Annotated in this window: 40 protein-coding genes and 1 pseudogene; 19 read left to right on the top strand and 22 right to left on the bottom strand. The window is 73.7% G+C overall.

Annotated features, from left to right (window positions below; all coding sequences use genetic code 11):
* A partial coding sequence (locus ABT015_RS34480) for an AMP-binding protein (RefSeq protein ID WP_350886302.1) occupies positions 1-3,069 on the bottom strand: 3,069 nt, incomplete at its 3' end.
* Between the two features lie 156 nt (positions 3,070-3,225).
* Between ABT015_RS34480 and ABT015_RS34475 the strand changes: the two genes are divergently transcribed.
* Positions 3,226-3,948, top strand: a complete 723-nt coding sequence (locus ABT015_RS34475) for a leucine-rich repeat domain-containing protein (protein ID WP_350886300.1) — start codon at positions 3,226-3,228, stop codon at positions 3,946-3,948.
* A 199-nt stretch (positions 3,949-4,147) separates the two neighbouring features.
* A complete protein-coding gene (thrS, locus tag ABT015_RS34470; protein ID WP_350886298.1) occupies positions 4,148-5,443 on the top strand; it encodes a threonine--tRNA ligase in 1,296 nt (431 codons plus the stop codon).
* Here thrS and ABT015_RS34465 read toward each other — a convergent pair.
* Positions 5,437-5,847: a VOC family protein gene (locus ABT015_RS34465; RefSeq protein ID WP_350886297.1), complete on the bottom strand. Its 411-nt coding sequence runs from the start codon at positions 5,845-5,847 to the stop codon at positions 5,437-5,439. The two genes, thrS and ABT015_RS34465, sit on opposite strands and share 7 nt — an antisense overlap.
* A gap of 95 nt (positions 5,848-5,942) precedes the next feature.
* Here ABT015_RS34465 and ABT015_RS34460 point away from each other — a divergent pair, with 95 nt between their 5' ends.
* Complete coding sequence (locus tag ABT015_RS34460) at positions 5,943-6,455, top strand: MarR family winged helix-turn-helix transcriptional regulator (RefSeq protein WP_350886295.1); 513 nt, start codon at positions 5,943-5,945, stop codon at positions 6,453-6,455.
* Between the two features lie 7 nt (positions 6,456-6,462).
* Here the strand turns inward: ABT015_RS34460 and ABT015_RS34455 are convergent, their stop codons facing one another.
* Positions 6,463-7,083, bottom strand: a complete 621-nt coding sequence (locus ABT015_RS34455; RefSeq protein ID WP_350886293.1) for a C40 family peptidase — start codon at positions 7,081-7,083, stop codon at positions 6,463-6,465.
* Between the two features lie 218 nt (positions 7,084-7,301).
* On the opposite strand from ABT015_RS34455, the gene ABT015_RS34450 reads away from it, so the two are divergent.
* From ABT015_RS34450 to ABT015_RS34435, 4 genes are all read left to right on the top strand, one after another.
* Positions 7,302-7,706: a RidA family protein gene (locus ABT015_RS34450; RefSeq protein WP_350886291.1), complete on the top strand. Its 405-nt coding sequence runs from the start codon at positions 7,302-7,304 to the stop codon at positions 7,704-7,706.
* Positions 7,707-7,967: 261 nt separating this feature from the next.
* The gene (locus tag ABT015_RS34445) at positions 7,968-8,699 is read left to right on the top strand and encodes a ScbR family autoregulator-binding transcription factor (protein WP_350886289.1); all 732 of its coding nucleotides are present in this window, start codon (positions 7,968-7,970) and stop codon (positions 8,697-8,699) included.
* 415 nt (positions 8,700-9,114) lie between these two features.
* Entirely contained in the window at positions 9,115-9,999 is an 885-nt protein-coding gene (locus ABT015_RS34440) for an AfsR/SARP family transcriptional regulator (RefSeq protein ID WP_350886287.1), read from the top strand.
* An 84-nt stretch (positions 10,000-10,083) separates the two neighbouring features.
* Positions 10,084-10,761: a ScbR family autoregulator-binding transcription factor gene (locus tag ABT015_RS34435; RefSeq protein ID WP_350886285.1), complete on the top strand. Its 678-nt coding sequence runs from the start codon at positions 10,084-10,086 to the stop codon at positions 10,759-10,761.
* 70 nt (positions 10,762-10,831) lie between these two features.
* On the opposite strand, the gene ABT015_RS34430 is transcribed toward ABT015_RS34435, so the two are convergent.
* Entirely contained in the window at positions 10,832-11,614 is a 783-nt protein-coding gene (locus ABT015_RS34430; protein ID WP_350886283.1) for an MBL fold metallo-hydrolase, read from the bottom strand.
* Positions 11,615-11,695: 81 nt separating this feature from the next.
* On the opposite strand from ABT015_RS34430, the gene ABT015_RS34425 reads away from it, so the two are divergent.
* From ABT015_RS34425 to ABT015_RS34415, 3 genes are all read left to right on the top strand, one after another.
* The gene (locus ABT015_RS34425) at positions 11,696-12,313 is read left to right on the top strand and encodes a CGNR zinc finger domain-containing protein (RefSeq protein ID WP_502897471.1); all 618 of its coding nucleotides are present in this window, start codon (positions 11,696-11,698) and stop codon (positions 12,311-12,313) included.
* Between the two features lie 142 nt (positions 12,314-12,455).
* Positions 12,456-14,522 carry an NAD-dependent DNA ligase LigA gene (ligA, locus tag ABT015_RS34420; RefSeq protein ID WP_350886279.1) on the top strand — a complete coding sequence of 689 codons (2,067 nt, stop codon included), beginning with the start codon at positions 12,456-12,458 and terminating at the stop codon, positions 14,520-14,522.
* A 284-nt stretch (positions 14,523-14,806) separates the two neighbouring features.
* Complete coding sequence (locus tag ABT015_RS34415; RefSeq protein WP_350886277.1) at positions 14,807-15,598, top strand: putative protein N(5)-glutamine methyltransferase; 792 nt, start codon at positions 14,807-14,809, stop codon at positions 15,596-15,598.
* Positions 15,599-15,674: 76 nt separating this feature from the next.
* Here ABT015_RS34415 and ABT015_RS34410 read toward each other — a convergent pair whose 3' ends face one another.
* From ABT015_RS34410 to ABT015_RS34385, 6 genes are all read right to left on the bottom strand, one after another.
* A complete protein-coding gene (locus ABT015_RS34410; protein ID WP_350886275.1) occupies positions 15,675-17,066 on the bottom strand; it encodes an MFS transporter in 1,392 nt (463 codons plus the stop codon).
* A complete protein-coding gene (locus ABT015_RS34405; RefSeq protein ID WP_350886273.1) occupies positions 17,059-18,258 on the bottom strand; it encodes a cytochrome P450 family protein in 1,200 nt (399 codons plus the stop codon). The genes ABT015_RS34410 and ABT015_RS34405 overlap by 8 nt, the downstream gene beginning before the upstream one ends.
* Positions 18,259-18,288: 30 nt before the next feature.
* Entirely contained in the window at positions 18,289-19,008 is a 720-nt protein-coding gene (locus tag ABT015_RS34400) for a DUF5825 family protein (RefSeq protein ID WP_350886271.1), read from the bottom strand.
* Positions 18,989-20,935, bottom strand: coding sequence for a RiPP maturation radical SAM C-methyltransferase (locus ABT015_RS34395; RefSeq protein ID WP_350886270.1), 1,947 nt, complete (start codon positions 20,933-20,935; stop codon positions 18,989-18,991). The genes ABT015_RS34400 and ABT015_RS34395 overlap by 20 nt, the downstream gene beginning before the upstream one ends.
* 78 nt (positions 20,936-21,013) lie before the next feature.
* On the bottom strand, positions 21,014-21,175 hold the full coding sequence (locus tag ABT015_RS34390) for a hypothetical protein (protein ID WP_159398304.1): 162 nt from the start codon (positions 21,173-21,175) through the stop codon (positions 21,014-21,016).
* The gene (locus tag ABT015_RS34385; RefSeq protein WP_350886267.1) at positions 21,126-23,120 is read right to left on the bottom strand and encodes an alpha/beta hydrolase family protein; all 1,995 of its coding nucleotides are present in this window, start codon (positions 23,118-23,120) and stop codon (positions 21,126-21,128) included. The genes ABT015_RS34390 and ABT015_RS34385 overlap by 50 nt, the downstream gene beginning before the upstream one ends.
* A 650-nt stretch (positions 23,121-23,770) precedes the next feature.
* Here ABT015_RS34385 and ABT015_RS34380 point away from each other — a divergent pair.
* Entirely contained in the window at positions 23,771-25,435 is a 1,665-nt protein-coding gene (locus tag ABT015_RS34380) for a carbohydrate binding domain-containing protein (RefSeq protein WP_502897470.1), read from the top strand.
* A 112-nt stretch (positions 25,436-25,547) separates the two neighbouring features.
* On the opposite strand, the gene ABT015_RS34375 is transcribed toward ABT015_RS34380, so the two are convergent.
* The 11 genes and pseudogenes from ABT015_RS34375 to ABT015_RS34330 all read right to left on the bottom strand — a co-directional run bounded on the left by ABT015_RS34375 (position 25,548) and on the right by ABT015_RS34330 (position 39,389).
* The gene (locus tag ABT015_RS34375) at positions 25,548-26,186 is read right to left on the bottom strand and encodes a hypothetical protein (protein ID WP_350886265.1); all 639 of its coding nucleotides are present in this window, start codon (positions 26,184-26,186) and stop codon (positions 25,548-25,550) included.
* Between the two features lie 270 nt (positions 26,187-26,456).
* A complete protein-coding gene (locus ABT015_RS34370; protein WP_350886263.1) occupies positions 26,457-27,677 on the bottom strand; it encodes a hypothetical protein in 1,221 nt (406 codons plus the stop codon).
* Between the two features lie 124 nt (positions 27,678-27,801).
* The gene (locus ABT015_RS34365; protein WP_350886261.1) at positions 27,802-29,166 is read right to left on the bottom strand and encodes a sugar porter family MFS transporter; all 1,365 of its coding nucleotides are present in this window, start codon (positions 29,164-29,166) and stop codon (positions 27,802-27,804) included.
* 255 nt (positions 29,167-29,421) lie between these two features.
* On the bottom strand, positions 29,422-30,774 hold the full coding sequence (locus ABT015_RS34360) for a phosphomannomutase/phosphoglucomutase (RefSeq protein ID WP_350886306.1): 1,353 nt from the start codon (positions 30,772-30,774) through the stop codon (positions 29,422-29,424).
* A 10-nt stretch (positions 30,775-30,784) separates the two neighbouring features.
* The gene (locus ABT015_RS34355) at positions 30,785-31,975 is read right to left on the bottom strand and encodes a glycosyltransferase family 4 protein (RefSeq protein ID WP_350886259.1); all 1,191 of its coding nucleotides are present in this window, start codon (positions 31,973-31,975) and stop codon (positions 30,785-30,787) included.
* Positions 31,976-31,983: 8 nt separating this feature from the next.
* On the bottom strand, positions 31,984-32,715 hold the full coding sequence (locus ABT015_RS34350) for a nucleotidyltransferase family protein (protein ID WP_350886257.1): 732 nt from the start codon (positions 32,713-32,715) through the stop codon (positions 31,984-31,986).
* An 11-nt stretch (positions 32,716-32,726) separates the two neighbouring features.
* On the bottom strand, positions 32,727-33,710 hold the full coding sequence (locus ABT015_RS34345) for an NAD-dependent epimerase/dehydratase family protein (protein WP_350886255.1): 984 nt from the start codon (positions 33,708-33,710) through the stop codon (positions 32,727-32,729).
* Positions 33,711-33,987: 277 nt separating this feature from the next.
* On the bottom strand, positions 33,988-35,190 hold the full coding sequence (locus ABT015_RS34340) for a hypothetical protein (RefSeq protein ID WP_350886253.1): 1,203 nt from the start codon (positions 35,188-35,190) through the stop codon (positions 33,988-33,990).
* 206 nt (positions 35,191-35,396) lie between these two features.
* A pseudogene (locus ABT015_RS38070) lies at positions 35,397-35,538 on the bottom strand (IS256 family transposase); the annotation flags it as partial.
* A gap of 8 nt (positions 35,539-35,546) precedes the next feature.
* On the bottom strand, positions 35,547-36,944 hold the full coding sequence (locus tag ABT015_RS34335; protein ID WP_350886251.1) for a TolB-like translocation protein: 1,398 nt from the start codon (positions 36,942-36,944) through the stop codon (positions 35,547-35,549).
* 189 nt (positions 36,945-37,133) lie between these two features.
* Positions 37,134-39,389 (bottom strand): RICIN domain-containing protein, encoded by a 2,256-nt coding sequence (locus ABT015_RS34330; protein WP_502897468.1) that lies wholly within the window; start codon positions 39,387-39,389, stop codon positions 37,134-37,136.
* Positions 39,390-39,630: 241 nt separating this feature from the next.
* Between ABT015_RS34330 and ABT015_RS34325 the strand changes: the two genes are divergently transcribed.
* From ABT015_RS34325 to ABT015_RS34290, 8 genes are all read left to right on the top strand, one after another.
* Positions 39,631-40,518, top strand: coding sequence for an SIS domain-containing protein (locus tag ABT015_RS34325; protein ID WP_063345963.1), 888 nt, complete (start codon positions 39,631-39,633; stop codon positions 40,516-40,518).
* A 101-nt stretch (positions 40,519-40,619) separates the two neighbouring features.
* Positions 40,620-41,591, top strand: a complete 972-nt coding sequence (locus tag ABT015_RS34320; RefSeq protein ID WP_350886249.1) for an ROK family protein — start codon at positions 40,620-40,622, stop codon at positions 41,589-41,591.
* Positions 41,588-42,538, top strand: a complete 951-nt coding sequence (locus tag ABT015_RS34315; protein WP_350886247.1) for a 1-phosphofructokinase family hexose kinase — start codon at positions 41,588-41,590, stop codon at positions 42,536-42,538. The genes ABT015_RS34320 and ABT015_RS34315 overlap by 4 nt, the downstream gene beginning before the upstream one ends.
* 25 nt (positions 42,539-42,563) lie before the next feature.
* Complete coding sequence (locus tag ABT015_RS34310) at positions 42,564-43,424, top strand: class II fructose-bisphosphate aldolase (RefSeq protein ID WP_350886245.1); 861 nt, start codon at positions 42,564-42,566, stop codon at positions 43,422-43,424.
* 50 nt (positions 43,425-43,474) lie between these two features.
* Entirely contained in the window at positions 43,475-45,256 is a 1,782-nt protein-coding gene (locus tag ABT015_RS34305; RefSeq protein WP_350886243.1) for a glycoside hydrolase family 35 protein, read from the top strand.
* 432 nt (positions 45,257-45,688) lie between these two features.
* Positions 45,689-47,002, top strand: coding sequence for an extracellular solute-binding protein (locus ABT015_RS34300; RefSeq protein ID WP_350886241.1), 1,314 nt, complete (start codon positions 45,689-45,691; stop codon positions 47,000-47,002).
* A 103-nt stretch (positions 47,003-47,105) separates the two neighbouring features.
* Positions 47,106-48,062, top strand: coding sequence for a carbohydrate ABC transporter permease (locus ABT015_RS34295; RefSeq protein WP_350886239.1), 957 nt, complete (start codon positions 47,106-47,108; stop codon positions 48,060-48,062).
* Entirely contained in the window at positions 48,059-48,976 is a 918-nt protein-coding gene (locus tag ABT015_RS34290) for a carbohydrate ABC transporter permease (protein WP_350886237.1), read from the top strand. Before ABT015_RS34295 ends, ABT015_RS34290 begins: the two co-directional genes overlap by 4 nt.
* A 52-nt stretch (positions 48,977-49,028) precedes the next feature.
* On the opposite strand, the gene ABT015_RS34285 is transcribed toward ABT015_RS34290, so the two are convergent.
* Positions 49,029-49,787, bottom strand: coding sequence for a DeoR/GlpR family DNA-binding transcription regulator (locus ABT015_RS34285; RefSeq protein WP_350886235.1), 759 nt, complete (start codon positions 49,785-49,787; stop codon positions 49,029-49,031).
* Positions 49,788-50,075: the final 288 nt, after the last annotated feature.

The following is a 50,075-nucleotide window of genomic DNA, read 5'->3' as shown; positions in this document are numbered from 1 at the left end:
GCGCGTGTAGCCCCACGCTCGGTAGGACGCCTGGGCCGCAGTCGCCTCCGGTCGGGTGTTCAGCATCACCCGGGCGTTGTCGATTCCCTCGATGACCGGCTGCTCGGTGACGGCGAGCTCCGGCACGTGCCGGTCGCCGCCGGGCAGCGGGTACGGCACGGTGGCGTTGCGCGGCAGCTCCCACGCGGCGCACGCCACCCCGGGCAGCTGCGCCGGGGCGCTCCAGCTCTCGTACCGCAGCCAGGCGGCGAACGGGACCAGCGGGCTGAACTCGGCGAAGGGGTACAGCTGGTGGTCCAGCGCGGTGGTGGCGGCCGTGCGGACGCGGCCCAGCAGTTCGGCGAACCCGGGCTCTCCGGCGGCGTCCACCCGCAGCAGCAGCGACTGGACGAAGCAGCCGACCGCGCGTTCCGCCTCCGGCCTGGTGCGGCCGGGCACCGGGGTCATCAGGACGAAGTCCCGCTGTCCGCTGCGGGCGGCCAGCAGCCCGCTCCACACCGCCGCCATCGCGAGGAACGGGGTGGCCCCCAGCTCCGCCGCCCGGGCCCGCAGCGCGCCCGCCCGCTCGGCCGGCACCTCCAGCGTCCGGGCGGCGCTCAGCACCACCTCGGTGTCCTGCCGCCCCGGGAACGGGTCGATCGCCGCGGGGGCGCCCGCGAGCGCCGTCGCGAAGTGCGCCCGGGTGGTCGGCCAGTGCGCGTTCGACCACTCCACCAGCTCCCGGTACGCCGGGCCGGGCCGGTCGGGCGGCGCCGGGCGGCCGCCGCGCAGCGCCGAGTACAGCACGCCCAGGTCGCGCAGCAGCACGCCCAGCGACCAGCCGTCGGCGACGATGTGGTGGACCGCCAGCATGACGACGTGGTCCCCGGGGCCCCGGCTCACCACGGCGAGCCTGGTCATCGCCCCCGAGGCCAGGTCGGTCAGCCGGTCGCGTTCGGCGACGAGCCGGGCCGACACCTCCGCATCGCTCGCGCCGGGGGCGTCCAGCAGCACCACGTCCGCGCGCGGCTCGTCGTCGAGCACGGCCCGCAGCACCCCCGGTTCGGCGTCCGGCACCGGGACGAACCTGGTGCGCAGCGCGGGGTGGCGGCGGATCGCCTGGTGGAGGGCGTCGACCAGGGTGTCCGTCCGCAGCTCCTCCAGCACCCGGAACATCACCGCCACCGAGCCGACGTTGCGGCCCTGCGCCTCGGCCATCCAGCGCAGGAAGTTCTCCTGCTGCGCGGTGAGCGGGAGCTCGTGCGGCTGGGCGCGCAGCGAGCGCAGGAAAGCCGTCGCCTCGGCCTCGGCCGGTACCGCCGGCCCGGCGGTACCGGCCGAGGCCGCCGCCTGCTCCAGCCAGGCGGCCTGGGCCCGCAGCGAGGGCCGCTCGAACACCAGGGCCGTACCGGCCGCCACGCCGAACTCGGCGGAGATCGCGGCGGCCAGCTGGACGGCCCGGAAGGAGTCCCCGCCGAGCGCGAAGAACTCGTCCTCCACGGCCCGGACCGGCCGCCCCAGGACGCCCCGCCACAGCTCGGCCAGCGCGCGCTCCCGGGCGGTGGCCGGTGCGGTGCCGACGGCGGGCACGGGCTCCTCGAACCTGGCCCGGAGCCGGTGCTTGACGACCTTGCCGCTGGGGTTGCGCGGCAGCGAGTCCGTCACCAGCAGGCGTACGGGCAGTTCGGCCCGGGCGAGCCGCTCGCCGAGGAAGAGCCGCAGCCCGTCGAGGTCGATCCCGCCCGGGAGCGGGACCACGGCCGCCACCGGCACCTGACCCATCACCGGGTGCGCAAGCCCGAGCGCGGCGGCGTCGGCGACCTGCGGGTGCTCGTGCAGCACCGCCTCGATGCGCAGCGTGGAGACCTTCAGCGCACCGGACTTGACGATGTCGCTCTCGCGGTCGACCAGGTGGAGGTAGCCGTCCCCGTCCAGCCGGCCCAGGTCGCCCATCCGCACCCAGCCGTCGCGGAACACGGTGTCGGAGTCCGCGCCGACGTACCCCCGGGGCGGGCCCGGCTGGCGCAGCCAGAGTTCGCCGGTGTCGCCGGGCGCGACGGGCCGCCCGGCCTCGTCCAGGATCCGCAGGTCGGCCGGGTCGGTGGGGCGGCCGACCGACCCGGGGCGGCCGGCGTCCACGATCGCGGAGATCTGGGCGGGGGAGGCCTCGGCGGAGGTGTAGGTGTTGACGACGGTCGCCTTGGGCAGGGCGGCGCAGAGCCCGGCGGCGACGGCGGGCGGGAGCGCGGCGGCCGAGCAGCTGACCAGGAGGACACTGCTCAGGTCCCGGCGCTCGGCGATCCCGGAGTTCAGCAGTTCCACCGCCATCGACGGCACCAGGAAGACGGTGCCCGCGCCGTACTCCTCGACCACCCGGCCGAACTCCTCCGCGTCGAAGCGCGGCAGGCAGATCGTGGCCGGCTGCGCGGTCAGCGCGTTCACCAGGACGACCTGGGCGGCGTTGGTCCCGATCGGGAAGGCGTGCACCGCGTAGCGCGAGTGCGCGTACGGGCGGGGGCGGGGGTTGAGGACGAGCCCGGCGGTCAGGCTGGCGTGCGCGGCCCGGACGCCCTTCGGGGTGCCGGTGGTGCCGGAGGTGCCGATGATCTGGGCGAGGTCCCCGGGAGCGGCCCGATACGGCGGTTCGGCGGCGCTGTTCTCGCCGTGACCGCTGCCCTCGCTGTCACCACGGCCCTCGCCGTCACCGCTGTTCTCCAGGTCGTCGAGGGTGAAGGTGGGCAGCGCGGTGCGCGGCCCGTTCCCGGCTATCGCCCAGCGCGCCCCGGCGGCATCGACGAGCCGCGCGACGTCCGTTCCGGAGAGGTCCGCACGGATCACCAGCCCCGCCGCGCCCGCGTAGTGCGTGGCCAGGAACGCCACGGCGTACGCGTCCCACTCCCGGTTGTCGAGCAGCAGCGCCACCCGGTCCCCGGGCCGTACCCCGGCCCGGGCCAGCCCGTGCGCGGCCCGCACCGCCCGGTCGCGCCACCGGCCGTAGGTGAGGCTGCCCCCGCCCGGCACCAGCAGCGCCTCCCGGTCGGGGTGCAGCGCCGCCCGGTGGTCCAGCAGGGCGGGGAGGGTGAGGGGCACGGGGACGGGCTGAGCGTTGATGACGACTCCCGGAGGGGCTGCTGACCGCTGAGTGATCCAGAACGTATCGGAGCAGTGAAGGAAGGCGCCAGATCCGTTCACATGTCGTCACGACCACCCGTCGGCAGCGGGCGCGCGGACGGGACAATGACGGGCGTGACAGACGTGACGCTGAACCTCTGGCGCCGGCCCCTCGGCGCGCTGCCGGCCGAGGTGTGCGACCGGACCGACCTGACCGTGCTCATCATCGCCGAGACCGGCCTGACCGAACTGCCGCCCGAGGTCGGCAGGTTGCGACGGCTTCGCACCCTCGACCTCGGACACAACCGGCTCACCGCCCTGCCCGCCGAACTGGGCGAGCTGACCGGGCTCGCCGACTTCCTCTACCTGCACGACAACGCGCTGACCGCGTTGCCGGCCGCGCTCGGCCGCCTCACCGCGCTGCGCTACCTCAACGTCGGCGACAACCGGCTCACCGAACTCCCCGCCGCCATCGGCGAGATGACCTCCCTGGTCGAGCTGCGTGCCCAGCGCAACCGGCTCACGGCGCTGCCCGACCGCCTCGGCGAACTGACCGCGCTGCGTGAACTCTGGCTGTGCGGGAACAGCTTGACCGCCCTGCCGGACACCTTCGGCGGCCTCACCGCGCTGCGCGAACTCGAACTGCGCGACAACGCGCTCGCCGAGGTGCCACCGGTGCTCGCCGGGCTGCCACTGCTGCGCCGGCTCGACCTGCGGGGCAACCGGATCACCGAACTGCCGCACTGGCTGGCCGAACTGCCCGCACTGGAGAAGCTGGACCTGCGGTGGAACGAGGCGCGCCCCTCGCCGCGACTGCTCGCCGCGCTCGACGCGCGGGGCTGCGCCGTCCTGTTCTGAGCGGCCGCGGATAAAGATCACCACGGCGGTCGGTGCCCTGTTATCGTGGATCGCATGAAGCGCGCTGCACTCGCCACGACGACGCCGGAGAGAGTCCCGGTGCGCTGACTGCTGACCTAGTCCGAAGCCCCGGGGCGAGTGCCCCGGGGCTTCGCCGTTTCCGGACCACTCGCCCGCAGACCCGAGTGGAGACCACCCCATGCACGACGACGCCGCGCACGACCGCCCTGCACACGACCGCCCTGCGCACGACCACCGCAAGCTCGGCCGCGAACTCGACCTGTTCGACACCGACCCGCTGATGGGCTCCGGCCTGCCCTACTGGCTGCCCGACGGCGCCGCGATCCGGCACACCCTGGAGGAGTTCATCCGCGAGCGCGAGCGGCGGGCCGGCTACCGCCACGTGTACTCGCCGGTGCTCGGCAAGCGCGAGCTGTACGAGATCTCCGGCCACTGGGCGCACTACCGCGACGACATGTTCCCACCCATGGAACTGGGCTCGGAGGAGATGGTGCTCCGGCCGAGCCTCTGCCCGCACCACGCCCTGATCTACCGCTCCCGACCTCACAGCTACCGGGAACTCCCACTGCGGATGGCCGAGTTGGGCGGCATGTACCGCTCCGAACCGTCCGGCGTGCTGGGTGGGCTGACCAGGGTCCGGGCGATCCAGCTGAACGACGCGCACGTGTTCTGCACCCCGGAGCAGGCCGCCGAGGAGGCCGTCGCCGCACTGGAGCTGATCCGCGCGGCACACCGCGCGCTCGGTGTCGAACCGGTCCGCTACCGGCTCTCGCTGCCCGGCGCGGGCGGCAAGTACGTGGCGGATCCGGCCCTCTGGGAGCGGGCCACCGCGCTGCTCACCGACGTGCTGGAACGCTCAGGCGTGCCGTTCGAGGCGGCAGCGGGCGAGGCCGCCTTCTACGGGCCGAAGATCGACGTGCAGATCGCCGACGGCGCCGGGCGCGAGTTCACCCTCTCCACCGTGCAGATCGACTTCCACCAGCCCGAGCGCTTCGGCCTGCACTACATCGGCCCGGACGGCGCGAAACACCGGCCGGTGATGGTCCACCGCAGCGTGATCGGCAGCGTGGAGCGGGTGGTCGCCCACCTCATCGAGCTGTACGGCGGCGCCTTCCCGGCCTGGCTGGCCCCGGCGCAGGTGGTGCTGCTGCCGGTCTCCGAGGGCGAACTGCCGCAGGCCGAGCGGCTCCGGCGGCGCTGCCTCGACCTCGGGTTGCGCGCCGAGGTCGCCGGGCCCGAGCACGGCAGCCTGGGCGCCCGGATCCGGGCGGCGCGCCTGGTCCCGTACCAGGCCGTGATCGGGGCCAAGGAGGCCGTGGACGACCGGGTCGCGCTGCGGCTGCGGGACGGCCGCCGGCTCGAACCGCTGCCCGCGGAGGAGGCGTGGGCCAGGATCGGCGCGCTGGTGGCGGCGTGCAGCGCCGACCTCTGGGCGGACGACCCCGCGCGCCGACCGGGCGGGGCGGGTCAGTAGGACTGGAGCTCGATCAGGTGGCCGTCCGGGTCCCGCAGGTGGGCGCTGCGCAGGTTCGGGCCCCACTGGGGCCGGTCGGTCGGGCCGGCGACCGGGGTGGCGCCGTGGCGCAGGCAGAGGGCGAACGCGTCGTCCACGGAGGCCACCCGGAGGACCAGCATCGCGGCGTCCTGGGCGGGGGCGGCCGGGCGTTCGGGCAGGCCGGCGGTGCCCAGGGCGGCGGCCATCGCGGCGCGGTCGAAGAGCACCAGGACGGCCTGCCCGTCGACGTCCCAGTTGGCGTAGGGGCCTTCGGGGGCGCCCTTGACCAGGGCGGCGCCGGTGAGGGGCGGCAGGACCGCCCGGTAGAACCCGAAGCACTCGGCGAAACGGGTCACGAGCAGGCGGGGGTACAGGGCGTCCACGGTCGAAGCTCCCGGGATCGAGGATTCAGCGGGTCGGATCGGTCGAATATTAGTGGGTCGGCACCCACTATAGGGGCGGACCCTAGACTGGCGCCATGGCCCCCGAACCCCCGCTCCCCGAATCCCTGCTCGCCGAACTCCCGCTGTCCGCTTCCTCTCTGCCGCCGACGCTGCTCGACCTCAGTACCTACCTGCTCTCCCGGATCGGCCGGACGGCACGGGGTCGCCTCGCCGAGCAGCTCGCCGAACACGGCCTCCGGCTCTGGGACATGGCCGTGCTGGCCGCGCTCGCCGACTTCGGGCCGCACGCCCAGCGGGACCTGGTCCAGCGGCTGGGCATCGACCCGAGCGACCTCGCCAAGGTCGCCGACCAGCTGGCCGCCGCCGGATACGTCGAGCGCGTCCGGGACCCGGCGGACCGGCGGCGGGTCTCGGTCTCGGTCACCGGCGCCGGGCGGGCGCTGCTCGCGGAGCTGGACGCCCGGGCGCGCGCGGTGCAGGACGAGGTGCTGGCGCCGCTGGACGCGCGGGAACGGCAGCTGCTGCACGGCCTGCTGCTGCGCGTCCACCAGGGCCAGCAGGGGCCGGGGGAGCGGCGCGGCCTCTGAGGCCCGCTCAGCCGGCCGGCCCGGGGCGGCGGGCACCGGCGAACTCGCCCGCCCAGCGCGGGACGTCGAGGGCGTGCTCGACCCGGGCGACCAGCGTCCCGGTGCGCTCGGCGTGGATCATCGCGCCGTCGCCGACGTGGATCCCGACGTGGTGCAGCGGCGCGTCCGGGCGGGAGAAGAACAGCAGGTCGCCCGGGGCGAGGGCGTCACGCTCCACCGGGGCGCCGCGGTGGAACTGGGCGACGGTGTAGTGCCCGAGCTCGACCGTGCCGTGGCTGGCCCGGTACCAGCAGTAGAGGGACAGGCCGCTGCAGTCGAAGCCGACCGTGCTCTCGCCCATGCAGACGCCGTCCAGGTAGCCGTTCTCGTCGTCGCAGAAGCCGAGGCTCGCCCCCAGCCGGTCGCCGCCGCCCCAGGCGTACGGCACGCCGAGCTGGGCGGTGGCCACCTCGGCGACCCGGCGGCCCAGGGCGCCGGCCGCGGACGCCGGGGTGTCCGACCGGGTTGTCGCGGTCGCCGTCGCGGTCGGGGCGAGGGCCGGGACGAGCCCCGCCCCGAGTGCCAGGCCCAGCATCCGGCGCCGGCGGACCCCGGAGGCCTCGTCGCGGTACGGCGGTCGGGATTCCATGGGTGACCTCCTGCTGTCGGCGCGGCGTCGACGACCCGCGCGGGTGACGGCCACCAGGATTCCGGGCGGGTGGGTCGGCCCGCCATCACCCGCAACGGTGAATCGTGGACGCGACGGGCCTGTGGCGGACGGGGCTGCGCTGGTAAATGGTTTGACGGTCGTTCAGAAGAGGCCAACGATGGGCGCGAACGTTCGGCCACGACCCTTCGGAGTGCCCCTTGAGCAACACCGTCAAGCTGATCCGCAGCTCCCGCCTCACCCCGGCCGTCGACTACGCCTACGCGGCCCTGGTCGACGCCCCGGCCCGTTCGCTCTGGCTCGCCGGCGCCTGCCCGCTCGACGCCGAGGGGCGGACGGTCGCCGTCGGCGACTACGCGGGCCAGGCGCACCAGGTGATGCGGAACCTGATAACCGTGCTGGAGGACGCCGGCGCCGGGCTGACCGACGTCGCCCGGACGACGGTGTACGTGGCCTCCGCCGACCAGGCGGACCTGGTCGCGGTGTGGGACGTGTACCGCGCCTACATGGGGGAGCACGACGCCCCCAGCACGCTGCTGGGGGTGTCGGTGCTCGGCTACGACAGCCAGCTGGTGGAGGTGGAGGCGGTGGCCGTCCTGCCGTGACGCCTTCCGGTCCCCGGGTGCCCGAATGAGGAAACCGATCGTTCGGTTTTCTCTCGGGTGCGTGATGTGTGGCGCCGGTGCCGCTTTCGATCGTCCGGCGAAGGAACGGCGGTCCGTAGGCAAAATGCGGAGCATGCGGGTGGGAGGGGAGGAGCGTTTGAGGCGATTCCCCGACATCATCTTGTCGTCCGTAGGCCACCGGTAGCTAAGATACGGGGTGTTTGGTTTTGTTTTCCGGGAGCTCTGGGTGGGGTGGTTGCGGTGGTTCGGCAGGAGCGGGCGGTCCGGACGCGTCGGCTGATCCTGGAGGCGGCGGCGTCGGTCTTCGACGAGTTCGGCTACGAGGGTGCCACCATCGGCGAGGTGGTCGCGCGGGCCGGTGTGACGCGTGGTGCGGTGTATTTCCATTTCGCCTCCAAGCGGGATCTGGCCCAGGGCGTCGTCGAGGAGCAGTTCGTCCAGGACGGTGTGCCCGAACGGGTCTGCAAACTCCAGGAGTTCGTGGACACCGGGATGGTGGTGGCGTATCTGATGCCACGTGATCCACTGCTGAGTGCGGGGGCCCGGCTCTCGCTGGGCCAGGACGTCTTCGACGACCTCGGCGGCGGCGCGATCCCCGGCTGGATCAGCCGGCTGGAGGCGCTGCTGGTCGCGGCCGGGGAGCGGGGTGAACTGCTGCCGCACGTCGTCCCGGCCGACACCGCGTGGCTGGTCACGGCGGCGTGGACGGGCGTGCAGATCCAGTCGCAGAAGCTCTCCGGGCGCGCGGACTTGGAGCGGCGGGCCGCCGGGCTGTTCCAGCACCTGATGCCGAGCATCGCGGTGCCGGGTGTGCTCGGCTCGCTGCAGATGGGCCCGGACCGCGGTGCCCAGGTGGCCGCCGAGGTGGCGGCCGCCCGCGCGGCGGCGGAGGGCGCCGGGGCGCAGGGCGGGGCACAGGGCGGGGCGCGGTCGGCGGCCCGGCCGGTCGCGGACGAGGTTGGTGTGGGCTGACGGTCCGGCACCGGCTGGAAATCGCCTCGGCCGGTGCGGAGTTGACCAGGCCTCGGTGCCCCCCTGCTCGCGGGGGCGTCCGGGCGGTGGTCGGTCAGCGGCCTGACGGTGGCCTGACGGCGGGCGCGGAGTGCGGGCGGATTGGTGGCGGCGCGGGATCCACGGGGGTCCGACGCCGCCTTCGGTTTGCCTGCACTCCGTTGCGTGCGGTGGCTGGTTCGTGGCGCAGGGTGGCCGCCGCGCCCATCTGTCCGAGGGTGCCGGCCCATCCCAAAAAACAAACAGCACGTTCGGTTTTGTATTGACAAACCGCGCGTCCTGTTTTTGACTGGTGACAGTCGCCCTAGGGGTGTCGACCCGGGTGCCGGCCGCGGCGGATCGGCCTGCGGCGTTCCGTGTGATTGGGGTGGTCATCGTGGAAATTCGGGTGCTCGGGGCGTTGGACGTCCGGGTGTGCGGGGTGTCGGTGGTGCCATCGGCGCCGAAACCGCGTCAGGTGCTGGGGCTGCTGGCCCTACGGGCCGACCAGGTGGTGTCGGCCGGGGTGCTGGCCGAGGAGCTGTGGTCGGGCCGCCCGCCGCGCAGCGCGCGCACGACGGTGCAGACGTACGTGCTGCAGCTGCGCGACATGATCGACCGGGCACTCGGGCAGGTCGGCCCGGCGGCCGGGGTCTCCTGCGCCAAGGACGTACTGGTGACCTCGCCGGGCGGCTACATGCTGAACAGCGGCGGCGGGTTGACGGACGTCCGGGAGTTCGAGCGCCTGGCCGGCATGGGCTACCGGGCCATGGACGGCGACGACCACCCGCTGGCCGCCCGGATGCTCGGCGAGGCGCTCGGCCTGTGGCGCGGTCCGGCGTTCGCCGACGTCCCGGCCGGCGGCCAACTCGCCGTCGAGGCCAGGCGGTTGGAGGAGACCCGGCTCTGCGCGCTGGACCAGCGGATCGAGGCCGACCTGCGGCTGGGCCGCCACCGCGTCCTGCTCGCCGAACTCACCGTCCTGGTCGACCGCTACCGCACCCACGAGAGCCTGCACGGCCAGTACATGATCGCCCTGCACCGCTCCGGCCGGCGGGGCGAGGCGCTGGAGGCCTACCAGCGCCTGCGCAACACCCTGGTACGGGAGTTGGGCATGGAGCCCTCGGCCGGACTGCGGCGGCTCCAGCGCTCCATCCTGCTCGCCGGCCCGGACCGCCCGGAGCGCCCCGAGCGTTCGGAGCGTTCGGAGCGTTCGGAGCGCGAGGCGGCCGCGACCGCGTCGCCGGAGGCGTCCGCGGCCCGGTTCACCCGGGTCGGCTGAGGACGCGCGGAAGGCGTCGTCGCGGCCGGGGCGCTGCTCGTATGTGGTCGGAACGTGCTCGTCGTTGTGAGGGGTGTGGGTCGGGTGGTGCAGGAGAGGTCGGAGCGGACACGCGGACGGCTGGTCGAGGCGGGGGCGGTGCTGTTCGACCGCTGCGGCTATGCGGGGGCCACGCTCGGCGAGATCGCCGGTGCCGCTGGAGTGACGAAGGGCGCGCTCTACTTCCACTTCGCGTCCAAGGAGGAGCTGGCGCAGGCGGTGTTCCAGCGGGCCGAGCGCTCGCTGCGGGGCGCCTGCGGAGGCCTGCGGGCCACCTCCTCCCCTCTGCAGACGCTGATCGACGTGGGCTACTGGCTGGTCGACGCCCTGGGGTCGGACGCGGTGGTCCGGGCGGCGTTCCGCCTCGGCCGGGAGGGCGGCTGGCAGTCGAGGACCGCCGCGTTCGCTCCCGCCGCGTCCGCCCCCGGCGTGCCGGTCGCGGACGTGCGGGGCTTCCACGGCGTCTGGGCCGGTGTCGTCCGGGAGTTGCTGACCGGCGCCCGGCGCGCCGGCGAGCTGCGCGACCGGTCGGGAGATCCCGGCCCGGAGACCCTGGTGGTGGCGGCCGCCTGCGGACTGGAGGTCGTCTTCGGCGACGGCTGCCCGGGCGAGGAGCGCGCCCGCCGGGTCGGCGCCCTGTGGGGGTGGCTGCTGCCCTGCCTCGTCCCCCCGGGCTCCTCCGGCGCCTACCGGACCAGGCCGCTGACGTCGCTGCCGGGTTGAGCGGGCGGTTCAGGGGCGGGCAGGGCGGACGGGCGGGGCGCCTCTCGCGGCGCGCCCCGTCCCGGTCCGGTCACGCCGTGTGGAGGCGCTCCGCCAGGCCGGCGGCCGTGAAGGCGGCCACCAGGTCGTCGCGGTCCTCGGTGAAGTGGGCCCAGCTGTCGTGGTGGACGAGGACGACCCGGCGGGCGTCGAGGATCGCGGTGGCCTCGGCGGCCTGGGCGCTGTCCAGGACGATGGGCGCGCCGTCGAAGAGGGCGGCGAAGCGGGGAGCCCCGGCGAAGAGGATCGCGGTGTCCACGGGGGCGAAGCGTTCGGCGATCTCCCCGACGGCGGGGAGGGAGGCGTTGTCCCCGCTGACGTAGACGGTGGGCAGCCCGTCCCCGGTCAGGACGAAGCCGACGACCTGGCCGGTGGCGGCCTCCACCTCCTCGCGGGCCCCGGGTCCGTGGAGGGCGGGCACGCCGGTCACGGTGACGGTGCCGCCGCCGGGGCGGTCCAGCGTGACCGACTCCCAGTCGGCCAGTCCCCGGGCCGTGCCGCCGAGGCGCAGGCCGCCGCCGGGGGTGGTGAGGGTGAGCGGGACGTCGGCCAGCAGGGCCCGGCCGGAGTGGTCGAGGTTGTCGGGGTGCTCGTCGTGGGAGAGCAGGACGACGTCGACGCGGCCGGCGTCGGCGGGGCTCCCGGAGGCGGGCGCGGTCTTGGTGAGGAGCGGGCCGCCCGGCCGCTGGTAGTCGCCCGGGCCGTCGAAGGTCGGGTCGGTGAGGAAGCGCAGGCCTCCGTACTCGAAGAGGGCGGTCGGGCCGCCGAAGAGGCGGACGGGGAACTGCTCGACGGTCGTGTCGGAAGAAGCCATGGTGAAGCACACCTCACGGTTAAGAGCGGTTTATCCGTGAGAAAAGCTAGCCGGTTCTCACGGATGAGCGCAAGCGCTACCATGAGACTCATGACGGACGCCGCGGACACCGCCACCGACGAGACCGCCGTGCCACCCGCGCCGGGCGAGCAGCAGTACCCCTCGCTCGCCCTGGTCAACAGCGCCGTCACGCTGCCCGGCGGACACGTCCTCGACCGCCTCGGCACGCCGGCCGCCGCCGGTCAGTGGCTCCTGGAGCACGGCCTCGCCCCGGTCGACGCGGGCCTTCGGGAGATGTGCACGGCGCAGGTGCGCTCGATGCGCGAACAGGTCAGGACGCTGTTCGCCGCCCGCGTCGCGGAGCTGCCCGCACCCCCCTCCGCCCTGGCCGCCGTCAACGACGCCCTGACCCGGCTGCCCACGGCCCGGCTGCTGCGGTGGGACGACGGCAGCGGCCCCTATCGCGCGGCCCCCCACCCCACCACCGAGATCGTCGACCACGCCCTGGCCACCCTCGCCGCCGACGCCGCCGACCTGCTCACCGGGCCCGAAGCCGCCCGCCTCACCGCCTGCGGCTCCACCCCGTGCACCCGGTACCTCCTCCGGCACGGCCGGCGCCACTGGTGCTCCACCCGCTGCGGCGACCGCGCCCGCGCGGCCCGCGCCTACGCCCGGCGCACCCGGCCCCAGTCGGACTGACCGGGCCGGCGTCCTCGGCCGGCGCCCACGCCGACGGTCCTGGCCGACATCCCTGGCCGTTGCGGGCCGCACCCCCGGGCGCGGTCCGTGCGAGCCGCGTTCGAGCGGGCCGAATGTCAGTGCGGCTCGCCATGATGGCGGTATGAAGGACGCAGCCGCCCTGGCCTCCCCTGCCGCCCTGGCCTCCCCGCAGGCCTACGCCGACGCCGTCGCCGCCGCCGTGCGGGCCGCCGCCGCGTACTACGCCGACGGCTCCGCCCCGCTCGGCGACGACGAGTACGACGCCCTGGTGCGGGCGATCGAGGCCTACGAGCACGAGCACCCGGACGAGGCGCTGCCCGAGTCGCCCACCGGCAAGGTGGCCGGCGGCGCGGCGGTCGGCGACGTCCCGCACAGCGCGCCGATGCTCTCCCTCGACAACGTCTTCTCGGCCGAGGAGCTGGAGTCCTGGGCGGCCGGCCTGGAGCGCCGGCTCGGCCGGCCGGTCGCCGCCTGGTGCGTCGAGCCGAAGCTGGACGGCCTCGCCGTCGCCGCCCGCTACCGGGCCGGCCGACTCACCCAGGTGCTGACCAGGGGCGACGGCCTGGCGGGGGAGGACATCACCGCCGCCGCCGACGCCGTGCTCGGCCTGCCCGCCCGGCTCGCCGAACCGGTCGACGTCGAGCTGCGCGGCGAGGTGCTGCTCACCCACGAGCAGTTCGAGCAGGCCAACGCCGTCCGCACCGCGCACGGCGCCACCCCCTTCGCCCACCCGCGCAGCGGCGCGGCCGGTACCCTGCGCGCCAAGGACCGCGCCTACCGCGTCGAACTCACCTTCTTCGCCTACGACGCCCTCGGCCTGCCCGGCCTCGACCACGCCGACCTGCTCGCCCGGCTCGCCGTCCTCGGCGCCAACACCGCCGCCAGCACCGACGCCGCGCCGCACCGCTGCGCGACCCTCGCCGAGGCACAGCAGCGGATCGACGAGATCGCCGGCCTGCGCGCCGCGCTGCCCTTCGGGATCGACGGCGTGGTGGTGAAGGCGGACGCGGTGGCCGACCAGGAGGCGGCCGGCTCGGGCTCCCGCGCGCCGCGCTGGGCGGTGGCCCGCAAGCTGGCGGCGCAGCACAAGGTCACCAGGCTGCTCGGCGTCGAGTGGAACGTCGGCCGCACCGGGATCATCGCGCCCCGGGCCGTCCTCGAACCGGTGGTGATCGACGGCGTCACCGTCACCTACGCGACCCTGCACAACCCGGCCGACATCGGGCGCCGCGGGCTGATGATCGGCGACCAGGTGTTCGTCTACCGGGCCGGCGACGTGATCCCGCGGGTCGAGGCGCCGCTGGTCGACCAGCGCACCGGCGCCGAGCAGCCGATCGCCTTCCCCGAGGTCTGCCCGCGCTGCGGCGACGCCATCGACACCTCCGAGCAGCGCTGGCGCTGCGTGCGCGGCCGGGCCTGCCAGGTGGTCGCCTCGGTGATCTACGCGGCCGGGCGCGACCAGCTCGACATCGAGGGCCTCGGCGGCACCCGCGCCGTCCAACTGGTCGAGGCCGGGCTGGTCGGCGACCTCGCCGACCTGTTCACCCTCACCCGGGAGCAACTGCTCACCCTGGAGCGGATGGGCGACACCAGCGCCGACAACCTGCTCGCCGCCATCGAGACCGCCCGCAGCCGCCCGCTGAACCGGGTGTTCTGCGCCCTCGGCATCCGCGGCACCGGCCGGACGATGTCCCGCCGACTCGCCGCGCACTTCGGCAGCATGGCCGCGATCCGCGCCGCCGACGCCGCGGCGCTGGCCGGTGTGGACGGCATCGGTGTCGAGAAGGCCGCCGTGATCGTCGCCGAACTCGCCGACGTGGCACCGCTGTTGGACCGGCTGGTGGCGCAGGGCGTCGGCACGGCGGTGACCGGGCCGACGGCTCCCGCCGCCCAGGCCCCGGTCGGCGGCGTGGCGGCCGCGGACGACACCGCGGCGGGCCCGCTCGCAGGCCGGAGCGTGGTCGTCACCGGCAGCATGACCGGAGCCCTCGCCGAGCTCTCCCGCAACGCGATGAACGAGCTGATCGAACGCGCCGGCGGCAAGGCCTCCTCCTCGGTGTCCAAGCGCACCACCCTCCTCGTCGCGGGCGAGAAGGCCGGCTCCAAGCGCGCCAAGGCGGAGGAGCTCGGAGTGCCCGTCATGACCCCGGAGGAGTTCGCCGCGCTGGTCGCCGAGCAGCTCGGCTAGACCGGCCGGCCAAGCGGGCGGACAGCCGCACAGCCGGGCCGGACGTGGGCCCGGAGGACCAGTTGATCGCCCGCGCCGGGGGGTGCGGTAGGGTGGCCGACGCCGTGTATGACCGCGACTCAAGGAGGTGAGCCCCATTACCGGTATGTCCGAGCGGGTGCTCCCGGAGCGCGGCCGTGCGGGCGTGTCGCGCGCATAGCGCGGACGCGTCGGCGCGGTGCCGGCCCTTGCGGGAGCCCTGACGGAGTCGTTCGTCCTCCTCCCGATTCCCCCAAGGGGTCCTCTTGTCGGTTTTTGCCTCCGCAGCTCTCCGTTCCTCGGTCGTCGGCCGGCTGCGTGCCGCCGGTTGCGTGTTCGCCGAGGACGAGGCGCGGGTCCTGCTCTCCGCCGCCGCCACACCGGCCGACCTGGCCGTGATGGTCCGGGCCCGGGCCGAGGGCCGGCCGCTGGAACACGTCGTCGGCTGGGCCGAGTTCGCCGGGCTGCGGATCGCCGTCGACCCGGGCGTGTTCGTGCCGCGCCGTCGCAGCGAGTTCCTGGCCGCCACGGCCACCGGACTCACCGGCCCGGGCGCGGTGGTCGTCGACCTCTGCTGCGGCAGCGGCGCCCTCGGCGCGGCCGTGGCGGCCGCCGCCGCGCACCCGGTCGAGCTCTACGCGGCCGACGTCGACCCGGTCGCCGTCCGCTGCGCCCGGCGCAACCTCACCAGGCCCGGGGCCCCGGTCTTCGAGGGCGACCTGTTCGTCGCGCTGCCCGCCGCCCTGCGGGGCCGGATCGACGTCCTGCTCGCCAACGTCCCGTACGTCCCCAGCGCCGACATCGCGCTGCTGCCGACGGAGGCCCGGCTGCACGAGGCCCGGCCGGCGCTGGACGGCGGCGCCGACGGTCTGGACGTGCTGCGCCGGGTGGCCGCCGAGGCGCCGAACTGGCTGGCCCCGGGCGGGTCGCTGCTGTTCGAGACCAGCGAACGGCAGACCCCGGCGGCCCTGGCCGTCGTCCGTGCGGCCGGCCTCGACGCCGTCGACGCCTGGTGCGAGGACCTGGACGCGACGGTCGTCACCGCGACCCTGCGCTGACGGGGCCGCCGCCCGGGCCCGCCTCCCGCCTCCTGCCTCCCGCTGGCGGAGGCGGGCCCGGCGGTCGGCCGGGCGCTCACAGCTCGCGCATCTCACGCCTGGTCAGCGCGTACCCGAACGCGCCCGTCAGACAGAGCCCGGTCGTCGCGAACACCCCCCGGCTCCCGAAGGCGTCCACCGCCGCGCCGGCCGCGATCACCGAGATCGGGAAGACTCCCAGCGCGCAGAAGGTGACGGCCGCCATGACCCGGGCCAGCAAGGCGGGCGGGGTGCTCTTCTGCACGCCGGTGACGATCAGGACGTTGGTCACCGTGCTGGCGCCACCGGCCAGGCAGAGCAGCAGCACGGCGCCGACGAGGCCGGTGAACGGCACCAGGCCTATCGCCGCACCCATCACCAGGCCGGAGAGCATCGCCGTGCGGCCCCGCGAGCGCACCTCGGTGAGGCCGGCCGCGAACAGGCCACCGACCAGCGCACCGCCGGTGAACGCGGCCAGCAGCAGGCCGAGCCCGACGGCTCCGGCGCCGAAGCCGTGGGTGGCCAGGGTCGGCAGGGCGACGCGGGTGGCGCCGCCCACCGTCAGGTTCGCGATCACCGTCACCGTCAGCACCGCACGCAGCAACGGCGACTCCCGCAGCAGGCCACGGAAGTTCTTCGGCACGGAGGCACGTTCGGAGATCGGGCTGGGGGGTGCGACGAGGCTGCCGCGACCGATCAGCAGCAGTGTGGCCGCCGAGACGGCGAACGTCGCCGCGTCCAGGCCCAGCGCGGCGGCCGGGCTCAACCAGGCGACCAGCGGGCCGGCCAGCGCCGGACCGAGCAGACCGGCGCCGAAGGTGACCGTACTGTTCAGCGCGTTGCCCGCGTGCAGGTCCTCGGCGGGCAGCAGGGTCGGGGTGATCGCCCAGGCGGCCGGCAGGAACACCCCTGCTCCGACGCCGACCAGCAGCGCGAGTCCGCCGATCAGCCAGAAGTTCGCCGCCCCGCCGGCGGCGATCGCGCACAGCCCGGCGGTGGCGAGCAGCCGGCCGAGGTCGGCGGCCAGCATCACCCGGCGGGCGCCGAACCGGTCGGCGAGCATTCCGCCGAGCGGGGTGGCGGCCAGCCGTCCCGCGCCGTAGGCGGCGACCACCAGGCTCAGCTGGCGGGCGCCTCCGGCGAGGGAGTAGACCAGCAGTGGCAGGGCGACCACCTGGAACGCGTTGCCGAACTCCGAGGTGCCCTGCCCGATCACCAGCAGCCGGAAGCCCGGCGCGCGCAGGGGCGCGACGCTGATCCGGGGGCGGAACCGCGACAGCCCCGCCGCGCCGCTCGTCCCCGCGCCGCTCGTCCCCGCGCCGCTCGTCCCCGCGCCGCTCGTCCCCGCGCCGCTCGTCCCTGCGCTGTCCGCCCCTGCGCTGTCCGTCCCCGCGCCGCTCGTCCCCGCGCTGTCCGTCCCCGCTCCGCTTGCTCCCGTGCCGCTAGCCATCGAGCGAGACCGGCAGCGACTCCAGGCCGCGCAGCATGATCGTGTTGCGCCAGGGCAGGGCCTCCTCCGCGGCGGCCAGCTCGATCCGCGCGAAGCGCTCCAGCAGGCCGGTCAGCGCCACCTCGCTCTCCAGCTTGCCGAGGAAGGAGCCGAGGCACCGGTGCAGGCCCTGCCCGAAGGCCAGGTGGCCCGGATCGCCCCGGTCCAGGATCAGCCGATCGGGATCGGTGAAGCGGGCCGGGTCCCGGTTGGCCGCGCCGAGCGAGAGCAGCACCAGTTCGTCCGCCGGGATCTCCACGTCGTCGACCATCACGTCGGCGTTCGTGAACCGCAGGGTGGCCATGCTCACCGGAGACTCGTAGCGCAGGAACTCGTCGATCGCGACCGGCATCGCCGCCGGGTTGGCGCGCAGCCAGGCGAGCTGGTCGGGGTGGTGGAGCAGCGCCAGGGTCGCGGTGCCGAGCAGGTTGACGGTGGTCTCGTGGCCGCCGATCAGCAGCAGGAAGACCATCGAGAACACCTCCCGCTCGGTGAGTTCACCGGCGTCACAGGCCTGCACCAGGTCGGTCAGGATGTCCGCGCGCGGCGACGCCCGCCGGGCCGTCATCAACTCGCGCAGGTAGTCGTTCAGTTCGGCGGTGGCCTGGTCGAAGGTCATGTCGCCGCCCTGGGTGAGGATCGCCGTCGACCAGGTGCGGAAGGCCTGCATGTCCTCCGGGGGGAAGCCCAGCAGCTCGCAGATGATCATGATCGGCAGCGGGAAGGCGAAGTCCGTCACGAGGTCGGCGGTCTCCCGCCCGCGCAGCCCGTCCAGCAGGCCGCCGGCGATGCGCTCGACCAGCGGTCGCATCAGATCGACCCGCCGGCGGGTGAAGACGCCCTGGATCAGCCGGCGCAGCCGGGTGTGGTCCGGCGGGTCGCTGTTGAGCATGTGGACCACCTCCGAACCGAGCGTCAGGCCGGATCCCCGCCCGCTCGCGATGGCCTGGCTGCGGCGGACGTCCTGCCCGAAGCACGGGTCCATCAGCGCGGCCCGGACGTCCTGGTAGCGCGTCACCAGGTAGACCGGCAGGCCCTCGCCGAACTCCACGACGGAGACCGCGCCGGCCTCGCGGATCCGGGCGAGCGTGGGGTAGGGGTCGCGGATGAAGGCGGACATCCGCGCGGCGGCGTCGTCGACCGCGGTGGTCATGGATCACTCCTCGGGCTCGAACTCCGGCAACTACACGGTCAGCGACGGGAAGGGCCAGCGGCGCACCCGCATGGGCAGGAACCAGGCGCGGCCGGCCTGTTCGGCGATCAGGCCGGCCGCGGCGAAGTCCCGGTGGACGGCGTCCGGCAGCCGGCTGACCTCGACGCCCTCGGCCAGCGCCTCGACCTGCGCCAGGTGGCCCGGCTCGTCGACGGTGAACAGCTCCAGCGTCCCGAACCGGCGGTCGCGCACCTCGACGAAGCCGGGGCCGCGCCGGAAGACGCACTTGCTCGGGTAGTACGTGGCGCGCCAGTCGGCGACGACGGCCTCGGGGCCGCCGGTCAACCGCTCGGGCGGGTACAGGTGGTGGAACCGGCGCTGCGCCGCGCAGCCGTCCGTGCAGTCGGCCTGCCAGAGCACGGCCAGCCCCTGCCCGGTCGCCTCGCGCAGCAGCATCAGCGCCCGCGCGGAGGCGGCCGGCGCGTCCGCGCAGAGCCGCACCGGTTCGGTCAGCCGCAGGCAGCGGACCCCGGCGCGGTGCAGTTCGGTGACCTCCGCCTCCGCCGGGCCGGACAGGGTGCGGTGACCGAGCGCGAAGCCCGGCAACGCCCTGGCGGCGGGGTCGTAGTCGAGCCAGAGCTCGACCTGCGGGCCGGCCGCGCGCCAGGAGGCGGCATCGGTCCCTCCTGCAACGGCCCTTCCCCCAGGAGCCCTTCCGGTATCGGTCCGTTCAGCCGATCGTGACGGCATCGAGCACCTCCTCGGCGTCAGGGCGGGCGGCGGCGGGGCCGTGCCGGTGCCGCATCCGCATCAGCACCTGGTTGTCGGACTCGACGGCGACCTGGAGGAAGCTGTCCCCGTCGTGGAACAGCAGACCGAGCGCGGTGAAGCGCTCCAGTACCGGCTCGACCGCGGCCGCGCCGCCGGGCACCTTGGCGGCCAGCACGGCGGTCGAGCGGGGCTGGTTCAGCAGCCGGAAGGCGGCGAGCTCCACCGGATCGGTCAGCTCGACCACCCGCCAGTCGTACCCGGGTCGGGTGTTGACGAGCGCGATCCGTCCGCCCGCGTCCCGGTAGCTGAGCCGGCTGTCGGGGAACCGCTCGATCCAGGTGTCCACCGCCGCGCTCAGCCGCTCCGCCAGGTCGCCGCCGATCCCGCGCGGGGGCGCGCTGAACACGTAGGCCAGTTCGGCCAGTTCGCTCTGCGGCAGGCGGTAGGTCGCGCCGTACTGGAAGGCCGGCCGGGTGATCGCGAAGCCCAGCTCGGGGCGGTCGAAGTACGGGCTGAACCGCTCGATCGCGATCCGGCCCGCTCCGGTCGGCGGGTCCAGGTGGTGCAGCACGGGCAGTTGGCGGATCACCGATTCGTAGTCGTCCGGCTGCTCGCCCGGGAAGCCGTAGAGGTAGTTCCAGCTGACCGACACTCCGGCGCTCTGCGCGTCCCGCAGCGCGCGGACGTTCTGGCAGCCCGTCACCCCCTTGTCCATGATCCGCAGGACCCGGGTGCTCAGGCTCTCGATGCCGGGCTGCACCTGGGCCGCGCCCGAGTCGCCGAGGAGCTGGAACTGGTGGCGGCGAAGGTTGGCCTTGATCTCGAAGTGCAGCCGCAGATCGACCGGGAGTTCGGCGAGCGACTTGAGGACGGTGTCGAAGTAGCCCATGTCCAGGATGTTGTCGACCACGTAGACGTCCAACAGCTGGTGGCGTTCGGCGAGCGTGAGCACCTCGGCGAGGAAGTCGGTCGGCGGCTTGGAGCGGAACTCCATCGAGGAGCCGTTGAGCCCGCAGAAGGTGCAGTGGTGCTTCTCGCCCCACCAGCAGCCCCGGGAGCCCTCGACGACCAGCTTGGGATCGACCCAGCCGGCCGCGACGGAGGCGTCGAGCCGCTGGTAGAAGCCGTCGTAGCGGGGCGCCAGGATCGCCGCGGGCGGCAGCGGCCGCCTCGTCATCTCGTTGGCCGTCGACTTCCCGGAGTCGTCGCGCCAGCACAGCCCGGGGACGGCGGAGAGGTCGCCGCCTTCCAGGAGCGCGGGGAAGGCGGCCTCGCCCTCGCCGCGCACCACGTAGTCCAGGAAGGGGAAGTTGCGGTGCAGCGCGGCGCCCTGCGGACCGTCGCAGTTCGCGCCGCCGAACACCGTGCGCACCTGCGGGCAGCGCTGCTTGAGCAGCCTCGCGGCGGCGAGGCTCGCCGTGTTCTGCTGGAAGGTGGTGGTGAAGCCGACCAGGTCCGGTGGGTCGGCGGCGAGTTCGTCGACCAGCCGGGCGATGAACGCGGGGGCGATCGCGCGGGTGGCCCGCGTCAGTGCGATCTCCTGCTTGCTCGCGCCGCTGGTGGCCAGGTACTCGAAGTAGGCCGCGAACTCGCCTTCGCCGTCGTCGATTTCGCTGTCCTCGCCGTCGACGCGGGTGTCGATGCCGGGTGCCGGGCCGTCGTCGCCGTACAGCGCGCCGGCGAACGCCCAGTCGCCCGCGCCCTGGAAGTAGGACTTCTCGGAGAAGTACTGGTAGTCGTCCACGCCGAAACCCGCGGTCTCGGCGGCCCAGTCCACGAAGTCCAGGTTGGCGTACCGCACTTCGACCTGGTGGTCGGCGCGTGCGGCGGCGGTGTGCATGATCCCGAGCGCCAGCGACGGCACGTCGATCGCGCCCCAGGGCATGTGCAGCAGGACGATACGCATGGTGGCCACTTCTGTTGTCCGCCGGCGGTCGATGAGGTGTCGCTCCGGGGCACCCAGGCGCCCCGGAGCGACGGTGAATCACTTGCCCTTGGTCTCCGCCTTCGGCTTCGGCTGCCCCTTGAGGGCAGGCGCGACCACTGCGGCCTTGGTGATGTCGAGCGCGAAGGCCTGGACCACCACGGCGCCCCGGTCACGCTCCGGGGTGCTGATCGGGTCGTTCTGAATGCTGCGTCGCTTCATGGCTGTTCACCTCCTTCCACCAGTTCGGCGGGTACCCCGGGGCGGTCGCCCCGGAGTGGCAGGGGGAGGGTGCCGGCCAGGCGTGCTCGGCGAACCGGACCATCGTGGCCAGCACCGATCGGTGGTCGGCGGTCCGGCGGCTGTAGTGGCCGCCGTCCACCCAGAGCAGCTCGTGCGGCACCGCCAGCCGGCGCAGGTCCTCGGCATACCGGGCGACCTGGTCGGGTGGGCACCGCTCGTCGGTCCGCGAGGCGACCAGCAGGACGGGCGAGCGGACCTGGTGCACGTAGGATCGCGGGTCGGCCGCGCGGTAGCGCTCGGGAACCTCGTCCGGGGTCCCGCCGAAGAGCTGCCGATCGAGCTCGCGCAGCGCGGGGGTGGTGGTTCGGTAGGCGGCGGGGTAGTCCGCGATCGGCTGAGCGGCCATGCCGAGTGACCACAACTCCGGCTGCGCGCCCAGCGCGAGCAGGGTCAGGTAGCCGCCCCACGAGAATCCGCACAGGCCGGTGCGCTCCGCGAGCGCCGTACCGTCGGCGACCAGCTCCGCGCGGACGGCGGCCAGGTCCTCGATCTGCGCCAGCCCCACCCGGTGGCCGTACTCGTGCTGCCAGCGGGCGCCGTAGCCGGTGGAGCCGCGGTAGTTGGTGCGCACCACCGCGTAGCCACGGCCGACCAGGGCGTTCACCCGCGGGTCGTAGGAGTCGCGGTCGTGGGTGGCGGGGCCGCCGTGGACCAGGAAGAGGGTCGGCCACGGGCCCTCGCCGACCGGGGTGCTGACGAAGCTGTGGATCCGCCCGTACGGCCTGGGCGTCCAGCGCCGGCTGCGGGAGGTGTCGCCCTGGTCCGGATCGAGGCCCTGTCCGGGGTGGTGCGCAGCCTCCGTGCCGGGGCGCAGTACCAGCGGGCGGGGCGGTGTCGACTCCCGGCTCCAGACGCAGTGCAAGGTGCCGTCCGGAGCGCAGGACAGATCGTGGATCGTGCCGCCGGGCGTGCTGATCTCCCGGACGGGCGGGGCCTGTTCGGCCGGTCCCTGCTGTGCGGCCGGCTGCTGCGTCGCCCCCTGCTGCGTTGCCCGCTGCCGCGTCGTCCGCTGCCCCTCCGGCGGGTCGAGGTCGGCGAGGAGCAGTCGGCTCCGCCCGGCCCGCTCGTGCTGGATCAGCACCTCGCGCGGGCCCTGGTACCAGCCGGCCGATATCTGCGAGTCGAACGACAGCCCCGGGTACCTGCGCAGCCCCGTGCCGGCCCGCCAGGTCGCGACGGTGTACCGGTCGTCCTCCTCGACCACCAGCAGCAGCTCCGGTTCGAGTGCGGCGAGCGGGTTGAACTCGATCGGCCAGAGCCGCAGTCGGCGGTCCCCGGCGATCCGCAGCGGACCGTTCGCCTGGGCGTCTGCCTGAGCGACTGCCTGCGCGCCCGCCTGATCGTTCGCCTGAGCGCCCGTCGGCCACAGGACCACCGAGTCGTCCCCGTCGGGCCGCCCGCCGAGGGCGAGCAGCCGACCGTCCGGCGACAGGTCGGCCAGGCTCAGGTACCCCGGCGCCGAACCGATCAGCCGGGCCTCGCCCGCGGGCGGTCCGACGTAGCAGTGCGAGGCGCCGTCGACACCGACGACCACCGCGGCGAGGGCGCCCGTCCGGTCGAAGGCGACGCCGTACGTCCGCCCGCGCGGCACGTCGCGCAGCGCCTCGCCGCCCGCGCCGCCGGTGAACGGCTCGCGCCACCACCGCCCCTCCCCGGCGTTGTCGGCGTCGAACCACCAGACGGCGTCGCCGTCCGGCTCGATCTCGCTCAGATGGACGCCCCCCGGCCGGTCGGTGACCACCCGGCGCCGGCCCGTCCTCAGGTCCCAGGCCACCGCCTGCCAGCGCTCGTCGACGAGCCGCGTCTCGACCGCGCGGTCGGCCGCCAGCGCGGCGAAGCCGGGGGACTGGAACGCCTGCGTCACGGACCCGGCCCTTTCGGCTCGATGGTGGGAACAGACTGCGCTGAACGTCCCGAGGCCGGTGCACCGATGTGAAGATCCAGTGAACTGGCGTGAAGAAAAGGCCACTTGTGGAGGATGGCCGCCACTCTAGGGGGGTGCCGTGGTTGCGAACAGACCTTTCGCACAGTTGGCCGAAATGCAGCTGAGGTGAATGCGGGCCGCCGCCGACCGCGCGTTGATCACTTGTAGCGAACCGACGGGCCGTCCGCTCCGGACGGCCCGTCGGCCGCGCCTGGGCCCCTGCCCGGTGAGGCGGGCGGGGCCGTGCGGCCCGACCTCGGCTTCTGCTGCGGTCGGCCGGGCCGCGCCCCGCAATTGGTCCAGACCTATTGACGAGCTGCGCCGCCCCTCCTACGATCCGGTCCGGCACAGCCCCACATGTCCCCACCTCACCCACAGCCGGGCGTCGCGCCCCCACGCGTCGGTCATGTCCATGGCGCTCGGCGGGAAGGGAACGCAGCATGTTCCGTCGAAGGTCGCGTACTCCACGCCTGTCGGGCGAGGTCCGCCCCTGTCCGGATCCCGGCCGTCCCGAAGCCGACCGGGCCGGGAGCGAGCCGCTCCGGGCCGCTCGCCCGCAGCCGCGGGCGCGCGTGGAACGCGCAGCGCGGGTGAACCGGACCAGCGGTGCCCAGCACGGGCCGAGCGCCATGCTGCGCTCCCTCGCCGGGGTGAGCGCCGTCGCCGTCATCGGTGCCGGCATCGCCGTGGCCGGCTCCGTCACGGCCGGGGCCGCCACCCCCAACCTGGTGGCCAACCCCGGCTTCGAGAGCGGCCTCTCCGGCTGGACCTGCTCCGGCGGTTCCGGCGAGGTCGTCAGCAGTCCGGTCCACTCCGGCGCCGCCGCGCTCAAGGCCACGCCGACCGGCCCGGACAGCGCCCAGTGCAGCCAGACCGTCAGCGTGCAGCCCAACTCCCAGTACACGCTGAGCGCCTACGTCCAGGGCAGCTACGTCTACCTGGGCGCCACCGGCACCGGCGCGGGCAGCGACCCGTCCACCTGGACGCCGAGCAGCGCGTCGTACAGCCAGCTCAGCGTCGGCTTCACCACCGGGCCGAACACCACCTCGGTGACCGTCTACCTGCACGGCTGGTACGGGCAGCCCGCGTACTACGCGGACGACGTGTCGCTCACCGGCCCCGGCGGCAGCAGCCCCACGCCTCCGACGACCCCGCCTCCGACGACCCCGCCGCCCACGACCCCGCCGCCCACGACTCCTCCGCCGACCACCCCGCCTCCGACGACCCCGCCGCCGACCACTCCGCCGCCCACGACTCCTCCGCCGACCACCCCGCCGCCCACGACCCCGGCGCCGGGTGACACCTGCCCGACGAAGCCCAAGCCGTCGGGCAAGGTCCTCCAGGGGTACTGGGAGAACTGGGACGGCGCCTCGAACGGCGTCCACCCCGGCATGGGCTGGGTCCCCATCACGGACAGCCGGATCGCCGCGCACGGCTACAACGTCATCAACGCCGCCTTCCCGGTGATCCTCTCGGACGGTACCGTCCAGTGGCAGGACGGCATGGACACCAACGTCAAGGTCTCGACCCCCGCCGAGATGTGCCAGGCCAAGGCGGCCGGGGCGACGATCCTGATGTCGATCGGCGGTGCCGCCGCAGGCATCGACCTGAGCTCCAGCACCGTCGCCGACCGGTTCGTGGCGACCGTCGTCCCGATCCTCAAGAAGTACAACTTCGACGGGATCGACATCGACATCGAGACCGGCCTGTCCGGAAGCGGCAGCATCGGCACGCTGTCCGCCTCCCAGGCCAACCTGATGCGCATCATCGACGGCGTGCTGGCCCAGATGCCCGCGGGCTTCGGCCTGACGATGGCCCCCGAGACCGCGTACGTGACCGGCGGGAGCGTCACCTACGGCTCGATCTGGGGCGCCTACCTGCCGATCATCAAGAAGTACGCCGACAACGGGCAACTGTGGTGGCTGAACATGCAGTACTACAACGGCAGCATGTACGGCTGCTCCGGCGACTCGTACCAGGCCGGCACCGTGCAGGGCTTCACCGCGCAGACCACCTGCCTGAACAACGGCCTGACCATCCAGGGCACCACCATCAAGGTGCCCTACGACAAGCAGGTGCCCGGCCTGCCGGCCCAGCCCGGCGCGGGCGGCGGCTACATGGACCCGGGCCTGGTCGGCCAGTCGTGGAACGCGTTCGGCGGTTCGCTGAAGGGGCTCATGACGTGGTCGCTCAACTGGGACGGCTCGAAGGGCTGGAGCTTCGGCGACAACGTGAAGGCGCTCCAGCGCCGTTGACCAGCTCTTGATCACCCGCTGACGGCCCGCCGGCTTCCCGTGCACCGGTGCACGGGAAGCCGGCGGGCCGTCGGGCGTCGCCCGGGTCGGGGTGTGCTCGGTGGCGCTGGGCTCAGTAGCGCTGGGCCTTCACCACGACCGGGACCAGGGCCAGGTCGGCCGGCTGGCGGCTGAAGGCGATCGGACTGGCCTTCCCGCCCGGGGCCAGGTTCTCGGCGCCGACGATCGCCGAGTCGACGGCGTGGCCCGACGCATCGGTGAAGTCCACCTGGACCGCGTAGGACGCGGCCTCGCGGGTGCTGTTGACGATGGTCACGACGGCGGCGTGGAGGCCGCCGGTGGTGGATCGCGGCACGCCGGTCAGGGTGACGTCGGAGGTGGCGTTGCCGGGGCCCTCCACGGTCTTGAGCACCTCGGTCGCCTTCGCCCGGTTCTGCGCCGCCTGCGCGTCCGCCGAGGCCTCGAACGCCGAGGCGGCGGCCGCCGCCGAGGCCGAGCGCGCGGCTACCGAGGCCGAGGCCGACTCCAGCGCGGAGGCGAAGGCGGAGGGCGGCTCCCCGGAGAAGCTCGACGGGTTGGGTGCCTGCGACAGCGTCGCCCCCGCCGCGTTCGTCGGCGTCGCGGGCCCGGACGAGCTCCCGGACGAGCACGACGCCACGAGGAGGACGGCCGCTCCTGCCGCCGCGGCCAGGGCGGCCACTCGTCGCGGCAGCCGGGGGCCGCCGCCCTGGCTGGTGTACAGCGTACGCATCACGCACAACCCTCCGGTCGTCCCGTCATCCGCTCGGCCGTCGGTGGGTACGTGCAAGCCCGCAGCCGCCCGGTTCGTGCTCTCCATGCTTTGTTCTGCACGCCCGGACCACGAGCGGTGCTGGGCCGTCCGGACGGCACGGAGCCGTTCCGGCGGTCGGCGGCGGCCGGGCGAGCCGCCGGTCCGGCGCCTGCCGCCTCCCCGGCCCGCGCCCTCCCGATGCTCAGGGCACGATCCACGGACCGGCTCGACGCGACAGGACGGCTGCGGTCAGAGGAGCCGGTCGCGGTGGCGGGCGGCGGTTTCGCGGACGAGGCGGGCGAAGTTCTCGCGGCTCCGGTGCCGGTGCTGCTCGGCTCGTTCGTCGTCCAGGTGCGCGTCGTCCAGGTGCGCGTCGTCCAGGTGCGCGTCGTCCGGGTCCGCGGTGGCCGGGTCCGCGTCGTCGGTGCCGAGGTGCTCCTCGTCGAGGTCGTCGAACTCGGTGTGGAGGACCCAGCAGCCGTGGATGCCGGCGAGGAGGTCTTCGAGGAGGTCGCGGGCGGGGCGCCTGGGGTCGAGGGGGGTGAGGCGCAGGCCGGTGTCCTCCGGGTCGCTCTCCTCGTCGTCGGCGTAGTCGTCGGGGTAGTCGTCGAGGGCCCCGTCGAGGTCTTCGAGTTGTTCGCGCAGACCGGCGGGGTCGGGGAGGAGGCCGTCGGCGATGTGGAGGGCGTGGCGGACGAGGCCGGTGACGGCGTCGTGGGGGGTGTGTCCGGCGTCGAGGAGTTCGAGGACGAGGGTGGGGGTCTGGTGCGGGAGGTCCTCGATGCTGTCGGCTTCGAGCAGGACGGCGGTGGCGTCGTGGCCGGAGGCGTCGGCGGCGACCTCGGCCGCGGCGGCGAGCCAGTGCGCGGCCGCGACGGCGGCGGCGGTCGGGTCGACGTCGGAGAAGAGGGCGAGGGAGCCGAAGGGGTTCTGCTCCAGCAGGTGGTCGGCGGCGGCGACCTGGACGGGGGAGGCGTCCTCGCGGCTGAGCAGGACGGCCTGCTGGGCGCGGCCGGTGAGGTTGCCGAGTTCGGCGCTCTCGACGGCGGTGAGTTCGCTGACGGTCTCGGCGAGGACGGCCTTCGTCAACTCGGGTTGGTCGAGGGCGTGCAGGGCGCGGCCGGCCTGGTGGGCGGATTCCAGCAGGGGGCTGTAGGAGACGGTGAGCAGGCCGCCGTGGGGCAGGTTCGGCGCGGCCACGGCTTCGGCGACCTCGCTGAAGGTGTCGCGTTCCTGTTCGCGGCGCCAGCCTTCGGTATCGGGTTCGAGGGAGCCGGCGGCGCTGGCGGGGTGGGTGTAGGTGCGCCAGGCCGCCTCCGACAGGCGGGTCAGCGCGCCGGCCAGACGCAGGAGCGAGGCGCCGGCCGCGTCGGCGGGGAGGGCGGTGATCCGGGTGGCGAGGTCGCCTTCGCCGGTTCCCCAGGTGGCGATGAGCTCGTGCCGGTTCGGGTCGACGCTGTAGCGGGTCATGATGCCTACCTTCGGGGACGCGCGGCTGATTGCTCGGCTGACGGCAATTCTGGCGCATCGTCAGGTGGCGGCGGGCGAAGCCCAGCCCGGGCGCGAGCGCGGGAGCCTCGCGCCCGGTCCCGTTTCACAGCAGCAATCGGCCCCGGGTCTCGGGCATCCAGCGGGCCAGGGCCAGGGCGGACGCCGCGCTGATCGCCGCGTACACACCGAACGCCCCGCCGAGCGACAGCTCCTGCACGAGGGGGAGGAACGTGGTCGCCACGACGAAGTCGGTTCCCCAGTGGGCCGCGGTGGCCAGACTCATCAGGACTCCGCGGGCACCCGCCGGGTAGATCTCGGCGATGTAGACCCAGAAGACGGCGGCGGGGCCCACCGCTCCCGCCATGATGAAGACGCACAGCAGCGCTGCGGTCGGCGCCCCCGTGTGCCCGAGCGGCTGCGCCACCGCGATGCCGACGGCCGCGACCGCCATGACCAGCAGTCCTCCGATCATCGTCTTCCGGCGGCCGATCCGGTCGAGCAGGGCGATGGTGACGACGGTGGCGGCCACGTTGCACAGTCCGACCAGGACGGCTCCCCGGATGCCTGCGGCGGCGGTCATGCCGCTTCCGCCCAGGATGGTCGGCACGTAGTAGATCGCGGTGTTCAGACCGGTCAGATGGACCAGGACGGCGATCGCCAGTCCCAGCGCGACCCAGCGGGGACCGGCCAGCGCGCAGGCCTGCCGGAGGGTCGCGGCGGGGGCGGCGGTCGGCCGTGCGACGGTCGCGGTCGCGGGGCCGGCGGTGGGCCGTGCGGCGGTCGCCGTCGCGGGGCGGCCACCGGGGCGGACGGCTGCGCCGCCCGGGTCGGGCGGAGACAGGCGCCGGGCGGCGCTCACCGCCCGGGCGGTGTCTCCCCTGGAGTGCAGCCAGTCCGGCGACTCGGGCACCAGGCACATGCCGGCCAGCAGTACGCACGCGGGCAGGAGCCCGAGGGCGAGCATCCAGCGCCAGGCCCCCGCGGGTTCCAGGAGATAGGCCACCACGTAGGACAGCAGGAGCCCGATCGTGATCATGAGTTGGTTCAGTGTGACGAGCGCGCCGCGCCGGGCGGGCGGAGAGATCTCGGAGATGTACAGCGGGACCGCGAACGAGACGGCCCCCAGGGCGAGTCCGACGAGGAACCGCCCGGTGAGGAGCGTGGTGGGGCCCGAGGCCGCCGCCGAAGCCGCCGTCCCGAGGGCGTACACGGCCGCGGCGGCGCCGATGACCGGCCGGCGCCCGAACCTGTCCGCCAGCCGCCCGCTGGTGAGGGCGGTGAGCGCCGCGCCGAGGAGGGCGGCCGACACCACCGCCCCCTGCTGCCACGGCGACAGGGCGAAGGTGGGGGCGACCAGCCGCAGGACTCCGGCGATCACCCCGATTCCGTAGCCGAACAGCAGCCCTCCGACGGAGGCGACGCCCACGGTCAGCAGCCGTGCGGCGCCCGGGGGGACGGGCGCCGTCATGGCGACACCCCCGCGCCGCCGTCGACATGGTCGTAGGACGGGGCCAAGCCCATGGGATGCCCTTCTTCGAAGTGCCGTAGGCGGGGGTGGGCCGGGGCCGATCGGGTCGCCGGGAGTCCGCCGCCCACGCCGATGACCGAACCCGGACGCCGAGCCGAGGTGATCACCCGCTTCGCGAGCCGAGAGCAGACTACCGGCGTCACCGGCCGACCGGCCGCAACCCGAGCGCCGCCTGACCCATCGTCAGAAAACGTCTTACGGTCGGATCAACGCGAGGACCTCGTCCCGGAGGTGCTCCATGGTCTCCTGGTCGTGCGCCTCCACGTTGACCCGAAGGACCGGTTCGGTGTTCGAGGGGCGCAGGTTGAACCGAATTCCGCCCGGCAGGCCGACCGTCAGACCGTCGAGCCGGTCCGTGGTCACCCCGGCCCGGTGCCGGTAGCGCTCCTCCACCTCCCGGATCGTGGCCGCGACGTCGGCGACGACGCAGTTGAGTTCACCGGACAGCGCGAACCGGCTGTGCGCGGCGATCACGGCGGACAGTGGCCGGTCCTGTCCACCGAGGGCGGCCAACACGTGGAGCGCGGCGAGCATGCCGCTGTCGGCACGCCAGAAGTCCCTGAAGAAGTAGTGCCCGGAGTGCTCTCCGCCGAACACCGCGTCGTGCTGCGCCATGAGCGCCTTGACGTGGGAGTGCCCCACGCGGGACCGGAACGGGCGTCCGCCGTGGCGGCGGATGCTCCGCACCGTGGCCTCCGCGGTGATCAGGTTGTACACGACGGCCGAGCCGGGGTGCCGTGCCAGCTCCCGGCCCGCGATCAGGCTGATGACGGCGGACGGTGAGACCGGCCGACCGCCTTCGTCGACGAAGAAGCAGCGGTCGGCGTCACCGTCGAAGGCGAGTCCGATGTCGGCCCCCTGCCGGCGGACCTCGGCCTGGAGGTCGACGAGGTTCCTGGGGTCGATGGGGTTGGCCTCGTGGTGGGGGAACGTGCCGTCGAGCTCGAAGTAGAGCGGGACGAGGTCGACGGGCAGGCCCGCGAAGACCTCCGGGGCGGTCAGGCCGGCCATGCCGTTGCCCGCGTCGGCGACGACCTTGAGGGGCCGGATCCCGGTGAGGTCGACGAGCTGCCGCAGGTGGGCCGCGTACTCCTTGAGGAGCGGCCTTTCCGTACGGGTGCCGGGATCCGCGGCGGGTGCGGCGCGTTCCCCCGCCACGAGCCAGTCGCGGATCCGGCCGAGGCCCGTGTTCTCCCCCAGGGGGGCCGCGCCGCTCAGGCACAGCTTGATGCCGTTGTCCTTCGCGGGGTTGTGGCTGGCGGTGATCATGGCGCCGGGAAGTCCGAGCGATCCACTGGCGTAGTAGAGGTAGTCGGTGGAGCCGAGCCCGGCGTCGATGACGTCGGCACCGGCCCGGCGGGCGCCGTCGCCGAACGCCCGCACCAGCATGGCCGAGGACGGGCGCATGTCCCTGGCCACCACCACCTGCGGGGCGTTGGTGAAGCGTACGAAGAGGCCGCCGACGCGTTCCGCGACCTCACCGTCGAGTTCGGTGGGGACTTCCCCGCGGATGTCGTAGGCCTTGACCAGTCGCGCGTAGTCGGACACGGTCACCCCTTCACGAGACCGGGGCCGCGGACGCCGACCGCCGGCGACGCGCCAGGGCCGCCCGGTAGCCGTCCAGGGTGTCCGCGACCATCCTGCGGCTGCTGAACTCCCGTTCCGCCGTGGTGTACGCGTTGGCCGCCAGCTCGGCGGCCAACGCCTCGTCGGTGAGCACCCGCAGCATCCCGGCGGCCAGTGCGGGCGGGTCGGCCGCCGGCACGAGCAGGCCGTCGACGCCGTCGGTGATGACGTCGCTGATGCCGATGACGCGGGTGCCGACGACGGGCTTGCCGGCGCGCATCGCCTCGACCACGCTGAACGGAAGCCCCTCCGCCAGGGAGGGCTGGACCACCAGATCCGCCGCGGCGTAGACGGCGGGCATCGTCTCGGCCCCGAAGTCCTGGCGGAGGGTGACCAGTTCCGCCACACCGCCGCGTTCGAGCCGGCTCCACACGCTCTTCTCGTACGCGTAGTCCGAGACCCTCCCCGACAGGAGCACCCGCACCCCGGGCAGCTCCGCCGCGACCAGGGGCAGTGCCGAGGCCAGGTCGAGCTGCGCCTTACGGGCGGACATCCGGCCCGGGAGGACGACCAGCCGCTGGTCGGGGGCGACGCCGAGTTCGGCGCGCAGTGCGGAGCGCAGGTTCCGGGCCACGTCGTCCGATGGGGCGTCGGGAACGCCGTTGTGGACGAGCCTGATGCGGTCGGCGGGGGCGCCGAAGCGGGCGGCGCGCTCGGCGAAGAAGCGGCTGGGGACGAAGTGCATGTCGACGGGCAGGGTCCGGTACGACAGCAGGCACCGGCCACGGCCGAACCGCTCCAGGTCGGGGCTCTGCTCGTGCAACGAGCACACCAGCGCGGCGTCCGATTCGAGCGCCACGATGCTCGCGAGGATCAGCGCCTCATGGCTGTTGGCGTGGACGACGTCGAAGCTCTCGCCCTGGAGCACGGCCCCCAGTTCGTCGAGGACGGAGTACTGCATCTGCCGCCATCTCACCTTGTCCCGCGCGTCCACGCGGTCCGCGAAGTCGCGCAGCCGCACGACCCGCCCCGCGTCCTCCGCGCGCTCCCCGGGCAGGTCGTCCAGCCATGACCCGTCGGTCGCGATGACGACCTCGTGGCCGTCGGCCACGAGCCCTTCGCACAGCAGCCGCGCATAGGTCTCGGCCCCGCCGTGCAGGGGCTCGTAACTGGAGGTCAGCATCAGGACTTTCATCGGTCCGCCCTTTCGGTGAGCCAGGGAATGAGCCCACGGCCGGCGTCCTCGCCGGCCTCGCGCAGCGAGTCGGGGGTGCCCACGTCCCGCCAGTAGCCGGTGAGCCGGTGCGCCCCCACGCGTTCGCCGGCGGCCATCAGCGCGGGGGCGAGCTCCCTGGCGTAGTCGTAGACGACGTCCTCGGGGACGTGCGCGATGATGCGGGGGTCCAGGCAGTAGACCCCGGCGCTGATCCAGTGCGTCTCGTCGTCGGGGACGTCCGGCTTCTCCCGGGCGCCGCGGATCCGACCATCGGGGTCGATGTCCAGCACGCCGTAGCGGCGGGCCTGCCGGATCCGCGTACAGGCGAACGTCAGGGCGTAGCCGCCGCGGGTGTGCGCGTCGACGAGCCGTTGGAGCGGCTCGCCCATGATGACGTCGCAGGACGTGACGAGCACGGCGTCGAAGGCGGCCAGTTCCTCGTGGAACAGGCGCAGCGCCCCGGCGGGCCCGGTGAGGCGGGGCTCGGTCCGGGCGTGGACGGGCACCTTCGCCGTGGTGCCGCCGAGGAAGCGGAGGACCTGTTCGGCCTGGTAGTGCAGATTGAGGTAGACGTCCGTGACGTCGGTCTCGGCGCACCGGTCCAGCAGGTGCCCCAGCAGCGGCTTGCCCGCCAGGGGCAGGAGCGGCTTGGGCGTCCGGGCGGTGAGTGCTCCCATCCGGCTGCCGCGCCCGGCTGCCAGGATCATCCCCGCCAGCCTCATCCGGTCTGCCCCGCCTCGGCGGAGTCCGTCTTCTGGAGGGGGCGTGCGGTCAGCCAGGACACGACGGAGTCGACCCCGTCCTCCAGCGTCGTCCCGGCGGTCCAGCCCAACTGGGCCTGGGCGCGGGAGGGATCCAGGCACCCCCTGCGCACTTCTCCCGCCAGCGGCGGCCCGAAGCGGGGCGGCAGCGAACGGCCGGTCCGCTTCTCGACCGCCTGATGGATGTCCAGGACCGAACTCTCCTGGCCCTTACCGATGTTGATCAGACCGTGGCCCTGGTCCACGGCCCGCACGAACGCATCGGCCACGTCGCTCACATGCACGTAGTCGCGGGTCTGCAGGCCGTCCCCGTTGATGACGCAGGTCTGCCCGGAGAGCATGTGCTGCGCGAAGATGGAGACGACTCCCGCCTCACCGAACGGGGTCTGGCGGGGGCCGAAGACGTTGCCGAGGGCGAGCGCGACGTAGTCCAGGCCGTAGGTCTCGTGGTAGAGGCGCAGGTAGTCGACGGCGACGGACTTGGTCAGCCCGTAGAAGGAGCTGGGCACCCGGCCCGCGGACTCCTTGATGGGCACCCCGTCCTCACCGGCGGGCCCGTAGATCGTCCCGCCGCTGGAGGCGAACACGACCTTGCGGCTGCGGCTGCGCCGCGCCGCCTCGAGCATCCGGACCAGGCCGATGACGTTGACCTGGGCGTCCAGCAGGGGATCGCGCATCGACACCTTCACGCTGAACTGCGCGGCCAGCAGCAGCAGCACCTCGGGCGCGAAGTCCTCCACCGCGGCCGCGGTGGACTCGTCGACCACGTCGGCCGTGAGAATGCTCAGCTCGGGCCAACGGGCCTCGCTCTCGGCGAGATTGGCCCGATCGCCGGTGGAGAAGTCGTCCACCACCAGGACGCGGTGTCCCTGGGCGCACAACCGGTCGACGATGTGCGAGCCGATGAACCCGCCGCCACCCGTGACGACAACCTTGCTCATGCCTTGGTCCCCTCTCGTGGTTCGCCAATGTGGTTCACATCCGGATCCGCCGGATCACGCCGCTGGATCACGCCGGCGGATCCGCGGAGCCACGCCGCAGCCGGGCGTCGTCCTGGAGGGTGCGCGGGCCGCGGGCTGCCGGGGACACGGGTGCCGCGGTGGCGGCGGCCGTGTCCCCGGCCCGCACGACACGGTCGGGGAAGTGGCCGGGGCGCGACGCCCGAGTGGCCGTGAGTTCCTCTTCCGATGTCTTTCCGATTCTCGGCCCTCCGGGCCCTTACGCGGCGCCCTTCTTGATGCGGTATCCGACGGCCGTCACGGGGTTGTCGACGAACATGCGGTGAACCGCCGTGTCGTCGAATCCGATGGAGAGAATGTTCTGCCGCTGCTGCTCATAACCGCTCGACCCCGCGGCCACGGCCCCGTCGTCGCGCAGCCACAGCGGATTGTGGTCACTCCGGGACAGCGGCTCCTGGGCCATCGTGGCGACCTCGGTGTGGTCGGTCAGCGCGATGAGGCGGTCCACGCCCAGGTATTCGACGGTGCGCCGGCAGATTTCGAGGTCGACGTGGTACCCGTCGAAGTTGATGCACGGGTACAGGAGGGACTCGCGTGCGGATCGCAGCATTTCGGCCGGAACAGGGCCGAGCAGTTCCCGGAGGTCGGTCTTGTCCCAGTCGGGATCGAGCACCCGCCGCAGTTCGACTTCGCGGTTGACCCGCTCCTGCGGCGTGCGCCAGGAATGCGTGAAGTTCCGCGGGGTGTCGTTGTACAGATGGTCGGTCAGGACCAGGTACGGGGAGGAGTCGTAGCGGCTGTGCAGGAATTCGAGCACTTCCCGCAGTCGGACGGCACTGCGCTCGGGCGCCTCCCGGTGGAAGTGCCCCACGGCGATCCGCAGCCCCTGCTCGTAGAAGCTGGTGAGCAGGTCGGCGAAGGTGGGGCCGGCGTCGATGCGCTCGTCCAGGGCCATGGCGTCGGGCGCCATCACGATGTAGCGCAGGCCGAGCGGGCCGAGGGACGCGATGACGTCCCATTCCTTCGCCGACGGGAACCACCGTCCGGCCCGGGGTATCCCTCCCTGCGGCCCCAGCAGCGGGCCCTCGATCGCGAAACCGGCGATGTTGGGAACCGCGTTCGCCTGTTCGAGCCGGTGGTACTCCTGGAGGACCTCCACCAGGCGGGGGAGATTCTCCCGCCGCAGGTAGACGGTCGGCAGAATTCCGTACTCACGGGATTCCGCAGCCTTCTGGACCTCGGGGAGGTCCTCGGGCGAGATGGTCGAGAAATCGAAGTCATCGATTCCGTGGAAGTGGTAGAGAAGGGCCTTCACTTTTACCCTCGTTCCGTCTCGGACTATTCCTTGGACGGTTGGATTGGGTGCCGTCTCCACAGATACGGCTATCGACTTCCTGAGGCTTTTCTGATTGTCACGATCGACCTCACGAGTCGTCGCCGGGAGCAGCACGTCCTGCTGCAAACTCCGTGGACTGGCCTGCGGATGACACGGCAGCGCCAAAAGAACGGAGACTGTACGTACAAGCATCCGTCGCCCGAGGGTTGTTGAAAACCAAATCCTGGACAGTGTCCTGAAGTCACTGCGGCCTGGCGCACCTTGATGCCTTGACAGTGGTCGTACAATTCGGGGTAAGTATGTGGTGATTATGTGCTGGCGACGCCGGGCGGCACGGTTCTCGCCCGAACGCTGTTACGGGTGTTGCCATTGTTCCTCCCCGCCGGATCATGCTTTTCGCGGCCGGGATGACCGGTGATCCGGCCCTTCACCGGCGGATTCCGGAACCCGCCTGGTCAGCACCCGTAACAGCCCGTCCGGCGTCAGTGCGTGAGGAGCCGGCGGAGGAAGACGTCCGAGACGTGGTTGGTGTCGCCGGGGACGAGGGTGCCGTCCTCGGAGGTGAACAGCACGGCGCTGCCGGAGGCGTCGGTGTACGGGTTGTCCGAGGTGCCGGTGCTCGCCGTGCCGTCCTCGGCCGCGCCGGCGAGTTCGACGGCTCCGGTGGCGAGGTCGCGGCGGAACACGTTCTGCCGCCCGCCGTCGACGCCGGGGACGAGGTTGCCGGCGTCGGAGACGAAGTAGACCCAGCGGTCGTCGTAGGACATGGTGCCGCGGCCGGCGGAGCCGACCGTGGTGGTGCCGGGCAGCGGGGTGGTCACCCTCGTCACGGTGCCGGTGCGCAGGTCGCGGGTGTAGAGCTCCTGGTGGCGGTTGAGGATCGGCCCGCCGGGCGCGTCGAGGGTGTAGACGGCGTACCGCCCGTCGGGGCTGAGGGTGGCGTCCAGGCCGGTGTCGGCGAGTTGGCCGGCGGGGTCGGTGCTCGCGCCGCTGATCACCCCGGTGTGCTGGTCGAACACGTAGAAGGGGTAGGAGGCGTGCCCGAGGATCGCGGGGGAGTCGTGGTCCGTGTGGTCCCCGGGGGCTGCGGGGGTTGCGGAGGCCTGGGTGGGAGCCGGGAGCAGGTTGTACGCGCGGGACTTGAAACCGATGACGCGGCCGTCGGCGCTGATCGAGGGCAGGTAGGAGTCGCCGTTGCCCGGTTTGCCGTTCACCCCGAGGGTGACCAGGCGGGTGGTGCCCTCCCGGCGGTCGGTGACGTAGATGTTCTCCTTGGTGAAGGCGCCGACCGGCGCGAGGTCGGTCCGGGAGGAGGAGAAGGCCACGAAGCGGCCGTCCCAACTGGCCACCGCGTCACGGGAGATGCGGCCGTCCTGGCCGGTGGCGGCCGGGTCGCCGGCGGTGATCAGCTCGGTGACGCCGTCCCGGAGGTCGCGGAGGTAGACCTCCCCGCCGCTGTTGGCCCGGTGGCCGGGCAGCACGTTGGTGGCCTTGGTGCTGAACGCGACGAAGCGGCCGTCGCCGCTGATCGAGGCCTGGGTGGTGGGGGCGTCGAGCTGGGCGCCGTCCGCACCGACGCTGACGCGTTGGGTGCGGCCGCTGCGCAGGTCCCGGACGAAGACGTCCGTCACCCCGTTGGTGTCGCCGGGCACCAGGTTGGTCGCGTCCGAGGAGAACAGGGCGTAGCGGCCGTCGGCGCTCAGCCCCAGGGCGGCGGACGCGCCGTCCGGCTGGGCGCCGTCGAGGCCGACGCTCACCCGGACGATCCCGCCCGTGCGCGGATGCGCTTCGGCGGCCGGTGCGGCGAGGCCGGCCAGTACGGCGGCGAGCAGGGCGCAGCCGCCGCGCAGCAGCCCGCGCCGGGGGTGTGTGGTGGTCATGAGGTGGGGTCCTCCCCTTGGTGAGTGACGACGGCGCGGGCGGTGCCACCCTGGTGGGTGGCACCGCCCGCGCAACTGGCTGGGGAGAGCCAAACGCCCGGCGGACCGGAGGTCAACGGGCCCGCTTCCGCACTGGCAGATTCTCGCCAACTGACCTAGGGGGAAGGGAGGTTGGATACTGCTGGATGGTCAGTCGACGGCCCAGAGCTGGAGGGGGGATCCGGTGTCGGGCTGTTGGGTGGTCCGGGCGCCGTCGGCGGTGGAGGCGGTGGTGAGGAGCAGACCGCTCTTCTGGGAGGTGATCCGGTAGCCGCCGGCGGCCGGGGTGAGCTGCCAGCGCTGGTTGCCGCCGCCGGTGCAGGCCCACTGGATCACTTTGGCGCCGGCGGAGGTGGAGCCGCCGTCGACGTCCATGCACAGGTGCGACTCGCCGTTGGCGATCTGGTAGCTGCCGTCCGCCTGCCGGGTGAGCACCCAGGTCTGGTTCGGGCCGCCGTTGGGGGCCCAGGTGACCAGCTGGGTGCCCTGGGCGGTGGAGTGGCCGGGGTCGTCGAGGGCCTTGCCGGCGGCGGTCAGGGTGTGGGTGCCGTCCAGCGGGGGGTTGGGCGCGGTGCCGGTGGCGGTCAGGGTGAGGGTCTGCTCGCCGGGGCCGCGGGTGCCGCCGACGGGGTTGCCGGTGGTGTCGGCCCAACTGCGGGTCGGGGTGGTCTCGGTGGACCGGCTGTCGGTGGAGGAGAGGCCGAGGACGAGTCCGCTGTAGCGGTTGACGAGCTTGAACGTGCCGGTGGCGGTTCCGTCGGCGGACTTCCCGGGGATGACGAACCACTGCTGGCCGATGCTGGGCCCGCCCGGGCCGGCGGCGGTGGCGGTGGGGCGGGCGCCCCAGGCGCGGCCGGCGGTGGTGGTGGAGTCGACGCCGAGCAGGCGGCCGGTGGCGGCGTTGGTGATCCGGTAGGAGCCGTCGCCGTTGGTGGCGAAGCTCCAGGACTCCAGGGCGGAGCCGGTGCCGGCGGCCAGCGAGGTGGTGGCCGGGCCGCCGGCGACCTGGGCGAGGACCCGGCCGTCGGCGTTGCCGATCCGGTAGGTCCTGCCGGGGTCGACGGGGGGAGCGGCGGGCGCGGAGCCGTTGATCGTCACGTCCACGTACTCGCCGGACGCGCCGTTGGAGCAGCCGAAGGCGCAGTACGAGCGGAAGGTCTTGCCGACGACGGTGCTGTTGGTGCGGTTGGCGCTGTCGAGGAACCAGCGGTACCAGGACGCGGTGTGGTAGCCGCCGGTGTCGCCGATCGGCACCCACTTCTGGCCGGCGAGGTCGGCGGTGGCGTAGTACTGCTGGGGCGCTGAACCACTCTGGTCGACGGCCTGCGGCTCGGCGATGTACAGCCCGAGGTAGGCGTTGTAGGTGATGTCCATGACGAACAGCGGTGAGGTGGGGGGCATCGTGCCGGCCGCGACCTGCTGGGCCACGGTGCCGGTGTTCGCCGGGTCGTACTCGTCGGCGACCGGGGTGTAGCCGGTGGGGTGGGCGGAGTCGGCGGGCACCAGGTTGCTCTCCCGGCCGCCGGTGCCGGGCTGCGACCACGCGCCGTCGTACCACTTCTGCCACGAGTCGGGTGCCATCTTGGCGGCGATCGGGGCCCGGGCGACGTGTTCGTGGAAGGCCTTCCAGCTGCCGCCCTTGTCGACGATCCGCGAGCCGTAGAAGACGTAGAAGTAGCCCGAGGCGGTGTCGACGAAGAGGCGTTGGTCGCCGTCCCCGTAGTCGAAGGTCTGGTTCGGGAAGGCCGCGGTGTCGCCCCGCCGGGTGCTGTAGGGCGAGGTGATGGCGTGGTCCTTGATGGTCCACGTCCGGCCCTGGTCGCTGGAGACGGCGTAGTCGATGGCGTCGAAGTGGAGTCCGTCGCCGAAGGGTTGCGGGGTGAACTCGTTGTGCACCAGCCCGTACCAGTCGCCGGTGTCCGGGTCGACCCAGATGCCGGAGAGGTCGCAGTAGTTCTTCTGGGCGTAGCCCGACCCGGCGGGCGCGGAGGTCGAGGTGAGGCCGGTGGGGCTGTTGTTGCAGCGCCAGGTGGTGTCGTTGTTGCGGTCCTTGGGGTTGGCGGGGTTGACGGCGTTGCTGAGCGCGCTCGACCGGGTGGCGGAGTCGAAGTCCGTGCCGGTGAAGAAGTCCCAGTACCGCGGGTCGTTCGCGCCGTAGAGCGCGGCGGACTGCTGGAAGTAGAAGGTGCCGTCCTTGTCGGTGTACGGGACGGCGGGGGTGTCGGTGGGGTGGCCGTAGCCGACCGGCTTGCCGACGCTCACGGTGTACGGGGCGGTCGACGGGCCGCCGGCCGGGGCGGCCGGCGGTTCGGGGGCGGCCGACGCGGACGGGGCGAGGCCCGCGCTCAGCGCCAGGAGGGCGGGGGCGAGGACGGCGGCGAGTGCTCTGCGGGGTGGGGCGGACACGAGGTCTCCTTCGGTGCTGCACCGTCGGGGCGGGGTGGGCGGTGCTTCTCGGGCCCGCCGGTCGTCGTTGGGGGCGCGACCGCCGAGGCCGACGATGGCATGCAGTATCCGGCCCTCCTGCGCGCAACTGTCAACACCTCTGAGCAACAAATTGCGCAGACGGGTTCCATGGAGTGCTTGAAGATGCTTGAATCTGGCCAGAAAGAAGCAGGTATCAGCAACTATCACGTGGAGGTGGCCGATGGCGACCCATGTCGAGGCCGAGATCGCCAGCCAGCCGGACTGCTGGCGCCGCGCGGCGGAAGTCGCGGCGGCGGAGTGCACGGCGCTGCCGGAGGCCGGTGAACGGGTCGCGGTGATCGGTTGCGGGACGTCACTGTTCATGGGCCAGGCGTACGCCGCCATGCGGGAGTCGAGCGGACAGGGCGTCACGGACGCCTTCGCCGCCTCCGAGTTCCCGGGCGTCCGCTCGTACGACCGCGTGATCGCGCTGACCCGCTCCGGCACCACGACCGAGGTCCTGGCCCTGCTGGAGCGGGTACGCGGAAAGGTCCGCACCGCGGCCGTCACCGCCGACCCGCGGACGCCCGTGATGACCGCCGCCGACGACATCGCCGTGCTGGACTTCGCCGACGAGCGGTCCGTGGTGCAGACCAGGTTCGCCACCACGGCGCTCACCCTGCTGCGGGCCCACCTGGGCCTGCACACCGAGGCGGTGGAGGCCGACGGCCGGGCGGCCCTGGCGGAGCCGCTGCCCGAAGGCCTGGTGGACTGCACCCAGTTCACCTTCCTCGGCACCGGCTGGACGGTCGGGCTGGCGAACGAGGCCGGCCTCAAACTGCGCGAGGCCGCGCTCGCCTGGAGCGAGGCGTACCCGGCGATGGAGTACCGGCACGGCCCGATCAGCATCGCCGCGCCGTCCACCGCCACCTGGATGCTGGGCGCCGCACCGGTGGGCCTGGCCGAGCAGGTCCGGGGCACCGGCGCCCGCTGGATCGAGGGCCGGCTCGACCCGCTCGCCGAACTGGTGCGCGTCCACCGGCTGGCCGCCGCGCTGGCCGCCGCGAAGGGCCTGGACCCGGACCAGCCGCGCAACCTGACCCGGTCCGTGGTGCTCGCCGACTCATGACCGACCAGCCTCGGCTCACGACCGACCAGCCTCGGCTCACGACCGGCCAGCCTCGGCTCACGACCGATCAGCCTCGGCTCACGACCGGCCGGCGTCAGCCCGTGCCCGACCGGCGCCAGCCCATGGCCGGGCAGCGCCTGGTCGTCGCCGTGGACGTCGGCGGCACCGGCATCAAGGCCGCCCTGCTCGACCGGGAGGCGGCCGTCCGGTACCAGGTACGGCGCGCCACCGGGCGCGAACGGGGCCCGGAGGCCGTCGTGGCCACCGTCGTCGACCTGGTCGCGGACGTGCGGCGGGAGGCCGGGCGGCAGGGCGCGGAGGTCGACGCCGTCGGCCTCGCCGTTCCCGGCATCGTCGACGAGGCCACGGGGACGGGCGTCTACTCCGCCACGATCGGCTGGCGGGACGTCCCCTTCCGGGAACTCGTCGCCGAGCGCACCGGCCTGCCCGTGGCCGTCACCCACGACGTGCGCGCCGGCGGCGTGGCCGAGGCCCGGCTCGGAGCCGGGCGCGGCGAGGAGCGCTTCCTGTTCGTCCCGGTCGGCACGAGCATCGCCGCCGCCGTGATGACCGGCGGCCGCGCCCTGCCCGGCGCGCACCACCGGGCCGGGGAGATCGGCCACCTCGTGGTGCGCCCGGGCGGGGAACCGTGCGCCTGCGGGGCCCGGGGCTGCGCCGAGACCTACGCCTCGGCGGCCGCCGTGGCGCGGCGCTACACCGAGGTCACCGGCCGGCCGGCCCTCGCACCGGAGGTGGCGCGGCTGGCCGCCGAGGGGGACGGGGCGGCCGGCGCCGTCTGGCAGGAGGCGGTCGACGCCCTGGCCGACGCCCTGCTGACGGCCGTCCTGGTGCTGGACCCGCCGCTGGTCGTCCTGGGCGGGGGCCTCGCCGAGTCCGGCGACCTGCTGCTCGCCCCGCTGGCCGCCGCGCTGGCCGCCCGCGCCCGGATCCAGGTCGCGCCGCGCCTGGTGCCCGCCGCGCTCGGCGACCAGGCCGGCTGCCTGGGCGCCGGACTGCGCGCCCTGGACGCTGCGGCCGGCCGCGAGGCCCCGGAAGGGAGCCCGGCGCCGTGATCGTCACCGTGACCCCGAACCCCGCCCTGGACATCACCTACGGCGTGCCGGCGCTGCGCCCGCACACCAGCCACCGGGTGGCCTCCGTCCACGAACAGGCCGGCGGCAAGGGCGTGAACGTGGCCCGGGTGCTGCACGGTCTCGGGCGGCGCACCACCGCCGTCCTGCCGCTCGGCGGGCCCACCGGCGCGGCGCTGCGGGCCGACCTCGACCGGGCCGGCATCGCCTGCCTGGGCGTCCCGCTCGCCGCCGGCACGTCGACCCGGCGCACCGTCGCCGTGGTCGACGCCGTCGACGCCACCGTGCTGAACGAGCCCGGACCGGAGCTCTCCGCCGAGGACTGGACGGCCCTGCGTACCGCCGTCCGCGGCCTGCTCCCCACCGCCCGGGCCCTGGTGCTGTCCGGGAGCCTGCCGCCGGGCCTGCCGGGCGACGCCTACGCGGACCTGGTCCGCCTCGCCCACGCACAGGGCGTGCCGGTCGTCCTGGACGCCGACGGCGCCGCGCTCACCGGGGCACTGGCGGCCGGGCCCACGGCCGTCAAACCGAACGCGGTCGAACTGCGCCGCGCCACCGGCATCGCCGACCCGCTCCGCGCGGCACACGCCCTCGTCGACGCCGGCGCCCGGGCGGTGGTCGCCTCGCTCGGCCCCGACGGGCTCCTCGCCGTCACCCCGGACGGCAGCTGGCGGGCCCGCCTGCCCCCGGAGACCGACGTGCGGGGGAACCCGACCGGCGCGGGGGACGCGGCGGTCGCGGCGCTGGCCGCGGCCCTCGCCGACGGCACGCCGTGGCCGGCGGCGCTGGCCCGCGCGGTGGCCCTGTCGGCCGCCGCCGTCCAGGCCCCGTACGCCGGCCGATTCGACCAGCAGGCCTATGACGGCCACCTCCCGCTGGTCCGGGTCACCCCGGCCACGCCCTCCGCCGGCTCAGCCCCTTCCGACTGAACAGCCCCACCCGACAGGAGAGTTCATGCCCCTGGCAGCCACCGGCGGCCTCGTCGCCCGGGCCGCGGCCCGGCACGGCGCCGTCGCCGCCTTCAACGTCATCACCCTGGAGCACGTCGAGGCCGTCGTCTCCGCCGCCGAGACCGCCGGCACCGCGGTGATCCTCCAGGTGAGCGAGAACGCGGTGCGCTTCCACGGCGGGCGGCTGGCCCCGCTCGCCGCGGCCGCCGTGCGCTGCGCCGAGCCCAGCACCGTCCCGGTGGCGCTGCACCTGGACCACGTGAAGACCGGCGTCCTGCTCCGCCAGGCCGCCGAATGCGGGTTCAGCTCGGTGATGTACGACGCCGCGCACCTGCCCTACGCGGAGAACGTCGCCGCCACCCGCGAGGCCGCCGTCTGGGCGCACGGCGCCGGGCTCTGGCTGGAGGCCGAACTCGGCGAGGTCGGCGGCAAGGACGGCCGGGGGCCGCTGGACGCCCACGCACCGGGAGCCCGCACCGACCCGGCAGAGGCGCGGCGCTTCGTCGAGGAGACCGGCGTGGACGCCCTCGCCGTCGCCGTCGGCAGCTCCCACGCGATGACCTCCCGCGACGCCAGGCTCGACCACGACCTGCTCGCCGCCCTGCACGGGGCCCTCGACGTCCCGCTCGTCCTGCACGGCTCCTCCGGAGTCCCCGACGACGAACTGCGCCGCGCCGTCCACGGCGGCATAGCCAAGGTCAACATCGGCACCGCTCTGAGCATCGCCATGACGACCGCCGTCCGGTCCCACCTGGCGGCGGACGAGCGGGGCGTCGACCCCCGCGCGTACCTGGCCGCGGGCCGCGGGGCGATCACCGAGGCCGTCGGCCGGCTCCTGCCCGTCGTCGCGGGGACCGCCGGATGACCGCGCCCCGGCCGACCCCGTCCCCCGAACCACCCCCACGAGGACCGCTCATGCTCCAGATCGACCGGACCGGGTTCACGCTCGACGGGCGCCCCCTGCGCCTGCTCTCCGGCGCCCTGCACTACTTCCGCAGCCTGCCCGGGCAGTGGCCGCGCCACCTGCGGATGCTGCGGGCGATGGGGCTCAACACCGTGGAGACGTACGTCCCCTGGAACCTGCACGAGCCCCGCCCCGGCGTGTACGACTTCACCGGCATCGCCGACCTGGAGGCCTTCCTGCGGGCCGCCGCGGACGCCGGACTGCACGCGATCGTCCGCCCGAGCCCCTACATCTGCGCCGAATGGGAGAACGGCGGCCTGCCCTGGTGGCTCCTGGCCGAACCGGGCACGGCGGGCCGCGGCCTGCCGCTGCGCACCGGCGACCCGCGGTTCCTGGCCCACGTCGACCGCTGGTACGACACGCTGATCCCGATCCTGGCGGCGCACCAGACCACGTGCGGCGGAAACGTCCTGATGGTCCAGATCGAGAACGAGTACGGCTCCTACGGCACCGACCGGGCCTACCTCGCCCACCTCGCCGACGGTCTGCGCGCCCGCGGCATCGACGTCCCGCTCTGCACCTCCGACGGGCCGGAGGACTTCTTCCTCACCGGCGGCGCCCTCCCCGGCCACCTCGCCACCGTCAACTTCGGCAGCCGCGCCACCGAGGCCTTCGCCGAGCTGCGCCGCCACCGCCCCCAGGACCCGCCGATGTGCATGGAGTTCTGGAACGGCTGGTTCGACCACTGGGGGGAGCCGCACACCACCCGCCCGGCCGAGGACGCCGCCGCCGCCCTGCGCGAGATCCTGGCGGCCGGGGCCTCCGTCAACCTCTACATGGCCCACGGCGGCACCAACTTCGGCACCTGGGCGGGCGCCAACACCGCAGACCCGCGTACCGGCCGGGGCTACCAGCCGACCGTCACCTCCTACGACTACGACGCCCCGCTGGACGAACGAGGCGCCCCCACGGCCAAGTTCCGGGCCTTCCGCGAGGTCCTGGCGGCGTACGCGGACGGCCCGGTGCCGGAGCCCGAGGAGCTCCCGGCCACGCTGCCGGCGTGCCGGGTGGAGCTCGACCGGGCCCTGCCGCTGGCGGACGTGGTGGACCACCTGTCCACCGGCGAGGTCCGCTCCGCCGTCCCGCTCTCCTTCGAGGAACTCGGCCTCGCGCACGGCCTCGTCCGCTACCGGACCACCATCCCCGGCCCGCGCACGGCGTACCCGCTGACCGTCGAGGGGCTCGCCGACCGGGCCCACGTCCGCGTCGACGGCACCCACCTCGCCACCCTGGAACGCGACGTCGAGCACGAGCCCCTGCTCGTCCCGGTGCCCGGCGCGGGTGCCCGGCTGGAACTGCTGGTCGAGTCGATGGGCCGGGTCAACTACGGCGCCGGGATCGGCGACCGCAAGGGGATCGCCGGGGCCCTGCACACCCAGCAGTACCTGCACGGGTGGACGGCCGACCCGATGCCGCTGGCCGACGGGACGCCGGACCGGCTCCCCTGGGACGCGGCCGGCGCCCCGGCCGGCGGCCCCGGCGCGGCCTTCCACCGCGGCACCTTCGAGGTCGGGGAGCCCGCCGACGGCTACCTGGCGCTGCCGGGCTGGGGCAAGGGCTACGTCTGGGTCAACGGCTTCCTGCTGGGCCGCTACTGGGACCGCGGACCGCAGTGCACGCTCTACCTGCCCTGGCCGGTTCTGCGCAGCGGGACGAACGAGATCACCGTCCTCGAACTCGACCGGTCCGGCGAACCCGCCGTGCACCTGGTGGCCCGGCCCGACCTGGGCTGACACCCCGTGCACCCGGCCCGCCGCCTGGCCGTCCGCGCGACGGGCCGTGTCGAAACCGAGACCGCTTCGTGCTCCGAAGCCCTAGGAAGATGCTCGATATTGAGCAATACTCATCCGAACTGCGCACCATGGAGCAGGGGGTGGTCCGATGGGCACGCGGCCACCGACGCCCGGACCGGGCCCGGACCAGGATCCGGCCCTGGATCCGGCCCCGGAGCCGGACCCGGTCCGGTGAGGAAGCCGCCGACGCGCGGCGGCACTCCCGGCCGGCCCCGGAACCTCCGGAACCCGGGCACCCTGCCGACCCCCACCGCACCCGCACCCCCACCGCACCGCACCCTCACCGCACCGCACCCGCTCGCGCCAGCCGCCGTCCACCCGACGCCGCGCCGCGATGGCCGAGGGCCAGTACACGTAAAGGACGAGATCCTCATGCCGAAGACACGAATCCGCACCCGCCTGCTGGCCGCCGCCGCGACGCTGCCGCTGCTCGCCGGCATCGCGGCCTGCGGCTCGGGCGGTGACGGCGCCTCGGGCGGCAAAGGCTCCGCCGAGGTCACGTTCTGGGGCTGGGCGCCGGGCTATGAGGAGGCGGTGGCCCAGTACAACGCGGCCCACCCGGACGCCAAGGTCAAGTTCGAGAAGATCGTGTCGGGCAGCAAGGGCGGCTACGCCAAGATCTTCGCGGCGGTCAAGGCCGGCAACGCCCCCTGCCTGGCCCAGGTCGGCTACGAGTCGCTGCCCAGCTTCGTCGTGGAGGGCGCCGTCCAGGACGTCAGCGGCGAGGCCGGGCAGTACCAGTCGCAGTACGGGGACGGCGCCTGGAACGCGGTGAAGGTCGGCGGCCAGGTGTACGGCATCCCGGTCGACGTGGGCCCGATGGCGCTCTACTACCGCACCGACCTGTACGCCCAGTACGGCCTGAAGCCGCAGGCCACCTGGGAGGAGTTCGCCGCAGACGCCGCCAAGGTGCACGCCGCCAACCCCAACGGGTACCTGAGCGTGTTCAACCCGGACGACCCGTGGTGGTTCGCCGGCATGTCCGCCCAGGCCGGTGGCAGTTGGTTCGGCACCGACAGCAAGGGCTGGAAGGTCTCGCTCGCGGGCGACCCGGCCACCGCCAAGGTCGCGAAGTACTGGCAGGGCCTGATCGATCAGGGCCAGGTCAAGTCCGAGCAGGGCTTCAGCCCCGACCTCTACAAGGACCTCCAGGACGGCACGCTCGCCGCCTACCCCGGCCCGGTCTGGTTCTCCTCCATCCTCGAACAGAACGCGGCGCAGGCGTCCGGCAAGTGGGCGGTCGCCCCGATGCCGCAGTGGCAGGACGGTGCCAAGTCGGTCGGCAACGACGGCGGTTCGTCCACCGCGGTGGTCAAGGGCTGCAAGAACACCGCCGCCGCGCTGCGCTTCGCCAACTGGATGAGCACGGACGCCGCCGCCGTCGGCACCCTCGTGGACAAGGCCGGCATCTACCCCGCCTCCACCGGCGGCACGTCGGTGCCGGCGCTGGCGAAGCCGAGCGCCTACTTCGGCAACCAGCCGATCTTCGACGTCTTCAAGCAGGCGACGGCGCAGGCCCCCAAGTGGAGCTGGGGCCCGACCATGACCCAGACCTCCAGCGACCTCACCGACGCCTTCGGCGCGGCCGTCGCCGCCCACGGCGACCTGACGGCGGCGCTGGGCACGGTGCAGAACAAGACCGTCGACGCGATGAAGTCCAAGGGGCTGACGGTCACCGCCGGCTGACCGGCTCGCCGGCGGACCCCGCGCGGTCCGCCGGCCCGGGCGCGTCCGACACCCCCGACGCGCCCGAGGGACCGACCACCGCCCGCACGAGAGAGAACCCCAGATGAGCGCAGCAACCCCGGCGGCGCCGGGCCGCACCGCCCCGAAGGCCGCCACCGCACGACGGAAGCCGTCCCGCAACCGCGCGGCCCTCGGCTTCCTGGCCCCCTTCGGCCTGCTGTTCACCGTCCTGTTCCTGCTGCCCATCGGGTACGCGCTCTGGCAGAGCCTGTACCGCGTGGAGCGCTCCGGCCTCGGCTTCGGCCCGGCCAGAACGGTCTTCGCGGGGCTCGACAACTACACGGCGGCCCTGGGCGACGGCTCGTTCCTCGCGGGCGTCGGCCGGGTGCTGCTCTTCGGCGTGGTCCAGGTCCCGGTGATGCTCGGACTGGCCCTCGGCCTCGCCCTGCTGATCGACGCCAAGGGCACCCGGCTGCGGAAGTTCTTCCGGCTCGCCTACTTCCTGCCGTACGCGATCCCGGGCGTCGTGGCCACCATCCTCTGGGCGTTCCTCTACCTGCCCGGTACCAGCCCGCTCGTCGCCGGACTGAGGGACATCGGCATCGACGCCGACTTCCTCTCCTCCGGCGCCGTCCTGTGGTCGATGGCCAACATCGTCACCTGGACCTGGACCGGCTACAACATGCTGGTCATCCTCTCCGCCCTGCAGGCCATCCCCAGCGAGCTCTACGAGGCCGCCGACCTCGACGGCGCCGGCCCCTGGCGGACCGCCTGGCACATCAAGATCCCGCTGGTGGCCCCCGCCCTGGTGCTGACCGGGATCTTCTCCATCATCGGCACCCTCCAGCTCTTCACCGAGCCGATGGTCCTGCACTCGCTGGCCTCGACCGTCTCCGCCGACTACACGCCCAACATGGCGGCGTACAACGCGGCGTTCGGCACCAACGACTACGGCAAGGCGGCGGCCATCGCCGTCCTGCTGGCCCTGGCCACCTGCGTCCTGTCCTTCACCTTCCTGCGCCTCTCGGTGCGCATCACCGGAAACCGGGTGACCGCATGAGCACCGCCGACCTCCGCCGCCCCGAGACCGCCGGCCCGGCGCGCCGCCGCCCCGCCGGGCCCGCCCCACTGGGTGCCCCCGGCCGCCGGCCGCGCCCCAACGTCCTCGGCACGGCCGTCCTGTTCGTGCTCTCCGCCTACTTCCTGCTGCCCGCCTGGTGGCTGCTGGTGGCCTCCACCAAGAGCAGCAGCGACCTGTTCGGCAGCGGCGGCTTCTGGTTCTCCACCCTCCACCTCGGCGACAACCTGCACGACCTGGCCACCGCCAACAACGGGCTCTACTTCCGCTGGCTCCTCAACACCGTGCTGTACGCGGGCGTCGGCGCCGCGGCCGCCACCCTGCTCGCGGCGATGGCCGGCTACGCGCTCACCAAGTACCGGTTCCGGGGCCGCGAGGCGGTGTTCAACACGATCCTCGCCGCGGTGCTCGTCCCCGCGCCGCTCCTCGCCCTGCCGGTCTACCTGCTGCTGTCCAAGGCCCAGCTGGTCAACACCGTCTGGGCGGTCCTGCTGCCCAGCATGGTCAGCCCGTTCGGGGTCTACCTCAGCCGGATCTACGCCGCCGCGTCCGTCCCGGACGAGATCCTGGAGGCCGCCCGGATGGACGGCGCGGGGGAGTTCCGGATCTTCTTCACGGTGGTCCTGCGGATCTTCTCGCCGGCGCTGGTGACCATCTTCCTGTTCCAGTTCACCACCATCTGGAACAACTTCTTCCTGCCGCTGGTCACGCTCTCCGACCAGAAGCTCTGGCCGGTCAACCTCGGCCTCTACTACTGGAACGGCCTGCGGGACCACACCCCGTACAACCTGGTCGTCACGGGCTCGCTGGTCTCGGTCGTCCCGCTGGTCGTGGCCTTCCTGCTGCTGCAGCGGTTCTGGCGCACGGACCTGACGGCGGGCGGCGTCAAGGCCTGAACCGGGCCCGGGCGTGGTCGGTGGATCAGGCCACCCTCGGGCCCGTCGGCGGTCAGGCCCGCAGGACCCGGACGCCGCAGCCGGTGACGGCCCGCTGCTGCGCGTCCGTCAGGCCGTCGTCCGTCACCAGGTCGTGGACGTCGGAGAGCGGGCAGATCCGGGCGAAGGTGACCTTGCCGACCTTGGTGCTGTCGGCCAGCACGACCGAGCGCGCGCTGCTGCGCAGGAACGCCCGGTCGGTCTGGGCCTCCATCTCGTCGTGCGTGGTGCAGCCCTCCTGCGCCGTCAGGCCGTCGACCCCGATGAAGGAGATGTCCAGGTGGTACTGCGAGAGCATCCGGTCGGCGGCCGGGCCGACCAGTTCGTAGCTGGCCGTGCGGGCGATGCCGCCGATCACCACGAGACGCACCTCGGGGCGGACGATCAGGTCGGCGGCGATGTTCACCGCGTTGGTCACGACGGTGATGCCGCTGCGCTCGGCGAGCACCCGGGCGAGCTCGCTGGTGGTGGTGCCGCCGCTGAGGCCCACCACCGCCCCCTCCGGCACGAGTTCGGCCGCCGCCAGGGCGATCCGGCGCTTCTCCTCCCGCTGCTTCTCGCCGCGGTGGCGCAGCGGCAGTTCGAGGTTGACCGAGCCGGTCACCGCGCCGCCCCGGGTGCGGTGCAGCAGCCCCTGCTCGTGGAGCTCCTGGAGATCGCGGCGCACGGTCGCGGTCGAGACGTCCAGGAGTTCGGCGAGCGCGTGCACATCGGCGCTCCCCGCTTCGGTGACGTGCGAGAGGATCCGGGTAGCGCGATCAGCTTTGAGCATGACGCGATTCTAGCCCGGTCGGGAGCCAAACCCCTGGGTGGCGCCGGGTCGGGCTGATTCCGGCGAGCAGGTCGCAGGTCTGGTCGTCCGCTCGAATCTGACTATCATGGCTATGAAACAAGCAACTTCACTCAGTTCTACGGCTGCCTGGCGCAGCGCCGGAGGTGACCGCGTGACAGCGGACCGCATGTCCCTGGCCGGCGCCCGGCTGGTCCTGCCCGGCGGCGTCGTCGAGGGCGGCCGCCTGGCCGTCGAGGGCGACCGGATCGCCGGCCTCGGAGGCGAGAG

The organism is Kitasatospora sp. NPDC094016 (assembly GCF_040304045.1).
GTDB lineage: Bacteria > Actinomycetota > Actinomycetes > Streptomycetales > Streptomycetaceae > Kitasatospora.
This window is presented reverse-complemented; position numbering and strand designations above follow the sequence as displayed.

What these genes read in the sequence shown, in the direction of transcription:
- ABT015_RS34455 (WP_350886293.1), bottom strand. Translation starts at nt 7,083, where the DNA reads ATGGAATCCCGACCGCCGTACCGCGACGAGGCCTCCGGGGTCCGCCGG.
- ligA (WP_350886279.1), top strand. Translation starts at nt 12,456, where the DNA reads ATGAAGGACGCAGCCGCCCTGGCCTCCCCTGCCGCCCTGGCCTCCCCG.
- ABT015_RS34390 (WP_159398304.1), bottom strand. Translation starts at nt 21,175, where the DNA reads ATGAAGCGACGCAGCATTCAGAACGACCCGATCAGCACCCCGGAGCGT.
- ABT015_RS34290 (WP_350886237.1), top strand. Translation starts at nt 48,059, where the DNA reads ATGAGCACCGCCGACCTCCGCCGCCCCGAGACCGCCGGCCCGGCGCGC.
- ABT015_RS34430 (WP_350886283.1), bottom strand. Translation starts at nt 11,614, where the DNA reads ATGGCTTCTTCCGACACGACCGTCGAGCAGTTCCCCGTCCGCCTCTTC.
- ABT015_RS34305 (WP_350886243.1), top strand. Translation starts at nt 43,475, where the DNA reads ATGCTCCAGATCGACCGGACCGGGTTCACGCTCGACGGGCGCCCCCTG.
- ABT015_RS34295 (WP_350886239.1), top strand. Translation starts at nt 47,106, where the DNA reads ATGAGCGCAGCAACCCCGGCGGCGCCGGGCCGCACCGCCCCGAAGGCC.
- ABT015_RS34375 (WP_350886265.1), bottom strand. Translation starts at nt 26,186, where the DNA reads ATGCGTACGCTGTACACCAGCCAGGGCGGCGGCCCCCGGCTGCCGCGA.
- ABT015_RS34300 (WP_350886241.1), top strand. Translation starts at nt 45,689, where the DNA reads ATGCCGAAGACACGAATCCGCACCCGCCTGCTGGCCGCCGCCGCGACG.
- ABT015_RS34460 (WP_350886295.1), top strand. Translation starts at nt 5,943, where the DNA reads ATGGCCCCCGAACCCCCGCTCCCCGAATCCCTGCTCGCCGAACTCCCG.
- ABT015_RS34350 (WP_350886257.1), bottom strand. Translation starts at nt 32,715, where the DNA reads ATGATCCTGGCAGCCGGGCGCGGCAGCCGGATGGGAGCACTCACCGCC.
- ABT015_RS34400 (WP_350886271.1), bottom strand. Translation starts at nt 19,008, where the DNA reads ATGCCGTCACGATCGGCTGAACGGACCGATACCGGAAGGGCTCCTGGG.
- ABT015_RS34425 (WP_502897471.1), top strand. Translation starts at nt 11,696, where the DNA reads ATGAGACTCATGACGGACGCCGCGGACACCGCCACCGACGAGACCGCC.
- ABT015_RS34345 (WP_350886255.1), bottom strand. Translation starts at nt 33,710, where the DNA reads ATGAGCAAGGTTGTCGTCACGGGTGGCGGCGGGTTCATCGGCTCGCAC.
- ABT015_RS34325 (WP_063345963.1), top strand. Translation starts at nt 39,631, where the DNA reads ATGGCGACCCATGTCGAGGCCGAGATCGCCAGCCAGCCGGACTGCTGG.
- ABT015_RS34395 (WP_350886270.1), bottom strand. Translation starts at nt 20,935, where the DNA reads ATGCGTATCGTCCTGCTGCACATGCCCTGGGGCGCGATCGACGTGCCG.
- ABT015_RS34370 (WP_350886263.1), bottom strand. Translation starts at nt 27,677, where the DNA reads ATGACCCGCTACAGCGTCGACCCGAACCGGCACGAGCTCATCGCCACC.
- ABT015_RS34365 (WP_350886261.1), bottom strand. Translation starts at nt 29,166, where the DNA reads ATGACGGCGCCCGTCCCCCCGGGCGCCGCACGGCTGCTGACCGTGGGC.
- ABT015_RS34405 (WP_350886273.1), bottom strand. Translation starts at nt 18,258, where the DNA reads ATGACCACCGCGGTCGACGACGCCGCCGCGCGGATGTCCGCCTTCATC.
- thrS (WP_350886298.1), top strand. Translation starts at nt 4,148, where the DNA reads ATGCACGACGACGCCGCGCACGACCGCCCTGCACACGACCGCCCTGCG.
- ABT015_RS34355 (WP_350886259.1), bottom strand. Translation starts at nt 31,975, where the DNA reads ATGCTGACCTCCAGTTACGAGCCCCTGCACGGCGGGGCCGAGACCTAT.
- ABT015_RS34285 (WP_350886235.1), bottom strand. Translation starts at nt 49,787, where the DNA reads ATGCTCAAAGCTGATCGCGCTACCCGGATCCTCTCGCACGTCACCGAA.
- ABT015_RS34335 (WP_350886251.1), bottom strand. Translation starts at nt 36,944, where the DNA reads ATGACCACCACACACCCCCGGCGCGGGCTGCTGCGCGGCGGCTGCGCC.
- ABT015_RS34310 (WP_350886245.1), top strand. Translation starts at nt 42,564, where the DNA reads ATGCCCCTGGCAGCCACCGGCGGCCTCGTCGCCCGGGCCGCGGCCCGG.
- ABT015_RS34410 (WP_350886275.1), bottom strand. Translation starts at nt 17,066, where the DNA reads ATGGCTAGCGGCACGGGAGCAAGCGGAGCGGGGACGGACAGCGCGGGG.